Below are 55,563 nucleotides of genomic sequence, written 5' to 3'. Positions count from 1 at the left end.
GCCTCAAGCAACGGTGGCTAACTCGCGGCCCCTCAGGGGCCGCGCTCGAGCGCGCCAGCGCTCCAAAAACACAGCCTCAAACAGTCTGGGACCACCCAAACCTTGCAGCTTTGCCACACAAACCGCCGGGGACCACCAAACCCCCGAGGCTCTGCCAAACCCCCGAGGCTCTGCCAAACCCCCGAGGCTCTGCCAAACCCTGAGGCTCTGCCCCAACCCCTAAACCCGGCGCATAGCCGCCAACGGATCCGCATACAACACACTCAGCGAAGTAACCACCGCAGCGAACTCCTGCACCTTCCCCCCGAACCCACTGATCCGAATATCAGTAGCCGCCAACTGAGTACTCTGCGAAAACGCCCGAGCCACATGCCCCAGCGCAGGCCGATACCCCGTAAAAGCCTGCCCTCCCAACACAACTCGGTCCGGGTTCAGCATGTCCCGCACCAGCGCGACAGTCTGCCCGAGCATCGTGGCCCGCTCGGCCAGCAATTCCCGTGCCGACTCCGACCCCGACTCCGCCGCCCGATACAGATCGTTGATCGTGGTCCCCGCAGTTCCGTTGTGCGCCGGGATGATTCCGCGACCAACGGCCCGAGCCTGCAGAGCTCGATCGCCGACGGTCACTTCCAAGCACCCACGCCGCCCGCACGTGCACTGCACATCGGACCCCGTCGGCAGATGCGCGATCGACCCCGGCCCGTTGCTCGGCGTGTGCACCCGCCCATCGAGAGTGACTGCGATACCGGCGGTTTCGCGCACATAGAAGTAGAGGCTGCTGCCGTGCTGGGCAGCGGGAAGTTCGGTGTCGGGCTCGGGCCGACGGGCGTCGAAGGTCGGCAGCAGCAGCTCCGAACCCGCCATCGCCTCGACGTGCGGCGCCACCGACACCGGCAGCTCGAGCACGTCACCGAGCACCTGCCCGATCGGGGCGCCCTTCCATTCCAGCTTGGGATGGTCCACCACCCCGGTCTGCGGATCCACCCGCCCACCGATGGCAACGCCCGCCCACAGCGGCGTGCGCCGGTGCCACCGCTGCAGGAAAGCCTTGGCGCTGCGGGCCACTGTTGTGACCGCGAATTCCTGCCCGGTCTGCGGGGTGGCGATGGCCAGCCCGCCGAGAATGCGCCCGCGCAGGTCCGCGGCTACGATCTTGGTGGCCTCGGCACCGATATGGATACCCAAGGTCAGATAGGCATCGTGGTCGATCTCGAACGGCACGCGCGGCCGCCCGACAGCACCGGCAGCGGTCAGATCGGCCCGCTCACGCAGCAGCCCGGCCGAAAGCAGCGCGGCCACTTGACGATTCACCGTGGCGATACTCAAACCCGTTGCCCGAGCGGCATTGTCACGCGACACCGGACCCGAGGCCGCGGTTCGCAGCACCGCGGCCGCCGGATTGTCACTGCGTCGCAGCTCAGGGGGTACAACAGGGCGCGAAACGCGAGAACGGACGACACCGCCGGTCCGAGTGAGGGGGCGGTCGAGAATGGGAGCAGACATAGGAAGTTCCTTGCTGAAATCCCGTTGTCGCAACGGGATTGCCTACACGTATGACGTGGCGGCGCAGGAGTCGGAAGGACTCAGCCGCAGTGGCAGGAACGACACAGTTCACGGGTCAACGGCAACCGCAGGCCCAGAGCGGCGGTCACATAGGTGACCCGCTGGGCGGTGTGATGGTTACCGGACATAACAATCAAGTTAACACCGAATCCGGACCCATCCAAGCCGAACCGGCGGATTGTGCCGTGCGGCACACCGAACCCCAGCTCACAGCGTTTCGGTGCGCGCGTAATGCGGCGCGTGTCGCCCTACAAACGCCAAAAACCCTCCCGGGAAACAACTTCCGGAAGGGGCTGACGAACCGCGTGGCTACTTGGCCGGTGCGGTGAAGGGTGCGTTGATGGTGGTGAAGTACTGAATGGCGGCGCCGATCGCGACCGGTGCGGTGATGAAGATCTGACCGGCCAGGGTGCCCAGCGCTCCCACTGCCAGGATGCCGCCGATGCAACCGACGGCCGCCGCGGGCAGGAACGGCCCGAACAGGCCGACGATGGTCGCCGCCGCGACGGACGCGCCGACGATGCCGCCGAGCACGCAGCCCACCGCACCGCCGGTGAGCCCACCGACCAGCGTGCCCACCGCGGCACCGGTGGAGATGGTGCTGGTCAGGCGACTCCAGGCCGCCACCTCGCGGTCGTATTCGGACTTGAACGGCGCCTTGTCCTCGAACGGCAGCGCGACCGGCTTGTAGACCGCCTTGTCGACGTCGAGCTGCGGTGTCAGGGTCGCGGTGTTGCCCGCGATGTGCGCCGCGATCGGCAATTCGTAGTCGTCGAGGCGGAAGGTCAGCGGGGTGGCCGCGATGGTGGTGCCGTTGGCGGCCTTCACCTTGAAGGCGCCGTCTTCGACCACCAGAGACCCGGCGTCGGTGGTGATCACGGAGGTGCCGTCGACTTCCGCGGCGGTGAAGTTCACGGGTGCGTCGACCTCGGGGGTCGCCACGGAGGTGCCCGCGCCCGCACCGGTTGCCAGGGTCACGAGCGCCGCGACCACGGCGAGCTTCCTCATTTTCATAACGTGCCAATCCCTCATCAGTCGGTGGAGCTGTTCGAGGGCAAGCTTCGAGCAGATCGTTCGCGCAGACGAGGGAAAAAAGCAGCCGGATCTTAACTAAGAGTTCACTTCGAATCCTTCGCAGCCGCCTTGGCCTGTTTCTTGAATTCCCTGACCTGAGTCAAAGTCTCGGCGTCCACCACATCCGCCACCGACCGCCGTGACCCGTCGTCGCCATAGGCTCCGGCGGCTTCCCGCCACCCGTTCGGGTGCACGTCCCGCTGCTTCCCCAGCAACGCGAGGAAGATCTTGGCCTTCTGCGCCCCGAACCCCGGCAGGTCCTGCAACCTGCGCAGCACCTCTTTCCCGTCGGGGTCGCCCGCGGTCCAGATCGCCGCGGGCTCCCCGTCATAGTGTTCGATCACGTACTGCGCCAACGCTTGTGCGCGCCGGGCCATCGAGCGCCCGTACCGGTGGATGGCGGGCGGTGTCGCGGCCAGTTCCTCGAATTCGGCCGGGTCGGCGTCGGCGATCTGCCGCAGCGAGAACCCGCCCATCCGGTCGGCGAGTTTGCGCGGCCCACGAAACGCGTGCTCCATCGGATATTGCTGATCCAGCAACATCCCCAGCAGCAGCGCGAAATCGTCGGTGCTGAGCAGTTCGTCCGCCTCGGGTTCCTGCGCGAGGCACAGCGTGCGGGTCATGGGTTCGACTTTATCCCTGGTCGAGCAGTTTCTCCGTGGCCGCGAGCAGCACGCAGGTCGCCAGCCCGTCCATCGCCTTCTCCAGTTCCGGCAGCTGCGGGAAGCTGGGGGCGATGCGGATGTTCTTGTCGTCGGGGTCGTTGCGGTACGGGAAGGCCGAGCCCGCGGCGGTGAGCGCGATGCCGGCGTCCTTGGCCAGGGCGATCACCCGGGCGGCGGTGCCGTCGAGCACGTCGAGGCTGATGAAGTAGCCGCCCTTGGGCTCGGTCCACGACGCCACCTTCGAGGCGCCGAGGCGGTCCTCGAGGATGCGGCGCACCAGCGCGAACTTGGGTTCCAGCAGCGCACGGTGCTTCTGCATGTGCTCGCGCACGCCCTCGGCGTCGGTGAAGAAGCGCAGGTGCCGCAGCTGGTTGAGCTTGTCGGGGCCGATGCTCTTCTTCGACGCGTGCGACAGATACCAGTCGATGTTGGCCTTGGACGCACCGAAGAAGCTCACGCCCGCGCCCGCGAAGGTGATCTTGGACGTCGACGCGAAGACCAGCGGACGGTTCGGGTTACCGGCCGCGGCGGCAAGGCCGAGCACGTCGATCACCGGCGCCGCGGTGTCGGTGATCGGGTGCACCGCGTAGGCGTTGTCCCAGAACAGCCGGAAGTCCGGCGCCGCGGCGGGCATCGAAACCAGTTCGCGCACAACGTCTTCGGAGTACACGACACCGGTGGGGTTGGAGTAGTTCGGCACCGCCCACAGGCCCTTGATCTGCGGGTCGTCGGCCAGCAGGGCCGCGATGGCGTGGGTGTCGGGGCCGTCGGGCAGCATCGGGATGGTGATCATCTCGATGCCGAGTGCCTCGGTGATGGCGAAGTGGCGGTCGTAACCCGGTGCGGGACACAGCCATTTGATCGGCTCGTCGACCCAGCGGCGCGGGGAGTCGGGGGTGCCGTACAGCATCGAGAACACGATCAGGTCGTGCATGATCTCGAGGCTGGCGTTGTTGCCCGCCAGCAGTTGGTCAACGGGGATGCCCAGCAGTTCGCCGAAGATCGCGCGCAGTTCGGGCAGACCGTTCAGGCCGCCGTAGTTGCGGCAGTCGGCGCCGGTGCCGTCGCGGAAGTCGCCGTCGCCGGGCAGTGACAGCAGCGAATCCGACAGCGCGAGTTGTTCCGGTGAGGGCTTGCCTCGGGTGAGATCCAGCGTGAGCTTCTCGGTCTTGAGCGTCGCGTAATTCGCGGTCTGGGACTCGTGTTCGGACACGAGTTCCGCGTGGCTCATCAAACCGATCTGCGTTTGCCGGGGCATCCTGGGCAGCCTTTCGAAGCAGCAAGGTGGGCGCACGCCGTGCGTGCTGACACCCGCAAGGCTACCCGGCGGCGGATCGGAATCGGCGGGGTATGTGCCCCGGATCAGGCTCGCACGCTGCGAAGGTGCGTGAGCCGAAGGGGGATCCCCAGAAATTAAGGGGACCCCGCGCACCCGGCAGAGCCCGTTGACCCTTGCTGCCTTCCGGCCCTGGGGGAGTTCACAGGATGCTCGCCGCGCGGGATCCGTCGGCCAGTGTAGCGGCTAATCGGACAGGCGGCGATCTCAGGGTTCGAACAGCAGGTCCGCGGCACGGGTGAGCACTTCGATGCGGGTACGGCCCTCGTGGTCGGCGGCCAGGAAGTGCGCGCCGATGGTGGCACAGAAGGCGAGCAGGCTCCTGGCTTCGACCTCGTCGGGATCGTCGCAGAACGTGCCGATCGTCTCGCGCAGCAACGCCATTCGCGTGTTGTCGACGCGGCGTAGACGTTGCGCGACCGCGTCGTCGCGGCGGGCCCAGTCGCGGATCGCGAGGTCGATGGGCAGCAGTCGATGACTGGAGAAGGTGAGCAGGCCGGCCACCCGCGCCTTGGTCTTCGGGTCTAGGTCGGCCACGCGTTCGAGCACCTGCTCGGTGGCCTCGCTCTCCCACGCGTCGAGCATGGCGGTCAGCAGGGCGTCGCGGTCGGCGAAATAGCCGTAGAACCCACCCTTGGTGACGCCGATGCGCTTGGCCAGCGCCTCGATTCGCACGGCGTCCACACCCGAGGACGCGAGCACCGCAAGACCTTCCTCGACCCATCTGACCTTGGGCGTTCGTGCGGTTCCCACGATGTGTGTCACCTCATATCCCTGGATTGCCACCCGATCTCGCAGTGTACGCAGCCGTATAGTCGCCGCACTGTCGGTGATGCTGGCTACGATCTATCCGAATATCGGTAGCCGGGGGGGTCCGTTCCCCATGACGCAGACGCAGAGGGGGGTTCGAGCATGACCGACCCGAATCAACAACCGCCAGGCAAGGGTGTTCCGCCGTCCGACCCGACCGTCGCGTGGTGGGAACGACCGGGCGAGGGCGCGGGACAGAATCCGGCGCAGGCCGATCCGACGGTGCTGCGCGGCAATATCGGCGCGCCCGGGCCTTACACCGCACCGCCCTCGCCGTATCAGAGCGGCGCCAACCCGCAGCCGTACACCGCGCCGCCCTCGCCGTACCAGGGCAGCCCGCAGCCGTATCAGAGCGGTGCGAACCCGCAGCCCTATCAGAGCGGCGGCGCGAACCCCCAGCCCTATCCGCCGCAGCAGTTTCCCCAAGCGGGCGGCTACGGCCCGACTCCCCCGCAGCAGCCCTGGGGCGCACCGCCGCGTCCGCCGTCGTCGGGTGGCGGCAACAAGACCCTGTGGTGGGTCCTTGGCTCCATCGCGGTGGTCGGCGTGCTGGTGGTCGGCCTGATCGCCTTCGCCGCGAACAAGGCCGAGGACGCGTTCGGCCCCGATTCGGACAAGTGGGCGGGCAACTACGAGTATCGCGAGGGCAAGAACGCCTGCGAACTGGTCGACCTGACCGTGCTGAACAAGTGGTCGACCACCCGCGAGACCACCACCCACACCGAGCACCCGCCCTACGAGTACATCGGCGGCGGCTCCTACGACTGCGACGCCGACAACAAGGACTCCGGCCGCAACGGCAACTCGGCGAGCCTGTCGCTGGACGTGCAGTTCAAAACCGATTCCGGCAGCGAATCGGACTACGCGCGATGGAAGAACTCCGACACCAAGACCACCGGCAAGGGCTACGAGAACGGCCCGGTGAGCGGCCTGGGCACCGAGGCGTATTTCGCGAGCGAGCAGCAGACCTACAGCTCGATTCCCAACCGGTACATCTACACCGTCGCCGCGATCGACAGCAATATCTCGGTGAAGGTGCAGATCGAGGTGTCCACGATGAGCTCCTACGACCGTGCCTCGATGGCCACCGCCGCGGAATCGCAGGTCCGCAAGGCCATGGCAGCTTTGAAGAAGTAGCAGGTCAGATGCCTGTCCCGGGGGCGGTTTGGCGTAAACCCCCGGTCACCCGCTATGCTGCTCCACGGAGGATTCGCCTAGTGGCCTATGGCGCTCGCCTGGAACGCGGGTTGGGTTAACGCCCTCAGGGGTTCAAATCCCCTATCCTCCGCAACAGCAGGGCCCTGATCGGTTCGCCGATCGGGGCCCTGTTCGTTTAATCGGTGGATCTGTCAGTGGGCATCCGTAGAGTGAGCCCCGACGGTGCGGGAGACCCCCACCACACCCACACGCCGTCGTCGCCGCACCTCCCACCTATGTGCGTGCCGACACAGTGCAATGGGTACCCAACCTTCGCGCGCGTCCGAGAACAGGACCGCGCCGGTCGACAGCCACGAAGAGGCATCGATCGAACAAAACCAGGAAGACGAAGACGAAGTGAATACATCACCTGAAACGAGCATCGGGCGCGACGTGTCCGGGCCGATCCGGCTGATGCTGCGTGACCGCACAGCCACCACCGGGCCCATCGACGGCGCCTGGTGGCCACGAACCGACCAGCCGATGACCGAACTGCACCAGCTGGTCGCCGCGGTCGCGCCGCGCATCGGCAAATTGGCCCGGCTCGGGTTCGACTGGACCTCCAGCGAATCCGGCGACGACAACACAGCCCACAACAACACAGCCAAAAACGATCAGGCCGCGCGCATCATGCACGTGGTCGGCAGCAACGGCGCCGCGCTGGCGTTGCTGGTCATCCCCGCGGCCACCGAGGCACCGGCCGCCCGCAGCCATATGCGCTGGGCGGCGGGCAAGCCGCGCATCCAGGACCCGGCGCCCGCTGAGAAGGCAGCCGACGGGCCCCGGATGCTCGTGCAGATCTAGTCAGCGGTCGCTGGTGTAGGTCGGGTCGAAGTCGCGCGGTGCACCGCGACGACTCAACAAGCGGTCGAACCATTCGCCGAGAATGACGCCCGCGGCCAGCGCACAGCCCACACCGAACGCCCCGAGGATCTGTCCGAAGCCCAACAGGGTTTCGTCCTCGAGCAGGGCATACAACCCTCGGTACACCTTCAGACCCGGCAGCAGCGGCGTGATCCCGGCCGCTGCCACCACCAACGGCGGCGTGAGCGCGCGACGCGCCATCAGACCACCGGCCAGACCGATCAGCGTGGCGGCCAGACCCGACGCCACCACCGGCCCGAAGCCGATGTACTGGGCGCCGAGGAAGACCATGATGCCGCCCGCACCACTGAGTCCGGCCGCGACCAGCGCCCGTCGCTCGGCGTAACAGGCCAGCGCGAACGCGATCGACGCGACGGCACCGGCGGCCAGTTTGATCGGCAGATACTGGATGTCACGTCCGGCGTCGGCCGCGATCTCGGGCACCGCGATGCCGATCATCGTCGAAATACGAAGGGCCAGACCGATACCCGCGACGATGCCCGCCGTCATCATCACCACTTCGAGCATGCGGGCGGCGGCGGTGACGGGGGCGCCGGTGATCGCGTCCTGCACCGAACCCACCAATTGCAGACCCGACAGCAGCACGGTGATCCCCGCGGCGACGATCAGCGCGGCGTCGGCACGCCAGTGTTCGCTGAACGCGGCCAACGCGATGGCCGGGGTGGCGGCGACGATCCCGCCGATCATGTGCTGGAAGAACAGCGGCAGACCCAGCTGATGCAGCACCCGGTTCACCACATCGATCACCGCTGTCGTGGCGAAACTGATTGCGGCGAGCAGGAATCCACCGCCAAGCAGCACCGCGATCGCCGCCGCCAGCAGCGACCAGCCCAACGTGGATACCCAACGCGGGTACGGGTGCCGGGAGGAGATGAGTTCGTCCAGCGCCGCGTGCGCCTGGTCGACGGGCACGATCTGGCTGCGGATGCGGCGGGTGAGGCGGTCGACCGCGGCCAGTCGGGTGAAGTCCAGCGAGCGGTACTTCACCACGCGCATATCGCTGGCCGGTGGGAGTCGCGGCCCGCGGTCGGCCCAGATGCGGATCGCGTCGAAGGTGACGTCGATATCGCAACTGTTCAGGCCGTAGGTCGAGGCGATGAAACGGACCTGCGCGGTGGTGTCCGCGACACCGGTGCCCGCCGAGAGCACGACCTCGCCCACCCGCACGGCCAAGTCCAGTACCTGCGCGACCTCGGCATCGTCGGCGAGGTCGATCGGCTGCAGCGGGGTGGGCGCGGCGACGATGTTGTCGGCGGTGGCGCGTTGCGACGGCAACAGGAACGGTCGACGCAGTCGCCACCATCGATGTCGCAGACTCGGGCGTTCGAGAATTGTGGCGCCATCGCCTTCCGCCAGTGGGTCCGCACTCATACCTCGACGGTATAGCCGTTGGCAGCGGCTTCGCGTTCTCGCAATCAGTTCGTCAACGTGTCGGGGCCGCTGACCTGGTATCGGCGCTCAGATGTCCTCGATCAGGCCGGTGCTGTAGGCCATCGCCGCCAGGTGTTGCAGACAGCGCGGACCGCAGTCATTGTGCTCAGTCATCACGAAACGGGCCTGCTGCAGCGAAGAAATGGAAGAATCGGCCAGGCAGTCGGCATGGGCGACGCGCCAGCGGTCTTCGTGACCCGCGAGCGCGGCGCGCGAGGTCGGCGGGTCCGGTGTGTCCAGCAGGGTGTGACGGGAGGGGCAGGCGATGGAGGCGATGACTGTATGAACACCGGGACGGGGAAGGTGATCCAGGAGCGGCGCAGGCTGCTCGGGCTGTCGCAGCCCGCACTGGCCACCGCGATCGGGGTGAGCTCGCGCCAGATCACCAGGTACGAGTCCGAGGAACAATCGCCGACGCTGCCGGTCGCGGTCCGCCTGGCCGACGCGCTGCAGGTGTCGCTGGCGGAGCTGGCCGGCATTGTGGACAACCGGGTCGACCTGGCCGGACGGTGGTGGGCAGCCTGGCAGAAACCGGCGAACCACCGCGACGAGGTCGAGGTAACGGCGGTGGACATCCGGCACGAAGGCGACCACCTCATGCTCGATTCCGCTGCCGAAACGCCTGTCGCCGAGGCGGATCCGACCACGCAGATGCGCGGCGAGATGCGCGTGTGGGACGGTGACGCGCTCACCGGCTGGGTGCGCGGCATGGACATCGCCTACCCGGTCGGCACCATCTACTACTCGCTGCATCCCCAAGGCGCTCACGCCGTCGGCTCGTGGACGACGAAGTCGGGCCCCGACGGCTTGTTGCGCGGCTGGAGTGTGCTCGCGCGGGAGAAGTCCGAAGCCGAGAAGCTGCTGGCGGAGATGTTGCGGACCGACGGCACTGTCGAATCGTGGCCGACGCGTCCGGCCTGACGTAGTAGGCGCCGGGTCAGCGCCCCGAACACGAACAGCCCCACGGCAATCCACGCGTAGATCTGCATCAGACCCTCCGAACTCGTCGTCGCTGACAAAGGTGGCGCGGTATGGTGTTCACGAAGCCGCCACGAAAAGTATGGTCGCCGTCAAGACCTTTTGGACAGCAAAAAGCGTCTACAAACGTCTACAGTTCTCTACGATGGGTCCATGTCCAGTCGGGGCGAGCAGGGGAACGGCATCGTCGGAGCTCGGTTGCGGCGATTGCGAGAAGAAGCGGGATTGTCGCTGGCGGCGTTGGCCACTCGCGTGCCGTACAGCAGGGCCGCGCTGGGTCACTACGAAACCGGTACGCGCGCGGCTACTTTCGAAGTGATCGCCTGGTACGAGCGTGTGCACGCGCAATCCGGTGTGCCGGTGATCCATCGACGCGATCCGCGCGCGGCCGATGCGGCACTGGCGGCGGCCATCGCGTCCGCGAATCGAAACGGTCCGCTGATCGAGATCGGGCGACCGCACGAGGGGGACAACGGGACTGGGTATTTCTGTCCGTTTCGGATCGTCGGGGTGATCGAAGGGGAAGCCGCCGGTACCGATGCGGCGACGGCCCTGCACTCGGCGTTGCTCGCGGTGGGCGCCGAACTGAATCGGGCGAAGTCGGCTTAGCGGTGGGCGGCGACGACGGTTTTCAGCGCGTGCGCGAGTAGTTGCAGGTAGCGGTCGGGATCTGGCACGACCTTCGGGTCGGAATGTACTGACAGCGTGATGGTTTCGCCGATGCCGTGGATGCCGTGGGTCAGGTGCATGACGGTGCCGAGCGCCGGAAAACCGCCGGTGAACAGCACAGGAGCGCCTGCGAGGGTGAGGTCGGTCGGGCCGCGGTAGACGCTGGAGACCACGGTGTTGCCGTCGAGGATCGCGGGGACGTTGTCCAGGTCGGCGTGCTGCACGTCGCGGGCTGCCAGGACCGACGGGACGGTTTCACCGACTCGATCCTGTGCGGACAGTAGGGGATTCAGTGCTCGCTCGCGGCGGGTAGTGAGATCGTCGGCGATGAGTTCCGCGCGAAGGCGCAGGTCGGGTTCGTCGATGTGCAGGTCGATGGACAGGCCGCGGTAGTTGTTGCGGGACGTGCTCTGCGTCGGGAGTGCCATCGGGAGCGCGGTGCCCAGACGTGCTGGGCGCTCGCCGTTTTCGGCGAGATAGTCGGACAAAGCTCGCGAAATCGCCGTCAGTGCAACAACAGTGACGGTTTTGCCGGGTATGCGGAAGTCGTCCGCATCGATGACAAGCATTCGCACGTCGCGGTCGACCACCGGCGATGTCGGGTTGAGCGCGCACGGTGCGAAACCCGTTGTGGGCGGCGGTACCTCACCGGTTGCGGTGAGCTCCGCCAGTTTCCGCTGCGCGAGGTAGGCGGCCCGCCCGCGCCACGCCGTGGTCACCACCTGCCGGGGAAACCGCAGCACTCCAAGCCATCTCGGATTTGCATGGTTCGCAATCCATCCACAGGTTTGTCCACAGGTATCCACAGGCTGTGCACGGGTTTTGGCTGGTCCGACCGGGGGCTTTGCCGAGTTATCCACAGACACACCGGGATGTGTGTGGACAACTGGGTCAGCCGCGGGCGCGAACAGCGCGCGAGCGATGGCGGCGGCGCGGGTGCCGTCGGCGAGCGCGTGCGAAAGTTGTAGCAGCACCACGACAACGGGCTCCGTGGACTGCGGTGCGTCACGAACCCTGCGGAAAACATGGATGCGCCAGGGGAATTCGGTCGCGTCGACGCCGGTTCCCAGAAGTTCGCCCATGCGGGTGAGCAGCAGGGGCCACGACAGCCCGTCGGGCTGGTGGTGCACGATTTGCTGGGACATGAATTCGGCCGGAACCCACCGCGGATAGGCGAGGTCGCCCGGTATCCGCTGGAGTCGAATCCGCAGATCGGGAATGTGTTCGACCCGCGCAGTGACGAACGCTCGCAGTTCATCAGCGGCGGTGTCGGTTTCGGCGAAACAGTAGAGCAGGAACACGTCGTTGGCGGTGCGGCGCGACAGCCAGAACATCGTCGCGTCCCGCGCGGCCATCGAGGTCATTGCGCCACGATAGGCCACCCCGCGTAGGTCCCTGAGAAGGCCCCGAGTCCGTATCGACCCGGGGCCGGTATTGCCCGCTCGAGGCGCATCAGCGGATCAGCCGCGTGCGAACTCTCCCGCGTTGACATCGGCTAGAAAGGCCTGCCACTGCCCTGGACCGAAGGCCAGCACGGGTCCACGGCCACGGTCCTTGGTGTCGCGAACGGCGATATCGCCGCCGGCGAGAAAGGCCACTTCGACGCAGTTCCCATCGGGTCCGCTGTAGGTGCTCTTCCGCCACACAGCGTCGGTCACATCAACTTTCACGGCACTTGCTCCTTTGGTTCATCGAGAAGAGGGAGAACTCCTGGATTCGTAACGAACATTGGCGATATCCGGCGCGACCGGTGAGTTACTTCGTGGCACACACGGCACTGCCACACGGCGCGCGCAACCGACCGGCACGAACCAGCTCATGGAGGTGTTTCCAGCTCCGGGGGCTGCCCCCGCGGAAGAAACACTAGCAGGTCTTCCGCAATGTTGCGGAAGAGAATTTGCTTTCTCATATCGTTTTGCCAACCTTGCGAAGCTTGCCGTTTGCGGAGGCATTGCCGGGGGTCCTTACCCATTCCCGAAGGGGGTCACACATCGGGATTTACTTCCATGTGATTGGTCCGTGATACGTCAAATTCTCGAGTACCTCAGCAGTCACATGCGCACCATCGGGCCCGGGCGTGGATCATGGAGGAATGATCTCCCGTGACCGTGACGCCGCAGGTCGTGCCCGTAGCGACCGCCCCCGCGATCGACTCGGCCGACCGCTGCCCCCGGGCAGTGTCGGAGTCGCCCGAATCCCCGACGACCTCGAGCTCGACCCCCAGCAAACTCTCACCTTCGCTCAGCAACTGCTGGACGACGGATTGGCTTTCAACGCCCACGAGGTATTGGAGGCGGCGTGGAAGAACGGGGCGGTTGCCGAGCGGATGCTCTGGCAGGGACTTGCCCAATATGCGGTGGGGCTCACGCACATTCAGCGCGGCAATGCCAAGGGCGCGGGTACCCTACTGCGCCGCGCGAGGCAGCGACTCGAGGCGTATCCGGCGAATGCCCAGCAGCACGATGTCGACCGCGCGGGGCTGATCGCGCACGCGCGGGAACTGGTCGACGCGCTCGACGCCGGTGAGTCCATCGACGAGCGGCGGTTGCGCACGCGGCTGTGTGTGACCCCCGCCTAGGATTCGCCAGGTGCCAACGAATTCGGACGGCCCGACCAGCCACAACGCGCCGACCACGTCGGGCCACGGCCCACGCGAGCGCCGAGGTGCGGGCCGCTACGCCCCGAGCCCGTCGGGGGAACTGCACGTGGGGAACTTGCGCACTGCGGTTCTCGCGTGGCTGTTCGCGCGAACTACGGGGCGCGAGTTCCTGATTCGCGTGGACAACCTGGATCGCGTGCGACCCGGTGCCGCGCAACGTCAGCTCGACGACCTCGCCGCGATCGGCATCGATTGGGACGGCCCCGTGGTCTATCAGTCCGATCGACTGCCTGTTTACGAGGCCGCCGTCGCCGAGCTCACCGCCGCCGGGCGTACCTACGAATGTTTCTGCACCAGAAGGGAAATCCAGCAGGCCGCCACCGCGCCACACGGGCCGATGGGTGCGTATCCCGGCACTTGCCGTGAGCTGACCGAGGCCCAGCGCGCGGAGCGGCGAGCCGAAGGACGTGTCGCCGCACTACGTTTGCGCGCCGACGTGACCGAATACGAGATCACCGATGCGCTGCACGGCCGATATCGCGGCGCCGTAGACGATTTGGTGTTGCGACGCGGCGACGGCATCCCGGCCTACAACCTCACCGTCGTGGTCGACGATGCCGCGCAGGGTGTTGACCAGGTGGTTCGCGGCGATGACTTGCTGCCATCGACCCCGCGCCAGGCCTACCTCGCCGCACTGCTCGGACTCACCGTTCCGACCTACGCGCACGTCCCGCTGGTGCTCAACGAAGAAGGCAAGCGACTGGCGAAACGTGATGGGGCCGTGAGTCTTTCGGATCAACTAGCCCTCGGCAACACACCCGAGGACGTGGTCGCGGCGATCGCGGATTCACTCGGCTACACCGCACGCACCACCGCCGCGCTGCGCGAAGTTTTCGACCCCGCACGCATCCCCACGAAACCATGGATACTCGAGCCCATCGGGTTGTTCCGACCCGAAGGATGTCCGTAACGTACGCATCGACCGATCTAGAAGATCAATACGAGGACTGAGATTATGACCAGCGGTGGTTACGAACCCAACCAGTACCCGCAGGGCGGTCAGCCCGGCGGCTACGGCCAGGACCCCTACGGCCAGCAGCAGCCGCAGCCCGGCTACGGCCAGCAGCAGCCTTACGGCCAGCCTGCGCACGGCGGGGCGCCCCAGCCCGGTTACGGACAGCCCGATCCCTACGGTCAGCAGCAGCCTGCTTACGGGCAGGATCCGTACGGTCAGCAGCAGCAGCAGTTCCCGCAGGGCGGATACGGTCAGCAGGGCGGGTACGGTCAGCAGGGCTTCGGCGGCGTGATGCCTGCCGACCTGGGAGTTCGCCTCGGCGCGCGCGTGATCGATGGCCTGATCATCGGCATCCCGATGTTCTTCGTGAACATGGCCATCAGCTTCGCGCTGCTGGACAGCCCGATCATGGCGGGCATCATTGTCTGGCTGATCATGGGCCTGGCGTATGTCGGCTACAACGTGGGCTTCGAAGTGACCCAGGGCACCACGATCGGCAAGAAGCTGCTCGGACTGCGCGTGCTCGCCCCTGGTGGCGCCCCGAAGCTCACCCCGGAAGCCTCGCTCAAGCGCAACATCTTCCTGGCTCCGCTGGTGGTCTACTGCCTCGGTGGTCTCGTCACCACCGGCCTGGCGATCTACATCGCGGTCACCATCAACAACGACCCGAACAAGCAGGGCTGGAACGACAAGTTCGCCGGCGGTACGCAGGTCGTCAAGGGCTGATGCTCTTCACCTGACGAAAACGTAAGGGGCGCTTCCGAATTCCGGAAGCGCCCCTTTTTCGTCGTTCGTGCCGACGCAAGTTGCGCGTCCGGCTCGCCCCGTCGCAACTATGACGACGAAGAGGTGCCTATGACGACGAAGAGGAATACGAAGTACAAGACCACAGCCAGTATCGACAGTGCGCCGATCCAGATTCCCGCAACTGCCAGCCCGCGACCTTCACCGCCACGCTCCTTGATCTGATTCACCCCGAGCACACCGAGAATGATCCCGACGATCGAGCCCAGGCCACAGGTGAACGGACCGACCAACGACGCGATCAAGGCACCGATCGCCAACCCGTTGGTGCCCTGCGGCTGCGGGTACTGCCCGTACGGCTGGTAACCCGCGCCCGGATACCCACCGTAAGCAGGCGGCTGCCCGTAAGCAGGCTGCTGCGGATACCCCGGCTGCTGGTACTGCGGCTGCGAAGGCTGCGGATACTGGGGCGTGGAGGGCGGCGCCGGCTGCTGCGAGTACTGCGGCGACGACGGATAGTTCGAAGGCTGCGACGGTTGCGCGGTCGGATGCTGCGGCACCGAACCCGGCGCGCCGGATTCCGGCGTCACACCGGAACCGCCGTACTGCTTCCACCACTCGTCGGAATCGCCAGGATTCGTCATACCGACAGCGTATTCCACAACCGCCCACCGTGACGCATCGTCAGCTTGGGAGAATAGGCCTCGTGACTGATGCAAACTCGCTCGAAAAAACTGCTCAATCTGGGCACCCCGCGCCGGACCATGCGGCATTCGCCCAGGTTGCGCGGGGGTTCTATCCGGTAATCGTCGCCGTTTTCACCGCGACGCTGATCATCTCCAACATCTGCGCCACCAAGGGCGTGGAGTTCTTCACCGACAGTTCGGTGATGTTGGGCCCGCTGCAGATCCTGCCGATCGCCACCGACGGTGCCTTCTTCCTGTTCCCCCTGGCCTACATCCTCGGCGACGTGCTGAGCGAGGTCTACGGCTTCCGCGCCACCCGCCACGCCATCTACACCGGCTTCGGCGCCCTGCTGCTGACCGTGGGCTGTTTCTATGTGGCCATCAACCTGCCCGCCGCGGGCTTCTACGAAAACCAGGAAGCCTTCCGCACGGTCCTCGGCACCACGCCCCAGTTGGTCCTGGCAGGCCTGGCCGGTTACTTCGTCGGCCAACTCCTGAACTCCGCCACCCTGGTCATGATCAAGGAACGGACCAAGGAAAAGCACCTGTGGGCGCGCCTGATCGGCTCCACGGTGGTGGGCGAGTTCGCCGACACCCTGATCTTCTGCTCGATCGCCGCCACCGCCATCGGCATCAACACCTGGCAGTCGTTCATCAACTACGTCATCGTGGGCTTCGTGTGGAAGACCCTGTGCGAGGTGTTGGTCATGCCGATCACCTACCGGTTGATCGCCGTCCTGAAGAAGACCGAACCGTCCTACGCTCCGGCGAAGGCCGCCGCCCTGCACGACTAGTGCGCCAGTGCGGGTGGCGGATCCAGCGCTACTCCCCCGGAACCTTGATCCGCCCCCGCCACTGCCCCAGGAACTCCTTCTTGAACTCGTCGAAGGTGCCGTCCTCGATGCTGGCCCTGATCCGATCCACGAGCCGAATCGTGTACCGCTCGTTGTGAATCGTGCACAGCGTGGCCGACAGCATCTCCTTCGCCTTGAACAGGTGATGCAGGTAGGCCCGGCTGTAATGCGCGCAGGTGTAGCAGTCGCACGTGTCGTCGATCGGCCGGAAATCGCGTTTGAACCGGGCGGTGTTGATGTTGAACCGGCCCTCGTCCACGTAGATCGCGGCGTTGCGGGCCACCCGCGACGGATTCACGCAGTCGAACGTGTCGGCCCCGTTCTCGATCGCGGTGAACATGTCCTCGGGCTCACTGATCCCCAGCATGTGCCGCGGTTTGGCCTCGGGCAGCTCGTCGCAGCACCACCCCACGATCGTGCCGAGGTTGTGCTTCTCCAGAGCCCCGCCGATGCCGTATCCGTCGAATCCTGTTCCGCCGGTTCCGCGAATCGTCTCCAACTCGCGACAAGCCTTGCGCCGCAAGTCTTCATACTGTGCGCCCTGGATCACTCCGAACAGTGCCTGGTACGGCCGGTGGCTGCGCAGGTCGGTCAGGCGCTCGTGCTCGTCGACGCACCGCTGCGCCCATTCGTGCGTGCGCTGCAACGACTTCTCTTGGTAGCCACGGGTATTCATCAAGGTGGTCAGCTCGTCGAAGGCGAACATGATGTCCGCGCCCAGCTGGTGCTGGATCCCCATCGACACCTCGGGGGTGAACCGATGCTTGGAACCGTCCAGGTGCGAGCGGAAGGTGACGCCGTCGTCGTCGACCGTGGCCAACCGCTCCTTGCCCGCCGCGATCACCTGATCAGACCGGACGCCCACGGCCTCCATGGCCAGCACCTTCTTGAACCCGACCCCCAGCGACATCACCTGGAACCCGCCGCTGTCGGTGAAGGTGGGCCCCGGCCAGTTCATGAACTTCCCGAGCCCACCGGCCTCGTCGACCACGTCGGACCCCGGCTGCAGGTACAGGTGGTAGGCGTTGGCCAGCAGCGCCTGCGCCCCGATCTCCTTCATCGTCTCCGGCAGCACGGCCTTCACCGACGCCTTGGTGCCCACCGGAATGAAAGCGGGCGTGGCGATCTCACCGTGCGGGGTGGAGATCACGCCGGTACGACCGTGCCGACCCCCGTCCAGTCGGGTGCCTACGTCAAAGGAGAACTCGCTGCGATCAGCCACCCGTCCATGTTGCCAGGCCCGCGATGACGGGCCTGAACTGGGCGTTGTATTACTGAGCCGCCGCGAACTGGGCGTTGTACAGGTCGTAGTAGGCCCCACGCTCGGCGAGTAATCGTTCGTGCGTCCCGTGTTCGACGATGCGGCCCTTGTCCATGACCACGATCAGATCCGCGTCGCGAATCGTCGAAAGCCGGTGCGCGATCACGAAACTGGTGCGGTCGCGACGCAAGGCCGCGGTCGCGTGCTGCACCAGGCACTCGGTGCGGGTATCGACCGAGCTGGTCGCCTCGTCCAGGATCAGGATCGATGGCTTGGCCAGGAACGCGCGCGCGATCGTGATCAGCTGCTTCTCGCCGGCACTGACACCCCCGCCCTCCTCGTCGATGACCGTGTCGTACCCGTTGGGCAGCGAGTGCACGAACCGGTCCACATACGCAGCCCGCGCCGCGGCGAGGATTTCCTCCTCCGAAGCGGTGGGGTTGCCGTAGGCGATGTTCTCGCGAATGGTGCCCTTGAACAGCCAGGTGTCCTGCAGCACCATGCCGATGCGCGAGCGCAGGTGGTCACGCGAGATGGTGGTGATGTCGATGTCGTCGATGGCGATGGTGCCCGCGTCGAGTTCGTAGAAGCGCATCAGCAGGTTCACCAGCGTGGTCTTGCCCGCACCGGTCGGCCCGACGATGGCCACCACGTGGCCCGGATCGGCGACCAGCGAAAGTCGTTCGATGACAGGCGATTCCGGGTCGTAGCCGAACGACACCGCCTCGAACTCCACCCGTCCACGGTCCACCGGACGCTTGTTCTCCACCAGCGGATCGGGGCTCTGTTCCTCGGCGTCGAGGATCTCGAAGATCCGCTCGGCCGAGGCCACGCCGGACTGCAGCAGGTTCGCCATCGCGCCGATCTGCGTCAACGGCTGACTGAACTGGCGCGAGTACTGGATGAACGCCTGCACCTCGCCCAGCGACAGGTTGCCCGTGGCCACCCGCAGTCCGCCGACCAGCGCGATGAACACGAAGTTCACGTTCCCGAGGAACATGATCGCGGGCATGATCAGCCCGGAGATGAACTGTGCTTTGAAGCTGGCGTCGTAGAGGTCCTGGTTGCGCTTGTCGAACTCCGCGCCGACCTCGCGGCCGCGGCCGAACGCGGTGATGATCTCGTGGCCGGTGTAGGCCTCTTCCACCGAGGAGTTCACTTCGCCGGTGTACTTCCACTGGTTGACGAAGTGCGGTTTGGAGCGCTTGGCGATCTGCGCGGTGACCACGATCGCGGCGGGCACGGTGAGCAGCGCGATCAGCGCCAGCAGCGGCGAGATCCAGAACATCATGATCAGGATGCCGATCACGGTGAACAGCGAGACCAGCAGCTGGCTCATGGTCTGCTGCAGGCTCTGCGAGACATTGTCGACGTCGTTGGTGACGCGGCTGAGTACGTCACCGCGCGGTGCGGTGTCGAAGTAGCGCAGCGGCAGGCGGTGCAGCTTCTGCTCCACCTCGTCGCGCAGGCGCTTCACGGTCCGGTTGATGACGATGTTGAGCAGGTACCCCTGCAACCAGCCGAACAGCGACGCGGCCACATACAGCGCGAGCACGATCATCAGCACCCGGCCCACAGCGTCGAAGTCGATCCCGGTGCCCGGAATCACATTCATCGCCGACAGCATGTCCGCGCGGGTGGTCTCGCCCTGGCGGCGCAGCAGCTCGACCGTCTGGTCCTTGGTCAGCCCCGGTTCGAGTTGTTTGCCCACGAAGCCGTCGAACACCAGGTTCGTGGCCTTGCCGAGCAGCCACGGGCCCAGCGTATTCAGCACCACCGACGTGATCACCAGCGCGACGATCACCCCGACCGTGAACTTCTCCGGAGCCAGCCTGCTCAGCAGTCGCTTCAGCGACGGGCGGAACGACTTGGCCTTCGTACCGGGAGCTCCGGGTACGGGTCCACCTGGCCTCATCGGGCTTCCTCCGCGCTCAGTTGGGACTCGACGATCTCGCGGTACTCCGAGCAGCGCTGCATCAAGTGGTCATGGGTGCCGATGCCCACCATCGCGCCGTCTTCGAGGACGACGATCTGGTCGGCATCGCGAATGGTCTGAATGCGCTGGGCCACGATGATCACCGAGGCATCGGCGGTTTCGGGCTTCAGCGCGGCGCGCAGGCGGGCGTCGGTGGCCACGTCCAGCGCGGAGAACGAGTCGTCGAACAGGAAGATCCGCGGCTTGCGCACCAGCGCCCGCGCGATACACAACCGCTGCCGCTGACCACCCGACACCGTGGTGCCGCCCTGGGCGACCGGAGTGTCCAGACCCTGCGGCATCTCCCGCACGAAATCGGCCGCCTGGGCCACCTCGAGCGCGTGCCACAGTTCTTCGTCGGTGGCGTCGGGCTTGCCGTAGCGCAGGTTCGTGGCGATCGTTCCGGAGAACAGGTACGCCTTCTGCGGCACCAATCCGATTCCGCTGCGCAACAATTCGAGGTCCAGGTGTCGCACGTCGGTGCCGCCCACGTAGACCGCACCGTCGGTGACGTCGATCAGGCGCGGGATCAGGTTGATCAGCGTGGTTTTGCCGGAACCGGTCGAACCGACAACGGCAGTGGTCGTGCCGGGCGTGGTCTGGAAGCGGATCCCGCGCAGCACCGGCTTCTCCGCACCCGGATACGCGAATTCCGCGTACTGCATGTCGACCGTGGCCGGGTCACCCTTGAACGGCTGCGGCAGTCGCGGCGGACGCACCGATGACTCGGTCTCGAGCACCGCCCCGATCCGATCCGCGGACACCGCAGCGCGGGGCGCCATCATCGCCAGGAACGAGGCCATCATCACGGCCATCAGGATCTGCATGACGTACGACAGCATCGCGGTGAGCGAGCCGATCTGCATCGTGCCGTTGTCGACATGGTGTCCGCCGAACCAGATCACCCCGACCGCGGTCAGATTGCTGATCAACATCACGGTCGGGAACATCAGCGCCATCAGCTTGCCCACCCGCAGCGACGCGTCGGTCAGCGCGGTGTTGGCCATGCCGAAACGCCAGATCTCCTGCCGTTCGCGCACGAACGCGCGCACCACCCGGATGCCGGTGATCTGCTCGCGCATCACCCGGTTCACTCCGTCGATGCGTTCCTGCATCTGCCGGAACCCCGGCACCATCCTGGCCACGATCGTGCCCATCGACAGCGCCAGCGCCGGCACCGCGATCAACAGCAACCACGACAGTCCCAGATCCTCGCGCAGCGCCATGATCACGCCACCCACGCACATGATCGGCGCCATCACCAGGATGGTCACCGACATCACGATCAGCAGCTGGACCTGCGAAATGTCATTGGTCGAGCGGGTGATCAGCGAGGGCGCGCCGAACATCCCGACCTCCCTGGCCGAGAACGTCTCCACCCGGTGCAGCACGCCACCGCGCATGTCCCGGCCCGCCCCCATCGCGGCCTGCGCGCCGAAGTACACCGAGGCCGACGAGGCCACGATCTGCACGCAACTCACCGCCAACATCCACAGGCCGGTGGTCCAGATGAAGCCGATGTCGCCCTTGGTGACACCGTCGTCGATCAGGTCGGCGTTGAGGCTCGGGAGATAGAGCATCGCGATAACCGAGATCAGCTGGAGGACCAGCACAGCCGCCAATTGGGGCCGGTAGGGGGTGAGGTAGGTCCTCAGCAGGGTGATCAACATGATGGGTCGAAGGCTACCGCGCGCAGGTCACCGACGCCGCGCACTTTTGCCCACCCTGTGGATAACTTCGCGCCTGTGGATAACTCAGGCACCCGCAGGTGTACGGGGTTCGCGACGCACCCATGCGCCGGGGTCAGCGACCAATTCTCCGATGAAACCCGGCAGTGCGTCGGCGGCGATATCGGCAATCGAAACGTTCTCCAGCACCGCGCGAATATTTACTCGCAGCGCGATCCACACCTGCTGCAACGGTTCCGCCGCACCGGGATATCGCACATCCTCCGGCCGCTGCCCGCGCACCGACGCCAGCGGCGATTCCACCGCGCGGATCACATCGGCCACCGAGATCTCCGCCGCGGGCCGACCCAGCCGATACCCGCCGTCAGGCCCACGCCTGCTCAGCACGAGGTCCGCGCGGCGCAGTTCGGCCAGCACGGTCTCGAGCACTTTCGGGGGGATCTGTGCGGCGGCGGCGATGGCCTCGGACTTGACGACTCCATCGGCCGCGGCGAGTTCGAGCAGCGTTCGCACCGCGTAATCGACCCTGGCGGTGATATGCACAGGTCGAACTTACGCGGTCCCGCACGCGGTCAGGACACAGGTAGCCGCGTCGAGCAGGGTCTTCTCGACCACCTCGTCGGTGGCGTCGGGCGTCAGCTCCGAGGACAGCAGTGCCACGCCGAGCACCTCGATGGCCGCGGCCGCGCGCAGCATCGACGCCGTGGTCGGTTCGGGCCCGGCCAGCCATAACCGCAGCTCACGGGTGGGTTCCATCAGATCGGGATAGCGATCGGCGATGGCGTTGACCACCGCGGCGGTATCGCGCACACACAGCGCACCGGCGTCGCGGTGGCGGATCATGCCGCGCAGATAGGTGCGAAGGACCGCGCGGATCCCCTCATCGTCGTACGGGACGGCGTCGATGTCCTCGACGATCTCGCGCATGTGATCGATGATCGGATCGATGATCGCCAGCAGCAGATCCAGCTTCGAGGCGTAGTGGTAGTACAGCGATGCCTTCGTGATTCCCACCACATCCGCGACCTCGCGCAGGCTCGTCTGCTCGAAACCTTTGGCGGAGAACAGCGCGACGGCGGCGTCACGAATCGCCTGTTTGGTGCCGCCACCTGCGGTGACGGTATCGGCGATGTCTCGGGCGGGCATGGCGGCAATCCTCCCATGAATGTGCGTTGTACATAAGCAGCCCCAAAAATTGAGGTTGCTCCTCCACTTCCTTCCTCGGTAGTCTACCTACCGCACGGTAGGCAGAAAACGATGTAGTGGAGGCGGGTCCGGCAGGGGCGGCCCGCAAGTGCTGTCTACGAGCCCTATCCCACCCGTTCTTCGCGCTAGGAGCACCCGCGTGTCCGTATACCTGTACAGATGGGGAAAGTTCGCTTTCCGCCGTAAATGGATCGTCTTGCCGGTCTGGCTGTTGCTGTTCGTGATCCTGAGCGGACTCGGCTTCACGCTGGCCAAGCCGATGTCCAACGACTTCTCCATGCCCGAGCTACCGTCGGCCCGCGCCAACGAGATCCTCGACAAGCACTTCGAAGGCATGTCCAAGCAGTTCTCGATGGACGCCGTCACCGGCACCTACGTGCTGGGCGCGCCGGAGGGACAGAAGCTCACCGACCCGGCCAACCGTGCCGCGATCGACGCGTTCATCGCGAAGCTCAACGAGCTCGACATCGTCGATCACGCCGAGAAGCCGGTCAGCCCGGTCGAACTCACCGACAAGATGGGCTGCCTGAGCAACCCGGACCCGTCGAAGTGCTCGTCCGCGCCGCTGAACGTGTTGAGCCAGACCGCACCCGACACCGTCGGCGTGCTCAGCGTCCCGTTCACCATCGCCACCATCACCGACGTGACCGATGCCCAGCGTGACGCCGCGTTCGACGTCGGCGCGCAGGCCCGCGAGGCAGGCCTGACCGTCGAGCTCAGCGGTTCGATCGCGATGAAGCAGGAACAGCCAAGCGGCAAGTCCGAGATGATCGGCATGGGTGTCGCGCTGATCGTGATGGTCGTGGCCTTCGGCGCGCTGGTCGCCGCGGTCGTCCCGATCGTCACCGCCATCGTGGGCCTCGGTGCCGCGACCTCGGTGATCATGCTCGGCACGTCAGTGATGGAGGTGCCCAGCTTCACCACCTTCCTGGCCTCGATGATCGGTATCGCGCTGTCGATCGACTACGCGCTGTTCATCGTGTCCCGGTACAAACACGAACTGTCCGTGCGTGATTCGGCCGAGGAAGCCGCCGGTACCGCCCTCGGCACCGCCGGTTCGGCCGTGGTGTTCGCCGGTCTCACCGTCATCATCGCGCTGGGTGCTCTCGGCATCGTCGGCGTGGAGTTCCTGACCTTCATGGGTCTGGGTGGCGCCATCGCGGCGGCGTTCGCGGTGCTCACCGCGGTCACGCTGATGCCCGCGCTGATGGGCGCGTTCGGCAAGTACCTGTTCAAGCCGAAGCTGCCGCTGGTCGCGCAGCACGATCCCGACGACGACACGTCCGTCACCAACGGTCAGCGGTTCGCCAAGCTGATCGCCAAGGCACCGTGGGTCGCGCTGATCCTGTCGGTGGTCGTGCTCGGTGCGCTGGCCGCACCCGCCGCCGGTCTGAACCTGGGCCTGCCCGGTGACGACAGCATGCCGAAGACCTCCACCATCCGTAAGGCCTACGACCTGCGCACCGAAGGCTTCGGCGAGGGCAGCAACGGCGTGCTCATGGTCGCCGCGGACCTGAGCGCGACACCCGAGGCTGAGCGCGAAGCCGCAGTGGGCGCACTGCGCGCCAAGCTCGAGTCCTACGAGGGCATGGATTACGTCACCGAGCCGATGTGGAGCGAGGACAAGCAGGGCGCCATGCTCAACGGCGTGCCGAAGTCCGGTCCCAACAACCAGGACACCAAGGATCTGGTCGCCGAGGCACGTGGCGCGGAAGCCGATCTGAACGCGAAGTACGGCATGGCGTACGGCATCACGGGCACCACCGCCATCTACGCCGATGTCGACCATGTGCTGCTCAGCAAGATCGTGCCGTACCTGGCGATCGTGGCCGGTGCCGCGTTCATCCTGCTGATCCTGGTGTTCCGCTCGATCCTGGTCCCGCTCACCGCGGCCCTCGGCTTCCTGCTCTCGATGGCGGCCACCTTCGGTGCGACCGTGCTGATCTTCCAGGAGGGCGCGTTCGGCCTGATCTCCGATCCGCAACCGCTGGTCAGCTTCCTGCCGATCATGTTGATCGGCTTGGTATTCGGTCTGGCGATGGACTACCAGGTGTTCCTAGTGACCCGCATGCGCGAGGAATTCGTGCACGGTAAGTCGCCCAAGGACGCGATGGTCGCGGGCTACCACCACGGTGCCCGCGTGGTCACCTCCGCGGCGATCATCATGATCTCGGTGTTCGGTTCCTTCATCATGGAAACCGACGTCACCGCGAAGTCGTTCGGTTTCGCGCTGGCCGCCGGTGTGGCGATCGACGCGTTCATCGTGCGCATGGTGATCGTGCCCGCGCTGCTGGTGATCATGGGCAAGTGGTCGTGGTGGATGCCGAAGTGGCTGGACCGCATCGTGCCCGATATCGACGTCGAGGGCGCCAAGCTCGAGCAGTTGCGCGCCGAGAAGACCGTGACGATGGAGAAGCAGCCGGTTCCGGTCAGCTGATTTCCTCCAGAGACGACCCCGCAGTCCGCTACCGGATTGCGGGGTCGTCTCGTTTTCGGTGTTCGTGCTGTTCCGGTGCTTGATATCGGGGTTGCTGGGCAGCAGACTCAAGGGTTAGTTCGACCGGAAGATCCGCGCTGCGCACCGATCCTCGAGGAGAACAACCGTGTCCATCTACCTGTACCGGTGGGGCAAGCTCGCGTTCCGCCGCAAATGGATCGTGCTGCCTGTCTGGTTGCTGCTGTTCATGGTGCTGGCGGGGTTGGGCTCCTCGTTGCAAAAGCCGATGACCGACGACTTCAGCATGCCGAACCTGCCCTCCGAACGCGCCACCGACATCCTGGACAAGCACTTCCCCGGCATGTCGGAGGCGTTCGCCTTCGACGCGGTGACCGGCACGTATGTCGTGGGCGCCCCCGCCGGGCAGAAGCTCACCGACCCGGCCAACCGCGAGGCGTTGAAAGGGTTGATCGACCGACTCGGCCAACTCGACATCGTCGACCACGCGAAACCCATCGAGGACCCGATCGCCGCCACCGAGGAAATGGGCTGTCTCACAGCACAACCCGACCCCTCCACCTGCAGCGCCGCACCCCTGAACGTGCTGAACAAGACCGCGCCCGACACCGTCGCGTTCTTCAGCGTCCCGTTCACGATCAAGGAATTCGCCGACATCACCGCCGACGAACGCGAAGCCGCCTACAAGGCAGGCGATTCCGCGCGCGCGGCCGGACTGACCGTCGAGATCAGCGGCACCATCGCCATGGAACAGGAAATGCCCAGCGGCAAGGCCGAATTGATCGGCATGGGCGTGGCGCTGGTGGTGATGATCGTGGCGTTCGGCGCGATCGTTGCCGCGTTCGTGCCGATCATCACCGCGATCGTGGGTCTGGGTGCGGCGACGTCGCTGATCTTCCTGTCCACCTCGTTCGTCTCGGTGCCCAGTTTCACCACGTTCCTGGCCTCGATGATCGGCATCGCACTGTCGATCGACTACGCGCTGTTCATCGTGTCGAGGTACAAACACGAACTGCACGTCCAGGATTCACCCGAGGAAGCGGCCGGAACCGCGCTGGGCACGGCGGGTTCGGCGGTGGTGTTCGCCGGGCTCACGGTGATCATCGCGCTGGTCGGGCTCAGCATCGTCGGGGTCAGGTTCCTGACCTTCATGGGCTTGGGTGGCGCGATCGCGGCCGCGTTCGCCGTGCTCACCGCCATCACCCTGATGCCCGCGCTGCTCGGCGCGTTCGGCAAGTACCTGTTCAAGCCGAAGCTGCCGCTGATCGCCCAGCAGGATCCCGAGGACGACAACGTCGTCACCAACGGCACCCGCGTGGCTCGGGTGATCGCCAAGTTCCCGGCGATCACGATGCTGCTGGCCATCCTGGTGCTCGGCCTGCTCGCCGCGCCCGCGCTGAACCTGAACCTCGGCCTGCCCGGCGAGGACAGCCTGCCCAAGACCACCACCGTCCGCAAGGCCTATGACCTGCGCACACAGGGCTTCGGCGAGGGCAGCAACGGCGTGCTGCAGGTGGCCGTCGACCTCAGCGACACGCCCGCCGATCAACGCCCCGCGGCACTGACCGCCCTACGCGAAAAGCTGCAGTCGTACCCCGACATGGACCTGGTCACCGAACCCCAGATGAGCAAGGACGGGGCGGGCGCGCTGATCAACGGCATACCCAAGACCGGTCCCAACGCCCAGTCGACCAAGGATCTGGTGCAGTCCGCGCGCGACGCGGAATCCTCGCTGAACGAGCAGTACAAGATGACGTACGGCATCACCGGCACCACCGCGATCTACGCCGATATCGACCATGTGCTGCTGAGCAAGATCGTGCCGTACATGGCGATCGTGGCGGGCGCGGCATTCATCCTGCTCATCCTGGTATTCCGGTCGATCCTCGTCCCGCTCACCGCCGCACTCGGCTTCCTGCTGTCGATGGCGGCCACGTTCGGCGCGACCGTGCTGATCTTTCAGGAGGGCAAGCTCGGGCTGATCGAAGACCCACACCCGCTGGTCAGCTTCCTACCGATCATGCTGATCGGCTTGGTCTTCGGTCTGGCGATGGACTACCAGGTGTTCCTGGTGACCCGCATGCGCGAGGAATACGTGCACGGCGCCGACCCCACCCAGGCGGTGATCAAGGGCTACCACCACGGCGCGCGCGTGGTGACCTCGGCGGCGATCATCATGATCTCGGTGTTCGGTTCGTTCCTGCTCGAATCCGACCCCACCGCCAAATCCATGGGCTTCGCGCTGGCAGCGGGCGTGGCCCTGGACGCGTTCGTGGTCCGCATGGTGCTCATCCCGGCTTTGCTTGTGCTGCTGGGCAAATGGGCATGGTGGATGCCGAAGTGGCTGGACCGCATCGTGCCCGATATCGACGTCGAGGGCACCCGGTTGTTGGAGATCCAGGCCGAACGACGAGCGATCGCCCCACCGCAAGGCTGAGTTCCGATGGCCGGGGAGCCCAGGTTCCCCGGCTATTGACTCGGTTGCGGCACTTGGCATTCCGTCACGCGCGGATTCAACCCGACATAGTTCGCAGGCCCCGCCGCAGCGGTGACCGCGATCGTCGCCCAGTCCGAACACTCCCGCGGCAACTGAGCGAAATGATGCCGCTGGCCAGCAGCAAGCAGCCCCACCGCAACCCAGCCCAACACCAAAAGCACCACAAGCTTTCCCCCGAGCCCGATCCCGGACTTCGCGGGTGGCGGCTGTCGCCCGCGCATAAACATCGTTCCTTCCCGGATTCGGTGTAACCCAGTCTATTACGCGAGACCGACACCGCAGGTCGGACGAGGTGAATACCCGACGACAGATCGCTACCGAGTTCTCCGCGCACCCGCGCACGGTGTCTCGCGGCGAGCGGCGGTGGGTGGGCGGATGCCGTGCCTGATCGCGTTCGCGGCGTGGATCCCGATGGCAAAGTCCTTCAGTCGCTTCAACATAGCTCTATGGTCCGACTTCCGCGCCACCGGGAGAAGTGGCGCATATGACGACTACCGCTAAGATTTAGACATGAGTTCCGTATCCGTGCTGGCCTATGACGGGATGACGGCGTTCGAAACCGGCATCGTCGTCGAGGTGTTCGGCCTGACCTGGTCCGATATCGACCAGCCCTGGTACGACCTGAAGATCTGCACGGAAACCCCCGACCCCATCCGCGTGATCGGCGGCGCGACCCTGACCAGCCCCTACGGCCTGGCGGAGTTCGCCGCGGCCGACACGGTCGTGGTCCCCAGCGTCGCCGACCCCCGCGCACAGACCTCACCGGAATTGATCGATGCGTTGAACCTGGCGCACAGCAACGGATCCCGGATCGTGTCGATCTGTTCGGGCGCCTTCGCCCTGGCCGCCGCAGGCCTGCTCGACGGCCGCCGAGCCACCACCCACTGGCGCTACGCCGACCTGCTGCGTCAGCGCTACCCCCTGGTCGAGGTCGACCCAGAACCCCTCTACACCGACGAAGGCGACATCCTCACCAGCGCAGGCTGCGCCGCGGGCCTCGACCTGGCCCTGCACCTGGTCCGCACCGACCTGGGCGCGGCCGTGGCCAACGCCGTCGCCCGCCGCCTGGTCATCCAACCCCACCGCACCGGCGGCCAAGCCCAATACATCGAGTCGCCGCTGCCCCCCGAACCCCTCGACGCCCCCATCGCCCGCAGCCTCTCCTGGGCCCTGGAACATCTCGCCGATCCCCTAGGCATACCGGACCTGGCTCGCGTGGCAGGCCTGTCCCCCCGCACTTACCTGCGCCACTTCACCCGCGAAACCGGCTCCACCCCCAGTAAATGGCTCACCGCCCAACGCATCCAGGCCGCCCTGGCAATGCTGGAAACCACCGACGCCCCCATCGAGGAAATAGCCACCGCCGCCGGCTTCGCCACCCCGGTCACCTTCCGCCACCATTTCGCGAAGGCGGTCCGCACCTCCCCGTCGGCCTACCGCCGCACCTTTCAGACAAGAAAAAGCCCCTCACCTGCGTGAACAGGTGAGGGGCTCTTGGCGGTGGCGGAGGGATTTGAACCCTCGGAGGGGGGTTACCCCTCACACGCTTTCGAGGCGTGCTCCTTAGGCCGCTCGGACACGCCACCGCCGACTACGGTACCGGAATGGGTCGGGGATTGTTAAATCGGCTGGTCAGCGCTGGTTTTTGAAGAAGGTGTCGAGCAGGGTGACGCAGTCTTGTTCGAGGATGCCGCCGCGGACCTGGGGGCGGTGGTTGAGGCGGCGGTCGCGCACCACGTCCCACAGGGAGCCGACGGCGCCGGTTTTGGGTTCCCAGGCGCCGAACACGACCTTGCCGACGCGGGCCAGGACCAACGCGCCCGCGCACATGGTGCACGGTTCGAGGGTGACGGCCAGGGTCGCGTCTTCCAGGCGCCAGCCGTCGCCGTGGACCGCGGCCGCTTTGCGCAGGGCCAGGACCTCGGCGTGGGCGGTGGGGTCGCCCAGTGCCTCTCTGGCGTTGGTGGCGCGGGCCAGTTCGCGGCCGTGGGCGTCGAAGACGACGGCGCCGACCGGCACATCGCGCGGGTCGGCGTCGGCTGCGGCCGCTAGAGCGGCGCGCATCATGTCTTCGTCGGTCACCTGGGCAATTTGTCCAGGGCCGCGGCGAATTCGTCGGCGAAACCGAGGCGCTGGGCGATCATGCCGAGCTGCTCGTCGGGGTAGAGATCGGTCTCGGCGATGATCACGCTCAGGACCGGTTCGGGCAGGCCTAGATCGGCCAGCACGCCGAGGTCGCCCTCTTCCCACGGTTCGACATCGTCGAGGTCGTCGGGGTCGATATCGGGGATCTCGACATTGAGCGCGTCGAGAACATCGGCGGCCAGGTCGTAGTCGATCGCGGCGGTGGCGTCGGAAACCAGCAGACGGGTGCCGCTGGGCGCGGGACGCAACACCACGAAGAACTCATCGTCGACGTCGATCATCCCGAATACCGCGCCTGAGCTGCGCAAACTCTTCAGTTCGGTCTCGGCGGCGGAGAGGTCGTGCAAGGCATCGTTGCTCAGCGGGCTGACCCGCCACGTGCCTTCTTCGCGGACCACGGCCACTGCGAACCCTTCGACGTCGAAGTCGTCATCCGACGTCGCCCTGTTCGTGCCCGAGCGCTGTGCTGCCATGAACCAAACGGTAGTCTGTCCGACCCCTAATGATGAACTCGTGTGCCAATCTGTTCGCATGAAAATCGACCAGCGTGGGGCTGTCTGCGTCCTGGGAACCGGCCTGATCGGTGGTTCGCTGCTGCGCGCGGCCGTGGGGGCAGGATATGCGGCGTTCGGGTACAACCGGTCGGAATCGGGGGTGGTCGCGGCGCGGGCGGACGGATTCGACGTGTCGGGGGACCTGGTCGAGGTGCTGCGCCGGGCCGCGGAGGTGGACGCGTTGGTGGTGATCGCGGTGCCGATGCCTGCGGTGGATTTCGTGCTGGGCGAGATCGCCGCGCATGCGTCCGGGTGTGCGCTGACCGATGTGGTGAGTGTGAAGGGGCCGGTGTTGGACGCGGTGCGTGAGCATGGGCTCGAGGGGTTGTATGTGGGTGGGCATCCGATGGCAGGGACGTCCGAATCTGGTTGGGCTGCAACGGATTCCATGCTGTTTCGCGGTGCTGTATGGGCTGTCGGGGTAGACGAGGGCACGCGGGTGGAACCGTGGTCGCGGGTGGTGCGGCTGGCTTTGGATTGTGGGTCCGTGGTGGTTCCGGTGGTTGCGTCCGAGCATGATCAGGCGGTCGCTCGGATCTCGCATCTGCCGCATGTGTTGGCGGAAACGTTGGCCGCGTCGGGGGCCGCCGGTGGGAAGTTGGCGCTCGGTCTGGCGGCTGGATCTTTCCGGGATGGGACCCGTGTGGCCGGTACTGCGCCCGACCTCGTGCGGGCTATTTGCGAACCGAATGCGACCGCGTTGGGGCGGGTGCTCGACGAGGCGATCGAGACACTGGTCACTGCGCGGGAATGCCTGCGTGCGCAGGGGTCGCTGCGCGGCCTTGTCGAGACGGGTTATCGCGGGCGCACCGCTTACGACGAGCGTGCGAGCTGGGATATCACGGGTGTTATCCCAGGGTCGGACGATTGGCTGGGCGAACTGCAACGCGCGGGTCGCGACGGTGGAGTGCTGCGCGCGATCTGAACCCGCCTGCGGTCGGCCGCGACGCGAGATGAGCGCGACGCCAACATTCGGCCGATTGTGCAGCGTGGCCGTATCACCTTGTGCGCGATCAGCTTCGAGATCAGACGCGCTCGGCCAACCCCGGGTAGTCCAGGACGAAACCTTCCGGATCGACTTTCAGCGTCGCGCTCGACACCGGCGACAGGACGTTGATCCCGTCGGCCGCGCTCGAATAGGTCAGCTCGGCTTCCTGCACCAGCAGGTCGGGCAGCCGCACGTAAACGACCGGGACCTGCACGTCGCCGACGGCGTTCTGCAGGCTGAACCGGCGAATCGGCAGCGTGTTGAAGAACGGGCTCAGCACCACGTCGACATCGAGCGCGCCGCCGAAAGTGGAGCGCACGTGGGTGCCGCCCGCATCCACGAGCCAGTAGTTCTCGTCGTCGCGCGAAATCGAGGCGTGACGTTCACCGGCCGCGGTGGTGGTGCGCAGCGACAGCCTCCGCGTGGCGCCCGCTTCATCGGTGACCAGGTCGTACGACGCGCTGAACGCCGGGTGTTCGTCGCCGGCGCTGCCGATCAATCGCCCGGCTGCCCTGATCCGATTGCCGTTCAGCGTCACGCGCACCGATTCCATGCGGGTGTTGTCGTGGGCACGCCAGGTGAGCACCGAAGGCCACCGCGACGGCGGTTTGATCTCGGTGGGGCCGTCGGCCGGGCCCGGGGCTGGGGTCGTCACCTCTCTACGGTAAGCGACACCGGCCCCGGCGCTACACAACACGGGCGCTTCACACCAGCGAATCCCGCCACGCCGCGTGCAATCCGGCGAAGCGTCCCTGGCCGGCGATCAACTCGGCGGGCGAACCGTCTTCGACGATCCGGCCGCCGTGCAGCACCAGCACCCGGTCGGCAATGGCCACCGTCGACAGTCGGTGCGCGATGATCACGGCCGTGCGGTCGCGTAACAGGGTCTCGAGCGCGTGCTGAACCAGCCGCTCACCGGGGATATCCAGGCTGGAAGTGGCCTCGTCGAGCACGATCACCGCCGGATCGGCCAGGAACACCCGCGCGAACGCCACCAACTGCCGCTGCCCCGCCGAGAGTCTGCCGCCGCGGGTTCGCACGTCGGTGTCGTACCCGTCGGGCAGCCCGCGCACGAACGCGTCCAACCCGACCGCCCGCGCGGCCGCGGTGACTTCGGCGTCGGTCGCGTCGGGCCTGCCAAGGCGGATGTTGTCGGCGATGGTGCCCGAGAACAGGTAGGCCTCCTGCGTGACCATCACCACGTGCCTGCGTAACTCGGTGTCGGCCAGTTCGCGCAGGTCGACGCCGTCGAGCGTGATGACGCCGCCGCTGGGGTCGTAGAACCGGGTGAGCAGTTTCGCCAACGTCGACTTGCCCGCACCGGTGGCCCCGACCAGCGCCACCACCTGCCCGGCCGGAATCGCCAGGTCGAATTCGGGCAGCACCTCGGTGTCGTTGTAGCCGAACCAGACCTTGTTCATGCGCACCGCGCCGGTCGCACGTTCGAGCTCGACCGGGTGCTCGGGTTCGGCGACGGCCGGTTCTTCCTCGAGCACACCGGAGATCTTCTCCAGCGCCGCCGCGGCGGATTGGTAGGAGTTGAACACCTGCGCGAGTTCGTCGAGCGGTCCGTAGAACTGGTCGAGGTACAGCAGGTACGCGGCCAGCACACCGATCGCGAGGTTGCCCTCCATCACCTGCCAGGCGCCGACCAGCAGCACGACCACGGTGGTGGCCTTGCCGACGAAGTTCGTCAGCCCGACGTAGTCGCCCATCCCACGGATCGCGGTGATGACCGCCCGCCGGTACTCGGCGTCCTCGGCATCGAGCACGTCGGAGTTGCGCTGTTCGCGACGAAACGCCTGCACCGCGCGCATACCGCTCATCGATTCGACGAACTGCACGACCACCCGCGCGATCGCGCCGCGCGATCGTCGGTAGCCGGCCCGTTGACGCCGCTGCGCCCACCGGGTGACCAACACCAGCGGCACGAACCCCAGCAGCACGATCGCGGCGAGCAGCGGGTCGAGCCAGATCAGCAGCGCCGCGATGGTCACCACCGAGATCACCGCGCTCAACGCCTGATTCAGCGCACCCTCGAGCAGCTTGTGCAGGGAGTCGATATCGCTGGTGAGTCGGGTGACGACCTTGCCCGAGGTGTAGTTCTCGTGGAACGACACACTCAACCGCTGGGTGTGCTGGAACGCCCGCACCCGCAGGTCGAACAGCACCCGCTGACTCAGCGATCCCGAAGCCCGCAGGAACACGAACGTTGTGACCCCCGACAGCAGTGTCACCGCGACGAAACCGCCGACCGTGGTGATCATCGGGGTCCAATTGCCTTGGCGGCCTTGGCTGATCCCACGATCGAGCCCGTAGGCGATGAACAGCGGAAGCGATACTTTCGCGGCGTTGTCGAGCAGGATCAGCAGGAATGTGAAGATCGCCTGCTTGCGGTAGGGCCGCACCAGATCCAGCAGCAGTCGGCGAGAACGCGCGGCCAGCACCAGGTTTCCGGTGCCGGTGACGGTGTCGTCTTCCTTCGCGATGCCACGCCAGTCGGCTTCCATGTCCGCATCCGGTTGCGGCACAGCGGGTTCCGATGTCACGGTGCTCACGCTTGCCCTCCCATCAGTTCGCGGTAATGACTGCTGGTGCGCAACAACTTCTCGTGTGGTCCTTCGGCGACGATCCGTCCGTCGACCAGCAGCGCGACCCGATCGGCCAGTGCCGCGGTGGACGGGCGATGCGCGACCAACAGCGTGGTGGCGCCGGACAGCACCGAACGCAGCCGTTCCTGCACTCGCTCTTCGGTTTCCACGTCCAATGCCGAGAGCGGATCGTCGAGGACCATGATGCGGCCGGTGGCTTCGGTGTCGCCGGTGAGCACAGCCCGCGCCAGCGCCAGCCGCTGGCGTTGCCCGCCGGACAGACTCATCCCCTGCTCGCCGATCCGAGTGTCCAGACCCCACGGCAACGCGTCGACGAATTCGCTCGCCTGGGCGATATCGAGTGCTTGCCGCACGTCGTCATCGGTGGCGTGCGGGTCGCCCAATGCCACGTTCTCGCGCACGCTGGCCGAAAACAGCACCGGCTCTTCGAAAGCCACCGTCACCACCCGGCGCAGCTCGGCTAATCGCAGGGTGGCGATGTCGATCCCGTCGATGGTGATGCTGCCGTCGGTCACATCGTGCAGCCGAGGGATCAGCTCGAGCAGCGCGGTCTTGCCGCTTCCCGTCGCACCGACGAGCGCAACTGTCTCGCCCGGCCTGATCCGCAGCGAAACCCCTTCCAGTACAGCCTTTTCCTGCCCATCGCCGGTAACCGGGTAGGCGAAGCGGACACCGTCGATAACTAGTTCTCCGCGCAGCGCGGCGGGCAGAACGGCCGGCTTCGGCGGGTCGGTGATGTCCAGTGGCGTGTCGATGATTTCCCAGAACCGATCCGCGGCGGTGCGCGCCTCGAACAGTTCCGCGAGCAGGAAACCCAGCCAGATGATCGGCCACTGCAGAAACGTAGCCAGCGCGATACTGGCGACCAGGGTGCCCATAGTCATCGACCCCTGCACCACCGCGTAACCGCCCACACCCAGCGACAACGCGATCGAGATGGTCGGCAAGGTCACCAACGCCGCCCACAGCGTGGCGTCCAAGCGGACTTTCACCATCTCGGTGCGTTGCAGTTCGCGCGACAGTGCGGTGAATCGCGCACCGAAGAACCGTCCACGACCCAGTGCCTTGAGTACACGCACGCCCTGGGCCGATTCCTGCGCGATGGTGGCGAGGTCGCCGGACTGGTCTTGGGAACGCCGCGACGCGGTCTCGAACCGGCGCACGAACCGCGCGCAGAACAGCGTGAGCGGCAGTGAGGTGACCGTGAAGATCAGTCCCACTTGCCAATTCATCGCGAACAATACGATGAGACCGGTCGGCATGATCACGCTGTTCACGATCAGGAACGGGCCGACGAACGCGACGAACTGACCCATCACCACCAGATCGTCGATGGCGCGCGACAGCAGCTGACCCGACTGCCAGCCGTCATGCCGTCCGATCGACAGGGCTTGCAGTTTCGCGAACAGCTTTGCGCGCATGGTGGTTTCGAAGGTCACCGCGGGCTTGGACACCAGCCAACGCCTGCCCCACATCCCGAACGATTCCAGCGATCCGAGCAGGAAAACCAACCCCACCGGCACCAACAGACCCGCGAAATCGCGGCGCGCGATCGGCCCGTCGATCACCCGCGCGATCACCAACGGAATCGCGATCGCCGTGCTCGCGGTGACGATCGCCAACAGGTTCGCCGCGATCAACGGCACCCGAAACGGCCGCAGGAACGGCAGAAATCGCCACAGCGGCCGCATTCCCCCACCCGACCGCGGCACACGCCGCTGAGTTCTGTCGGCCTCCGATTCGGCGGCCGCCAACTCCGATGTGACAGACAAAACTCCCCCTTGATGCCCGGCTGGCTGGTTGATTTCCGGAACGGACCCAAGATGATGTTCGCACCAGGGTCCGACAAGTTCGGTCCTTCTACAGTCCCAGAGCACGCCCACCCCCGGCCACCGAATTTTCCAGCTCGTTCGCGGCCGTTCGGGGCGATCGGCCGCCCCGATACAATGCGACGCAGGCGCGAGTGGCGCTCCAACCAACACAGGAGTCTCGTTGTCGAGGATGGTCGGGTTGTTCGCCGGGATCGGCGGGCTCGAACTCGGCCTGAGCAGGCACGGTTGGTCCTCGGAGTTGCTGTGCGAGATCGACCCCGGCGCGCAGGGGGTACTCGCGGCGCGCTTCCCCGACACCGACCTGCACGGCGACATCACCCGCCTACGCTCGCTGCCCGCCGGGACCGAGCTCGTCGCGGCGGGCTTTCCCTGCCAGGACCTTTCGCAAGCAGGCCGCACCGCTGGCATCACCGGACGGCGATCCGGGCTGGTGGACGAGGTCTTTCGGCTGGTGCGCAGGCAGCGGGGGCCGCGGTGGTTGTTGATCGAGAACGTGCCGTTCATGCTGCAGCTGGGTCGCGGTGCGGCCATGCGCCACATCACCGAAGCGCTCGAGGACCTCGGGTACATGTGGGCGTACCGGGTCGTGGACGGGCGCGCGTTCGGCTTGCCGCAGCGACGTCAGCGCGTGCTGATGTTGGCCTCGCGCACCGAAGATCCGCGCCAGGTCCTGTTCGGCGACGACGCGGGGCCGCGCGATTACGGCGACCCGGATTGCGACCCGTGCGGCTTCTACTGGACCGAAGGTGTGCGCGGCCTGGGCTGGGCGGTGAACGCGGTGCCAACCCTCAAGGGTGGTTCCGGTCTCGGCATCGCCAGCCCGCCCGCTGTCCGACTGCCCGCGGGCGAGATCGTGACACCCGGTATCACCGACGGCGAACGATTACAGGGCTTCGACATCGACTGGACCGCCCCCGCCCTGGACGTACCGGGCGTGCGCCACGGCCATCGCTGGAAACTGGTCGGCAACGCGGTGAGCGTCCGCATGGCGAACTGGGTCGGCGAACGCCTGGCCGCCCCCTCCGATCCTCTGACACTCGGCGAGCCCATGGACCCCGGCCAACCCTGGCCCAGCGCCGCATGGGGCCACGCGGGCGTCATCCACCGCGTGCCGCTGTCGACCTGGCCGGTCCACGAACCCTACGAAGACCTCGAGAACTTCCTCACCGACCCGCGCCTACTCTCCCCCCGAGCCACCGCCGGCTTCCTCCGCCGCACCTCGATGGGAAACCTTCGCTTTCCACCGGGTTTCCTCGACGACGTCCGAGATCACCTCGACCGCATGGGCGGCTGGGCGGCATGAGCGCCCGGCGGGCCGACGACCGGGAATCACCCGGCCGAACTCCCGCGCAGGGCTCGACCTCTGCTCCGACCCCGGCCGACTCTGCTCCGCCTCCGGCCCACTCTGCTCCGACCCCGGCCGACTCTGGTTCGCCCCCGGCCCACTCTGCTCCGCCTCCGCCCGACTCTGGTTCGCCTCCGCCCGACTCTGGTTCGCCCCTGGCCGGCGAGAGCTCCTCACTTGCGACGTCATCGGGTGCGCGAAAGCCGACGACCGACGCGGCGACGAGCGCGCGCATGTCCCAGCAGCGACGGGCAAATACCGCGCCCGAACTGGCCTTACGCCGGGAATTACACCGTGCGGGCCTGCGTTATTTCGTCGATCGCGCGCCCATCAAGGGCCAGCGTCGACGGGCTGACGTGGTGTTTCCTCGCCTGCGGATCGCGGTGTATGTCGACGGCTGTTTCTGGCATCGATGTCCCGAACACGCGACCGATCCCAAGAACAACGCGCAATGGTGGGCCGACAAATTGGCCGGGAACGTGGCCCGCGACCGGGCTACTGACACCGCGTTGACCGAGGCCGGTTGGCTGGTCGTTCGGGTATGGGAGCACGAAGATCCGCACGCGGCGGCCGAGCGGATCGGGTCACTCGTGCGGGCGCGATTACCTGGTTGACCTTGTGATACTCAGCGACTGTGCGGTGCGCGTTCGGCGCGGACCCGCACTCGTACCCGCGACGCTTCCGCCGCGACGAAGCCGGACACCGTCAACGCCAGGATCGTTGCGAAGCTTGCCAGCGCGATCACGTAGCTCATCGAGGACCTCTCCGTTGGTTACCACCCACCCTGCCCGGTGAACCTGACAGCAACCTGATGAAACCACGTCCGCGCTGTCGACGCGCCTGATCCGGTGGGTCGGGATCGGGCGCGCACAATGGTCGATGTGACCGAATCCGCCCGGCACACCCGCCGCTACTCGATGCTGATCGCGCTCGCGATCGCACTCGCGGGCCTGTGCTATTCGTCCTGGCTGCTGGAATTCGTGCTCCCCATCGACTCCGACCCGGTCAACCAATTCCTCAGCGAACTCGATGCCGAAGGCAAGCCCTACCGCGAGGTGTTCGCCACCGCCGACAAAGTGGTCGGCTTCCTCCTGATCCCCGCCGCCCTCGGCGCACTGTTCGTCTTCCCACGCCGCCGCCTGACCACGATCGGCTGGATCGCCCTGATCTGCTTCGGCGCGTCCACGATCGCCGACACCCTGCTCCCCCTCAAAGACTGCGCCCCCGGCGACCCCACCTGCGGCGGCGACAGCGGCCTGTTCCCCCAACTCCACCAACCCCACGCCCTGACCAGCACCCTGGCCGTCACCTCGATAGCGGTAGCCACCTTCGCCTTCAGCGCCGCCGCCTACCGCTACCACCGCTGGCGAATCCTGCGCGAATTCGGCGTAGCCGTACTCATCCTCGGCACCGCCGCCACCCTCTGGATGATGATCGCCGACAACCTCCCCGGCTCCTACGCCCTAGGCATAGCCCAACGCATCCAAGTAGGCACCATGTCGATCTGGCTACTGGCCCTCGCCGCCGCGGTCCTCATCGAAGCACGCGAGCAGACCGATCGACCTGCTCGTTCAGGCTGAGCTCAGCCACCCACGCGATGTCGGACAAAGGAATTGCCCTCCCCCACTGGGTGAACCATTCTGGCAACCATGACCGCAACTCGGGTGAACATTTCCTCAGCCTCCGATTTCGAAGATGTCGTTGGTTATTCGCGGGCGGTACGAGTCGGCAACCAGGTCGTTGTCAGTGGGACTACGGCGTCGATCACCGGTGGTGGTGCGGTCGGCGGCGACGATATCGGCGCCCAGACCCGGGAGATCTTGGCTCGAATCGCCACCGCACTCGAGCAAGCAGGTGCGAGCCTGCGCGATGTGGTGCGCACGCGCATGTTCGTCACCGATATCGCCCGCTGGCCAGAGGTCGCGGCCGCCCATGCCGAGGTGTTCGGCACGATCCGCCCCGCGGCCTCCATGTACGAGGTCACCGCGTTGATCGCCCCAGAACTGCTGGTCGAGATCGAGGCCGACGCGATCATCGCTGACTGAATCGTCGCACGAGCCAGCTTCGACACCGCCGCTCCAACGGCCGAAAATGCCTAGTTATCCACAGGCTAGAAGTTATCCACAGGGCAATTTCTATGGCGGCGTTATCGGCGGTCGGGTGGGGGTCGGGGCGCTACTGTCGGATTTGTGACCAGCGAAACAGCAACTCCCACCGGCCTGCTCGATCAGGTTGCCGCGTCTACCGCGCGCTTCGATGCCGCGGTCGGCACGCTCACCGACGCGGCCCTGGCCGAACCATCGCTGTTACCGGGGTGGACTCGGGGGCATGTGCTGGCTCATGTGTCGCGCAATGCCGACAGTCTGCTGAATTTGCTGCTGTGGGCTCGCACCGGGATCGAGATGCCGCAGTACCCGAGTGTCGCGGTGCGCGATGCCGACATCGAGGCCGGCGCACCCCGGCCACTGACCGTGCAGCACGCGGACTTCACCGCCACCGCACACCGCTGGCAGGCCGTGGCCGTCACCATGCCGCCCGCCGACTGGCAGGCCGAGGTCCGCAACCGGCAGGGCGGCATCCTCACCGCCGACCAGGTCCCCTGGATGCGCCTGCGCGAGACCGAAATCCACCACGTGGACCTCGACATCGGCTACACCCCCGCCGACTGGCCAGCCCCGTTCGTGGCCCGGTTACTTCCCGAAGCCATCACCGACCTGTCGACAAAGCTGCTGCCCGAAGCCACCCCCACCTTCGACATCCAGTCCACCGACACAGATTTCATCGCCACCGTAGGCCCAGGCCGCCCCCACCACACCGTCTTAGGCCCCGCCAACGCCATCCTGGGCTGGCTACTCGGCCGCACCACAGGCAGCGACCTCACCGGCCCCTTACCGCCGCTGCCTGCTTGGAAGTAGGCCGAAGGAACCTCCGCCCCTCACAGTTCGGAGGTTCCTTGCGGTCAGCGAATACCGATCTTCGGGTCCGTGAAGCGGTTGGTGAAGATCTCACCGGCGGTCAAGGCCGGCGGAATGGCCGCACCGCCCGCAACCAGGATCGGCCGCAGGTCGTCGAGGTTGCGCTGAGTTCGAGCCTGCTCGTACGTACCGAAGGAGCCATCGGACTCATTGGCCAACAGACCGAGTTCGAGCAGCTGCTTGGCGGCGAACTCCGCCTCACCCGCGGGGTAGGGATTGAATGCCGGTGTGCGAGAGACGATATCGACCACCTTGGCATTGGTGTCCGCCGGTGCGGACGCGAAGTCGGCGCCGGACTGCTGCACGATCGGCACCAACTTGGCCAGGCATGAGGCCAGTCCGTCGAGCTTGTCGGCACGCACGGTGAGGTTCGAGGCGTAGGTGTCGAAGCCGGAGTTCTTGATCAGGTCGTAGGCGACGGGCTTCTTCCAGGCGCGGGCCTCGTGTTCGTAGACGTAGGGTTCCGCACTGGCGAATCCCTGCTGGGCGATGGTGGGGTCTGCGACGAAACGCGCTGGGGCCCCGTCGTATCCGGTGTCGATCTGTGACTTCTTCAGCAGCCCCTTGGCCACCAGCCACTGCGGGAAGATCTGCTCCTTCGACACCACGACGGGCGCATCGGAACGGCCGATATCGGCGATCGACTTCCAGTCCGGGTGACTGGCCGGATCCCACATCAGAATGGAGGGACTGTATTTCAGCAGCGGCGTGACCGCGACGACCTGCTTGGCGGCACTGGCCGCGATCACCTGCTCGCCGTGCACCACCCCGAGCGTGATCTTGTCGTCGACATACAGGCGCGACGGCACCGACTGGAACCCGATCGCGGGCCCGCCCGCGCGCAGTTGCAACCGCACACCGGTGTCCTTACCGCCCGCGACCAGTGGCCCTTCCACCGACTTGGTCTCGGAGTCCACCTGGTAGCCGGGTCCCAGCAGCTGGAACAGCCCACCCTGATCGGACTGCGGCTGCCACTGCAGCTGGATGGTGACCGTGTCCGGGCAGACCCCACGCAGTGTCTGGGCGGGCGCGGCGGGTTCCAGCGCGACGGCCGTGCCGCCCTGCTGCGCGCTGTCGGTACCGCAACCGGCCACGGCGAACACTGCCGCCAGTAGCACTGCTACCGAGGTGGCGGCGCGTCTGCGGTGTCGGTGGTTCTGCATGTCGTTCTCCTCGCCGTCGCGGCGTTGTGCGCGACGTCTACATGCAACGTCCGGGCAGTTTCGGGGTCGTTACATGCTCACTACATGTCTGTTCTTCCTCCGGTTCGGTAATGCGGGGGCAATACATGCAATGGACCGTGAATGGATGACGCCCACGTTCACCGTCCCCACCATCGACATCACGCCCTTCCTGACCGACTCCGACGACGCCGGTCGCACCGCCGTCGCCGCCGATATCGACACCGCCTGCCGCGAGGTCGGTTTCATGCAGATCGTCGGCCACGGCATTCCCGACGAGGTGCTCGCCGCGTTCGCCGCCGCGCTCGACGAGTTCTTCGCGCTGCCGCTCGAGGTCAAGAAGCGCTACCGCCGCTCGACCTCGGAGAATCGCGGCTACTCCCCGCCGCGTTCGGAGTCGTTGAGCGGCAGCCTCGGCCTGCCCTCCGCCAACCAGATGAACGATTTCTACGAGGCGTTCATCGTCGGCACCCAGAGCGCCGATTTCCCCGGTCTGGAGCTGCCCGCCTCGTCGTATGCCGCGAACAATTGGCCCGAGGCCGCACCCGGTTTCCGCCCCGCGATCGACACCTACTTCGCCCATGCGCAACAGCTGTCCCGAATCCTGTTGCGCGCCTTCTCATCAGCCCTGAACCTGCCGATCGACTACTTCGACACGCTCACCGACTACTCCATCGACGCGCTGAAGATGAACAACTACGCCCTGCCCGAGGGCGAACTGCGCCTGGACGGCGACATGACCGGCATGGGCGCGCACACCGACTTCGGCATCCTCACCATCCTGTGGGCCGACCGCGTCCCCGGCCTACAGGTGCTCGACAAACACGGCCACTGGCACGACGTACAGCCCGCCGAGGGTGCCCTGCTCATCAACCTCGGCGACGCGATGGCCCGCTGGACCAACGACCGCTGGATGTCGACCCTGCACCGCGTCGACCCGCCGATCGTGAACGGCCACATCCGCCGTCGCCGCTCGGCCGCCTTCTTCTTCGACGGCAACCACGACGCGGTCATCGAACCCCTGCCCGGCACGGTCGCCCCCGGCGAACAGGGCTACCCCCCGATCACCGTCGCCGACAACATCAACGCCAAGGTCGCCGGCCTCAAAGGCCTGAGCATCCCGCCCACCGCCCGCGAAACCGCCAGAGTCCTGGCAGCGATCAGCCCGGAGTGACCCGAGCCCGCCCACGAAAAAATCGACCCCGTATCGGCTGATACGGGGTCGATTTCGGTGCGCCCGAAGGGATTCGAACCCCTAACCTCTTGATCCGTAGTCAAGTGCTCTATCCGTTGAGCTACGGGCGCATGGTGGTGCATCTTCAGTTGTTACCCAGCAAGCTGGGTATGGCGGAGGCGAGAGGATTTGAACCTCCGGTCCCCGTGAAGGGACAACTCATTAGCAGTGAGTCCCATTCGGCCGCTCTGGCACGCCTCCTGGAGCCTTCTCTTTCGAGGGCACCGGTCCTTGTCGAACCGCCGGGAATGAAGATTACACGAGCAGCGGTAGTAGTCCAAAACGCCTGGTCAATCAGCGTAAATTGCTGTCGAACCAGTCGTAGATGCGAGTCTGGGAATCGAGGCGGATGGCGGTGGCCTCGTCGTCGTCGGGATCGGGGCGGTCGGCGCGGTGGGTGAGGCCGGGGTAGGTGATGGTGAGACTGGCCACATCGGCGTTGGCGGTGGCCTCGCGCAGGCGCTCGACCGCTTCGGGTGGGGTGGCAGGGTCGTCGGCGCCGAACAGGCCGAGCCAGGGGGCTTGCAGGTCGGCGGCGACGTCGATGAGGGCGGCGTTCTGGTCGGGCAGGGGGTCGGTGATGCCGGGGGCGGCCACGCTCACCGCGGCGCCGATGGGGCGGGTGGCGGCGACGAGGAAGGCGGCGGTGCCCGCGGAGTCGAAGCCGAGCACGCCGATGGTGTCGGGGAACAGGCCGCGGCCGGTGAGCCAGTCGAAGCCTGCGTCGAAGTCGTCGAACAGTTCATCGCCGAAGACTTCGCGCGCTTGGGGGTCGGCGATGCGGTCGAACAGGTGCGGCGCCACGACCATCCAGCCTTCGTCGGACAACGCTTGCATCAGGTTCAGCATTCGGGGGGAGAACTCACGGGATTCGTGCAGCACGACGATCCCGCCGCGGGCCGCACGGGCAGGTTCCACCACGGTGATCGGCACGGTGGCGCGACGCGCGGCGCCGGCATCGGACCGCAAAGGGGCGACATCGTTGTAGGTGCCCGGCATAAACCCAGCGTAGGCGGCGAAACTGGTCTTGGGTAGGGATAGGCGCCCGTACCGCATGTCGCGGCGGCCGATGGTCGTAGGGTGGAGGCGTGACCGCGCATATCCGCCCCGATCTCGCCACCATTCCGGCCTACGTTCCCGGCCGCAACCACCCCGATGCGGTGAAGCTCGCGTCCAACGAGACCACGTTCGGTCCGTTGCCCAGCGCGACGAAGGCGATCGCGGAGTCCGCGGAGCTTGCCAACCGCTACCCGGACAACCAGGTCACCGAACTGCGGACCGCGCTCGCGGAGTTCCTCGACGTGGCCGTGGCCAACGTGGCGGTCGGCTGCGGCAGTGTCGCGCTGTGTCAGGAACTGGTGCAGATCACCTGCGACGCCCCCACCGACGAGGTGATGTTCGCGTGGCGCTCGTTCGAGGCGTACCCGATCGTCACGCAGGTCGGCAACGCGACCGCGGTGACGGTGCCGCTGACCGACGGCTACCTGCACGATCTGGACGCGATGGCCGACGCGGTCACGCCGCGCACCAAGCTGATCTTCGTCTGCAATCCGAACAACCCCACCGGCACCGCCCACGGGCGCGCCGAACTGGAGCGGTTCCTGGATCGGGTGCCCGCGCACGTGCTGGTCGTGCTCGACGAGGCCTACTTCGAATACCTGCGCCTGGATCCCCAGACGCGCCCCGATGGTGTCGAGATCGCCCGCGGCAGGCCGAATGTCGTTGTGCTGCGCACCTTCTCGAAGGCGTACGGCCTGGCCGGGCTGCGCGTGGGCTACGCGGTGGGCGATCCCGAGGTGATCTCGGCGTTGTTGAAGGTGCACATCCCGTTCAGCGTGAACCGGGTCGCGCAGGCCGCGGCGATCGCCTCGCTGCAGGCGCGCGGTGAGCTGCTCGATCGCACCGATGTGCTGGTGGCACAACGACATCGGGTGCGCGACGCGCTGCTGGCCGCGGGCTACGAGGTGCCTGCCAGCGAAGCCAATTTCGTGTGGTTGCCGCTGGGTGCGCGCAGTGTCGATTTCGCGCAGGCCAGTGCCGCCGCGGGCGTGCTGGTTCGGCCGTTCGCCGGTGACGGTGTGCGAGTGACGATCGGCGACCCGCACGAGAACGATCAGTTCCTCGCCTTCGCCACGGAAAACGCGGCGCAGTTTCGATAGAGCGGCATACGGTCAGCAACCCTTGACGTCGGTCGCGGAAGGATTACCGCGAATTCGAGCACACTGCCAGCACACCGGTAATAGGCTGGCCCGAAGTTGATTTCGGTGCCGACCGATTACCCCGGTCGGCGCGTGCCACCGGTCGAGCAGGGCGTTCTCGGCGGGCGATCTTCCCGCACCCCGGGTACCTCCGCGCGGCCTCGCATCCTGCTGCCCGACCGGAGACGTACCGTGAACCAAGGCTCTCGCCCCACTGTCTGCGAAAAACCTTCTGCGCCAGTCATTTCCGATGTCGCGGTGCCGCCGTCGGTCGAGCTGGACCGCCGGTTACGCGACTGCGACGAGTTCTTTCGCTACCCCGAACTCGGGCACCTGCCCGTGTCGCGACGCCTGAACGCGCTGGCGCAATTACGTGACACCGGCACCTATCGACAGACCGCCGAGGAAATTCTGATCGGCGCGAAACTGGCCTGGCGCAATCACGCGCGCTGCGTGGGTCGCAAACATTGGCGTTCCTTGAAATTGCTCGACGCGCGCGGAGTTACTTCTGCGCGGGAACTTTCCGAAGTGTGCTGGCAACATCTGCGATTGGCCACCAACGGGGGCGCGATTCAGTCGATGATCACGGTCGGTCCGGCGCGCGAACCCGGCGGTGCGCAGTACCGGATCGAGAGTTCGCAGCTGATCCGCTACGCCGGTTATCGCAACGGCGACGGCACGGTCACCGGCGACCCGGCCAACATCGCGGCCACCGAACAAGCCACGGAGCTGGGCTGGCGTGGGGCGCACACGCCGTTCGACGTGCTGCCGGTGGTGATCAGCACGCCCACCGAGGACCTGCAGTACTTCGACGTACCGCGCGAACTGGTCCGCGAGGTCGATCTGATCCATCCCGACTACCCGTGGTTCGCCGGGCTCGGCCTGAAATGGCATGCGGTGCCCGCTGTTTCGAATATGGACCTCGAGGTCGGTGGGGTTTGCTACCCCTTCGCTCCGTTCAACGGATGGTATGTGGGCACCGAGATCGGCGCACGCAATCTCAGCGACACCGATCGGTACAACATGCTGCCGCTGATCGCGGACATGATGGGCCTCGATACGTCATCGGTGCGCACGCTGTGGCGGGACAAGGCACTGATCGAGCTCAATCATGCTGTGCTGCATAGTTTTCGAGCAGCTGGGGTACACATGGTGGATCACCACACCGTAGCCAAGCAGTTCTGCGATCACGTCCAACGCGAGGAAGCCGCGGGCCGCACCTGCCCGACCGATTGGAGTTGGGTCAACCCGCCCATCTCATCGGGCCTGACCCCCACCTTCCACCGCTACTACGATGCCCCCGACCTGGACGTTCGACCGAATTTCGTACGTCGAGACTGATCGACGACAGGTTGTTTGACCTTCCGATGGCCGGGTATTTGCTGTCATGTAGCCGAAACCGGTAGCGCCGGACGCTACGGACCGACTGATCACCCAATAACCCAGCGGTGCGCACGAGTGGCACACCCATGTCCGCTCGGCCTCCGCACCAGGTAGGAGGGAAGCATCATGAGCAAGGCAACACTGGAATCGCTGATCGGCAGCACCGCGTTCGACGAGCGGGGCGACAAGATCGGCAAGGTCAAGCAGATCTACATCGACAACAACACCGGCTCGCCGACCTGGGCCGCCGTCTCGACCGGCCTGTTCAGCGGCGACTCGCTGGTACCGCTGGCCGGCGCGCAACACCAGGCCGACGACGACACGCTGCGCCTGCACGTGGACAAGGAACAGGTGAAGTCCGCACCGCACCTGGACAACGGCGGCCGCATCAGTGCGCAATCCGAGCAGGAACTGTTCAAGCACTACCACGTAGACCCGCGGTCAGCTGGCTGGAATACGTACGGCCGTCAGCAGATTCGCCCTGGCGACGACGCCCCGATGACGCACGGCAACCGGGCCCAAGCCAAGCACGCCGACGACTCGATGGTGCGCTCCGAAGAGCAACTGCGCGTCGACACCGAGAACACCGAGGTCGGCACCGCCCGCCTGCGCAAGTACGTGGTCACCGAGGAGCAGACCATCAAGGTCCCGGTCACCCACGAAGAAGTGCACATCGAACGCGAACCCATCACCGGCGACCGCACCACCCGCACCACCATCGGCGACGACGTCCGCGAGGTAACCCTGCACGCCGACCAGGTCCACGTCCAAAAGGAAACCGTCCCGGTAGAACGCGTCCGCCTGGCAGTCGACGAGGTAGCCGACGAGAAAACCATCTCCGACACCGTCCGCAAGGAACGAGTAGAGGCAGAAGGAATCAACGACCCCCGCAAGACCGAGTAACCCAACACCGCAGATCAGTCACCGAGCCGCCCACCACCAGGTGGGCGGCCGGAGGTCCAAACCCACCCACTGATCACGCAAGTACATGGGTAACTCCCCCAACAACAGCACACCCACCCACAACCCCACCCTCGGCCGCGTCAACGCCTCCCCACGCACCCAAGTCTGGCTTGAATACGCGAAGAGGCGGAACAGCGCGGAGACGGAGGGATTTGAACCCCCGATGGTTTTACCCATGCTCGCTTTCAAGGCGAGTGCATTCGGCCGCTCTGCCACGTCTCCCTGGCATGGATCGTAGCCGATGCACCCCGTGGCAGCGGCGTGGGTTCTGGAGACCGGAGTGGCGTGGGGGCAGGATTACCTCCATGTATGCGATTGAGCTGAACGGGTTCGGTGGGCCCGAGGTCATGGAGTGGACCGTGGCGGTCGATCCGGAGGTGGGGCCCGGTGAGGTGTTGGTGGAAGTTGTTGCGGCGGGGGTGAATCGGGCTGATGTGATGCAGCGGAAGGGGTTCTATCCGCCGCCTGCCGATGCCAGTTCGATTCTCGGGTTGGAGTGTTCGGGGACGATCGTGGAGCTGGGGGCGGGGGTGACCGATTGGCAGGTCGGGGATCGGGTGTGTGCGCTGTTGGCGGGGGGTGGGTACGCGCAGTACGCGGCGGTGCCCGCGACGCAGTTGTTGCCGGTGCCGGCGGGGATGGACCTGGTGGCGGCGGCGGGGTTGCCGGAGGTGGCGGCGACGGTGTGGTCGAATCTGGTGCTCACGGCGGGGTTGCGGGCGGGGCAGCTGGTGTTGATCCACGGTGGGGTGGCGGGATCGGTACGCATGCGATTCAGGTGGCGCGCGGGCTGGGGGCGCGGGTGGCGGTGACGGCGGGGTCGGACGAGAAGCTGGCCAAGTGCGCGGAGTTGGGGGCGCAGATCTTGATCAACTATCGGACCGAGGACTTCGTCACGGTGCTCGCGGACCAGGGCGGGGCCGACGTGATCCTGGACAATATGGGCGCGGTCTATCTGGAACGCAATGTGGAGGCGTTGGCCCCGCACGGGCAGTTGGTGATCATCGGGATGCAGGGCGGCAATACCGGATCGCTGAATATCGGTGCGCTGCTTCGTAAATGGGGCACGGTCCATGCGACGAACGTGCGCAGTCGTCCACGGCAGGGGCCGGGCAGTAAGGCCGAGATCATCGCGGCGGTGCGTGCGCAGGTGTGGCTGCAGGTGGCCGCGGGCGAGATCGTGCCGGTGATCTCCGCGGAGTTGCCGATCACCGAGGCGGCTCAGGGGCAGGAGCTGCTCGATGAGGCCGGGACGTTCGGGAAGGTGATCTTGAAGGTGCGCGACTGACCCACAACCACGCTCAGCGGACACTCTTCGCCGCGATGGTAGAAATTTCGACCGTTTCGCCGAAGAGTGGGCGCTGGGCGTGGCTACTCCAACGAACTGAGCGCCCGCCCGAGCTGGTCGATCTCGTACCGCGTCGTATACGGCGCCAACCCGATCGTCACCGCACCGCCCTCGTCGTTCACTCCGAGCGCGTCCAGCAGTCGACTGCCGCCGTGCACCCCGCTGACCGTGCCGATCCTGGCGTCGGCGAGCTTGGCCGCCACCTTCTCCGCCTGCATCCCGGCCACGGTGAAACTGACCGTCGGGATGCGGGTGGAGGCGCGGCCGATCACGGTGAGGTTCTCGATCTTCTCGAGCACCTGCATGAGATGGTCGAACAGCTGGTCGTGATAGTCCTGCAGCGAGGTGATCGACATCTCGAGTCGTTCGCGGCGGGTGCCGGTGGCGCGTTCGTCCAGGCCGGCGAGGAACTCGATCGACTCGGTGAGCCCGGCCAGCAGCGCGTACTGGTGCCCGCCGACTTCGAGACGTTCAGCACCCTTGGCATAGGGGTTCAGCGACATCGACGGGATGCGGTCCAGGAACGCGGGGTCGCGGAACACCAGCGCGCCCACCTGCGGGCCACCCCATGAGGGTGCGCTCAAGGCGACCACGTCGGCGTTGAGTTCGTCGATGTCGATCAGCGCGTACGGTGCGGCGCCGAACGCGTCGGCCACCAGCAATCCGCCCACGTCGTGCACCCGATCCGCCGCCACCCGCACGCCCGGCGCGGAGCCCACGATCGGTGACGCGGCGGTGAGCGCGACCAGCCGCGCGGTGGGTCCGATCAGCTCCTCGAACTGCCACGACGGCATCTCGCAGGTCTCGATCTCCACCTCGGCCCAGCGCACATGCGCGCCGTAACGGTTGGCGATGCGCAGCCACGGGGCGACGTTGGCTTCGTCGTCCAGGCGCGAGAGCACGATGCCCGTGCCGAGGCCGAGCCGCGAGCTCAAGGATTCGGCCAACCAGGCCAGCAGGACCGCGCGATCGGGTCCGAGTACGACGCCGGCCGGATCTCCGCCGACCAGATCGGCGACCGCTTCCCTGGCGGCTTCGAGGATCGCGCCGCTGCGCGATGCCGCACCGTGGCGGCCGGTATGCGAGAACGAGGAGGTACGGAAACCTGTTGAGACGGCACGAGATACCGAATCGGGAACCAGCATCCCCGCCTGCGGGTCCAGATGGATCCAGCCGTCGCCCAGGGACGGTATCAGGCCCCGAACCCTCGCGACGTCATAAGTCATGGTGGCCACTTTAAGGGCAGCGGGCGTCCCGGTGTAACCGCGTGGGGGTTTTAGCGCGAACCCGGCACACACGCAATGATGGGGACATGACGCACTCGGAGGATGTCCCCGAATCCATCGTCGTGATCGGTCCCGACGGCCGTCCGGTCACCGTGCCCGCCGACTCCGACGCGGCGCTGACCGGACAGGTCGTGCCCGACGACGACAAGTCCGCGGGCGAGTCCCTGTCGGACATGGTCGAGCAGCCCGCCAAGGTGATGCGCATCGGCACGATGATCAAGCAGCTGCTCGAAGAAGTGCGCGCGGCTCCGCTGGACGACGCCAGCCGTTCGCGGCTGAAGGAGATCCACAAGTCCTCGGTGCGCGAGCTCGAGCAGGGACTGGCACCGGAGTTGCGCGAGGAACTCGAACGTCTCACGCTGCCGTTCACCGACGACTCGGTGCCCTCTGACGCGGAACTGCGGATCGCTCAGGCCCAGCTCGTGGGCTGGTTGGAGGGTCTTTTCCACGGGATCCAGACCGCGCTGTTCGCCCAGCAGATGGCCGCGCGGGCGCAGCTCGAGCAGATGCGTCAAGGTGCGTTGCCGCCGGGGATGCACGCCGCGGACACCAAGTCCGGGAGCCATGTTGGTGGCGGGCAATACCTATGACACCGGCGTAATCGACCAATCGGCGGTCTTTCGGCCCGTTTTCTGACTTTTCGGCGACGAATTGGACGATTACGCCGGGTTCAGCGGCCCGAACACCCCGGCGCCTGCCCGAGGACAACCCTGTAAGGTCGGGGACCGTGCCCAGCGCTGCCGCCCGTCCCGACTCTGAACGCAGTGACGCGCGTACTGAAGAGAGCCCCGTGCAATCCGAAGACATTCCCACCGACGCCGAACTGGCCGAAGTCGCCGAGGCCGAGCACACCACCGACGCACCCCTGCTGGTGAAGACGCCGATGGTGTCGGATTCGCAGACCTTCGGTCGGGCGTTCAAGGACATGCGCGACGGGCTGCACCAGCGCGAACTGTGGTTGTCGCTGGGTTGGCAGGACATCAAGCAGCGGTATCGCCGGTCGGTGTTGGGTCCGTTCTGGATCACCATCGCGACCGGGTTGCAGGCGCTGGCGATGGGCCTGCTGTACTCGACGCTGTTGGATCAGCCGATCAGCGAGTACCTGCCGTATGTGACCGTCGGTTTGATCGTGTGGAACGTCATCAGCGCTTCGATTCTCGAGGGTTCTGATGTGTTCATCGCCAATGAGGGACTGATCAAACAGTTGCCGTCGGCGTTGAGCGTGCACGTGTACCGCCTGGTCTGGCGGCAGTTCCTGTTCTTCATCCACAACGCGGCGATCTATGCCGTGCTGGTGGTGGCGTTCTCGATCTGGCGCAATCTGAACTTCTCGGTGCTACTGGTGATACCCGCGATTCTGCTGCTGTTCCTCAACGCCATGTGGGTCACCATCGTGTTCGGCATCTTCTCCACCCGCTACCGCGACATCGCCCCGATCCTCGGCTCGATGACGCTGATGCTGTTCGTGCTGACCCCGGTGATGTGGTCGACGAAGGCGCTCGAGGACTCGGTCGGCGGCGCGGGCGACCGGGCCAAGCTGCTCGAGATCATCCCCACCTACCACTACCTGGAAATCGTGCGCGCGCCGTTGCTCGGCGAGCCCGTGGAATGGCATCACTGGGCGGTCGTGGTCGCGATCACCGTGGTCGGCTGGGCCGTGGCGATCCTGGCGCTCAAGCAGTACCGTGCCCGCGTCCCGTACTGGGTTTAGGAGCAGTTCTCGATGAGCCGTGTGAGTATCGAAACCCAGGATGCGTGGGTCGAGTTCCCCATCTTCGACGCCAAATCGCGGTCGCTGAAGAAGGCTTTCCTCGGCAAGGCCGGCGGGGCGATCGGGCGCAACAGCTCCGATGTGGTGGTCGTCGAGGCGCTGCGTGACATCAACCTGTCGCTGAAGGAAGGCGACCGGGTCGGCCTGGTCGGCCACAACGGCGCCGGTAAGTCGACGCTGCTTCGCCTGCTCTCGGGCATCTACGAACCCTCGCGCGGCAGTGCGCGCATCCGCGGCCGCGTCGCCCCCGTTTTCGACCTCGGCGTCGGCATGGACCCGGAGATCTCCGGCTACGAGAACATCATCATCCGCGGCCTGTTCCTCGGCCAGACCCGCAAGCAGATGCTGGCCAAGATCGACGAGATCGCCGACTTCACCGAACTCGGCGAATACCTGTCCATGCCGCTGCGCACCTACTCCACCGGCATGCGGGTACGGCTGGCGATGGGCGTGGTCACCTCGATCGACCCCGAGATCCTGCTGCTCGACGAAGGCATCGGCGCGGTCGACGCGGAGTTCATGAAGAAGGCGCGCACACGGTTGCAGTCGCTGGTGGCGCGCTCGGGCATCCTGGTGTTCGCCAGCCACTCCAACGAGTTCCTCGCCCAGCTCTGCGACACCGCGATGTGGATCGACCACGGTCAGATCCGCGAACAAGGCGGAATCGAAGACGTTGTGCGAGCGTATGAAGGGCCCGAGGCGGGTAATCACGTGGCACAGGTGCTGCGCGATCTGGAATCCGAGAGCGCTTCCGGCGCAGCGGGCGAGAAGAAGTTGGAGCAGAACAACGCATGAGCGGTCAACGGCCGGAGGCGGCAGCGCAGCGTAACCACGGAGGCCGTCCGAGCATGCGTGGTGTCACAGCATGAGCGGTCTACGTGACGAGGCCGGCCCGGCTGTGGTGCCGGGTGGGTTCAGCATGACGGATCGGCTCGAAGCCTCGACTCCGGCGCGCGTTGAGCCTGCGGCTGTGCTGCCCGCTGATGCCGCCCTGGCGACCAGTGACGCGGGGCTCGAAGGCGCTTCCCTGTCGGATAGCTCGCCCCTGCCTGCTGACGTCGAACCGGCGGAACCCGTTGTCCTTGCTGACGATGCGGAACTTCCCGTGGGTGCCGAACCGGCCGACCTGTCGACCGAGACCGGCCCGAACGCGCGGATCATCGCGGTGGTCGTCACGCACAAGCGGCGTGAACTGCTCGCCGAGTCGTTGAAAGTGCTTGCCTCGCAGTCGCGTCCGGTCGATCACCTGATCGTGGTCGACAATGCCAACGAGGACGCGGTGGCGGAATTGGTTGCGCAGCAGCCGATCGAGGCCACCTACCTGGGCTCGCGTCATAACCTCGGTGGCGCAGGCGGTTTCGCGCTCGGGATGTTGCACGCGCTCACGCAGGGTGCGGATTGGGTGTGGCTGGCCGATGATGATGGGCGTCCCGACGGCCCGGAAGTGCTTGCGACGCTGATCGATTGCGCGCGTAGGCACAATCTGGTCGAGGTGTCGCCGGTGGTGTGCGATATCGAAGAACCCGATCGTCTCGCGTTCCCGCTGCGGCGTGGCGTGGTGTGGCGGCGGTTGCGGTCGGAGCTGGGTGACGAGGATTTCCTGCCCGGTATCGCGTCGCTGTTCAACGGTGCGCTGATCTCGGCGAAAGCCGTTGACCTGATCGGCGTTCCGGATCTTCGCCTGTTCGTGCGCGGTGACGAGGTGGAGGTGCATCGCCGCCTGGTCCGCTCCGGACTGCCGTTCGGCACCTGCCTGCAGACCGCCTACCTGCACCCCAACGGCGCCGAGGAATTCAAGCCGATCCTGGGCGGGCGCATGCACACCCAGTACCCGGACGACCCGGTGAAGCGCTACTTCACCTACCGCAATCGCGGGTACCTGATGTCGCAGCCCGGTATGCGAAAGTTGTTGCCGCAGGAGTGGATTCGGTTCTCGTGGTTCTTCCTGGTGACCCGTCGCGACCCGGCCGGGTTGAAGGAATGGTTCCGGTTGCGGTCGCTGGGACGCAACGAGCATTTCGGCAAACCGGACTAGCTCCCTGATATCCAGTCCCCCTGAAATTTGGGGGTAATTCCCTATGGGAACAACGGCTCGGCGCGGCCTACGATGCGAAATGTGACTTCGACTAAGAGTTTCGCGGCCGCCGCCGCTGTCCTCGTCGGCGCGGCCCTGTGTCTGGCGGGTCCGGGCACCGCCCAGGCTGATGACTCCTGCCAGCTCGGCTGGTCCAATGTCGGCCCGCGCTCCTGCGTGATGAACGAACTACGGACCGCGCCGGTGGCGACCATGGGCAACGGCATCTGCGTCGGCATCCTGAACGCGGCGGGCACCGCCTTCGACGGACCCCTCAACTCCCCGAGCGTGGCACCGGGCGCCACCCACAGCATCGCCTTGCGCATCTCTCAGGGTTTCTCCCCACTCGGAAACTGGGCGCCCACCGTGCTGGCGTGCGATGTGCACGTCGTCGTCGACTGGCGGAACCTGGACAGCGGCGCCGCCGGCTCGGTGACCCGCTTCGTCCCGGCGGGCGCGACCAGCACCTACCCCGTCCAGGACCTGATCGTCGGCACGGGCCCCGGCCGAGTCCAGCTCACCGTCCGCACCGATAAGCCCAACATCCCCCAGTCCACCGAGGTCTTCGTGCCGTAGTCGGCGGAAAATGGGTTGCCGGGTCCTGTCGGGGTCCGGCAGAATCGGGTTTCGAACGTTGGAGAGGAGGTGGATGTCCGTGAGTACCGCCGTGTGGATTGCCGTGCCCGGCCGGCGCGATTGCGCGCCTGGCCAGGCCGCTCCGGACATCACCTCTGCTCGCTGAACCCGTTCGTCGGGTTCGGCACCCGACGAAGGATTACTCACGATGGTCGACCACGACCTGCTCGTCCCTTACGGCTGGACCGAAGCCGTAGCTGCTGAATATCTGCCCTTGCTCGGCGACCTCACCCCCGCTCGCATCGTGCGAATGGATCGCAGTGAATGCGATGTGGTGACATCGAAGGGGCCCGCCAGATCCGCTTGCCCACGCGACATCACCGGACTGTGTACCGGCGACTGGGTGGGTATCGACGCCGATAGCACTGTGCGACAACTGCTCCCGCGACGTTCGGCGATCATGCGATCGTCGGTGTCCGGACGTTCGGTGGCACAGGTGCTGGCCACCAATGTGGATACCGTGCTGATCTGTAGTGCCGCCGACGGTGATGTCGACCTGGGGCGGATCGAGCGGATGCTCGCGCTGGCGTGGGAGAGCAATGCGCAACCGGTGGTTGTGCTCACCAAAGCCGATGCGGCGGATTATCTTCCGCTCGACGAAGTACGTGCGGTCGCGCCCGGTGCGACGGTGGTCGCGGTGAGTGCTGCCGCGGAGGTGGGGCTCGACGTGCTCACCGCCGTGCTGACGGGCACCGTTGCCCTGATCGGCCCGTCCGGTGCGGGCAAATCAACCCTCGCCAATGCACTACTCGGTGCGGAAGTGTTCGCTACCAACGCTGTTCGCGCGGTCGATGGGAAAGGCCGCCACACCACCGTCCACCGCGAACTACGCCCACTCCCCGGCGGCGGCACGCTCATCGACACCCCCGGCCTGCGCGGAATCGGCCTCTACGACGCCGCCGAAGGCATCGGCAAAACCTTCAGCGACATCGAATCCCTAGCCGCCGATTGCCGTTTCGCCGACTGCGCCCACGAATCCGAACCCGGCTGCGCGGTCCAAGCCGCCCTCACCGACGGCACCATCACCGAACGCAGACTGACCAGCTACCGCAAGCTGGCCAGGGAAAACGACTGGATGGCAGCCCGCACCGACAAACGCCTAGCCGCCGAACGCGAACGAGCCTGGCGCGACATCACCAAACAACAACGCAAGCAATACCGCGAACGAGGCCGCCGCTAACGCGGGTCCTCCACCTGGACAGTCGATCACCACGCCGTAGTGGCGGGGGCCTCTCGGCCGTTGCCGCCACCACGGCGTGGTGATCTTGATTGGGCATTCCTGGACGGGCGATCACCAGGCAATCACGCAAACATCGCCCGAGTAGGAAAATCCCTGAAAGCCTGGTGATCTTGATCGGGAAGGCGGCAATCGCCGCGTCCTCCACCTGGACAGGCGGTCACCACGCTGTGGTGGCGGAAGCCTCTCGGCCGAAGCCGCCACCACTGCGTC

At 66.2% G+C, this 55,563-nt stretch carries 50 protein-coding genes, 5 tRNA genes, 1 other RNA gene and 1 pseudogene; 29 read left to right on the top strand and 28 right to left on the bottom strand.

Going from position 1 to position 55,563, the window contains the following annotated elements:
- Window positions 1-219: 219 nt before the first annotated feature.
- The 6 genes from ACFWU5_RS25685 to ACFWU5_RS25660 form a co-directional block, all read right to left on the bottom strand.
- The gene (locus tag ACFWU5_RS25685; protein ID WP_379269309.1) at window positions 220-1,503 is read right to left on the bottom strand and encodes an ROK family protein; all 1,284 of its coding nucleotides are present in this window, start codon (window positions 1,501-1,503) and stop codon (window positions 220-222) included.
- A gap of 369 nt (window positions 1,504-1,872) precedes the next feature.
- Window positions 1,873-2,577, bottom strand: coding sequence for a hypothetical protein (locus tag ACFWU5_RS25680; RefSeq protein ID WP_379246346.1), 705 nt, complete (start codon window positions 2,575-2,577; stop codon window positions 1,873-1,875).
- Between the two features lie 104 nt (window positions 2,578-2,681).
- The gene (locus ACFWU5_RS25675; protein ID WP_379269307.1) at window positions 2,682-3,260 is read right to left on the bottom strand and encodes an HhH-GPD-type base excision DNA repair protein; all 579 of its coding nucleotides are present in this window, start codon (window positions 3,258-3,260) and stop codon (window positions 2,682-2,684) included.
- A 10-nt stretch (window positions 3,261-3,270) separates the two neighbouring features.
- Window positions 3,271-4,560 (bottom strand): aminotransferase class I/II-fold pyridoxal phosphate-dependent enzyme, encoded by a 1,290-nt coding sequence (locus tag ACFWU5_RS25670; RefSeq protein WP_379269305.1) that lies wholly within the window; start codon window positions 4,558-4,560, stop codon window positions 3,271-3,273.
- A gap of 155 nt (window positions 4,561-4,715) precedes the next feature.
- Window positions 4,716-4,810: signal recognition particle sRNA small type (gene ffs / locus ACFWU5_RS25665), an RNA gene on the bottom strand.
- A 35-nt stretch (window positions 4,811-4,845) separates the two neighbouring features.
- Window positions 4,846-5,391, bottom strand: coding sequence for a TetR/AcrR family transcriptional regulator (locus ACFWU5_RS25660; RefSeq protein ID WP_379246341.1), 546 nt, complete (start codon window positions 5,389-5,391; stop codon window positions 4,846-4,848).
- Between the two features lie 159 nt (window positions 5,392-5,550).
- Between ACFWU5_RS25660 and ACFWU5_RS25655 the strand changes: the two genes are divergently transcribed.
- From ACFWU5_RS25655 to ACFWU5_RS25645, 3 genes are all read left to right on the top strand, one after another.
- Window positions 5,551-6,585, top strand: coding sequence for a hypothetical protein (locus tag ACFWU5_RS25655; RefSeq protein WP_379246339.1), 1,035 nt, complete (start codon window positions 5,551-5,553; stop codon window positions 6,583-6,585).
- A gap of 66 nt (window positions 6,586-6,651) precedes the next feature.
- Window positions 6,652-6,736 (top strand) — tRNA-Ser (locus ACFWU5_RS25650).
- A gap of 167 nt (window positions 6,737-6,903) precedes the next feature.
- Window positions 6,904-7,449 carry a DUF5994 family protein gene (locus tag ACFWU5_RS25645; protein ID WP_379246337.1) on the top strand — a complete coding sequence of 182 codons (546 nt, stop codon included), beginning with the start codon at window positions 6,904-6,906 and terminating at the stop codon, window positions 7,447-7,449.
- Here ACFWU5_RS25645 and ACFWU5_RS25640 read toward each other — a convergent pair whose 3' ends face one another.
- Window positions 7,450-8,901 carry a threonine/serine exporter ThrE family protein gene (locus ACFWU5_RS25640; RefSeq protein WP_379246335.1) on the bottom strand — a complete coding sequence of 484 codons (1,452 nt, stop codon included), beginning with the start codon at window positions 8,899-8,901 and terminating at the stop codon, window positions 7,450-7,452. It lies immediately after the preceding gene.
- Window positions 8,902-9,243: 342 nt separating this feature from the next.
- Here ACFWU5_RS25640 and ACFWU5_RS25635 point away from each other — a divergent pair, with 342 nt between their 5' ends.
- Both ACFWU5_RS25635 and ACFWU5_RS25630 read left to right on the top strand, forming a co-directional pair.
- Window positions 9,244-9,882 carry a helix-turn-helix domain-containing protein gene (locus ACFWU5_RS25635; RefSeq protein WP_379246333.1) on the top strand — a complete coding sequence of 213 codons (639 nt, stop codon included), beginning with the start codon at window positions 9,244-9,246 and terminating at the stop codon, window positions 9,880-9,882.
- A gap of 210 nt (window positions 9,883-10,092) precedes the next feature.
- Window positions 10,093-10,548, top strand: a complete 456-nt coding sequence (locus ACFWU5_RS25630) for a helix-turn-helix domain-containing protein (protein WP_379246331.1) — start codon at window positions 10,093-10,095, stop codon at window positions 10,546-10,548.
- On the opposite strand, the gene ACFWU5_RS25625 is transcribed toward ACFWU5_RS25630, so the two are convergent.
- The gene (locus tag ACFWU5_RS25625) at window positions 10,545-11,972 is read right to left on the bottom strand and encodes a WS/DGAT domain-containing protein (RefSeq protein WP_379269303.1); all 1,428 of its coding nucleotides are present in this window, start codon (window positions 11,970-11,972) and stop codon (window positions 10,545-10,547) included. The genes ACFWU5_RS25630 and ACFWU5_RS25625 overlap by 4 nt on opposite strands.
- Window positions 11,973-12,068: 96 nt before the next feature.
- Window positions 12,069-12,278, bottom strand: a complete 210-nt coding sequence (locus ACFWU5_RS25620) for a DUF397 domain-containing protein (protein WP_379246327.1) — start codon at window positions 12,276-12,278, stop codon at window positions 12,069-12,071.
- Window positions 12,279-12,700: 422 nt separating this feature from the next.
- On the opposite strand from ACFWU5_RS25620, the gene ACFWU5_RS25615 reads away from it, so the two are divergent.
- The 3 genes from ACFWU5_RS25615 to ACFWU5_RS25605 are packed head-to-tail and all read left to right on the top strand — an operon-like array spanning window position 12,701 to window position 14,948.
- On the top strand, window positions 12,701-13,186 hold the full coding sequence (locus tag ACFWU5_RS25615) for a DUF309 domain-containing protein (RefSeq protein WP_379269301.1): 486 nt from the start codon (window positions 12,701-12,703) through the stop codon (window positions 13,184-13,186).
- A gap of 10 nt (window positions 13,187-13,196) precedes the next feature.
- Window positions 13,197-14,177, top strand: a complete 981-nt coding sequence (gene gluQRS / locus ACFWU5_RS25610) for a tRNA glutamyl-Q(34) synthetase GluQRS (protein ID WP_379246323.1) — start codon at window positions 13,197-13,199, stop codon at window positions 14,175-14,177.
- Window positions 14,178-14,222: 45 nt separating this feature from the next.
- Entirely contained in the window at window positions 14,223-14,948 is a 726-nt protein-coding gene (locus ACFWU5_RS25605; protein WP_379269300.1) for an RDD family protein, read from the top strand.
- A gap of 107 nt (window positions 14,949-15,055) precedes the next feature.
- On the opposite strand, the gene ACFWU5_RS25600 is transcribed toward ACFWU5_RS25605, so the two are convergent.
- Entirely contained in the window at window positions 15,056-15,610 is a 555-nt protein-coding gene (locus tag ACFWU5_RS25600) for a DUF4190 domain-containing protein (RefSeq protein ID WP_379269298.1), read from the bottom strand.
- 62 nt (window positions 15,611-15,672) lie between these two features.
- On the opposite strand from ACFWU5_RS25600, the gene ACFWU5_RS25595 reads away from it, so the two are divergent.
- Entirely contained in the window at window positions 15,673-16,446 is a 774-nt protein-coding gene (locus ACFWU5_RS25595) for a queuosine precursor transporter (RefSeq protein WP_379269296.1), read from the top strand.
- 28 nt (window positions 16,447-16,474) lie between these two features.
- Here the strand turns inward: ACFWU5_RS25595 and tgt are convergent, their stop codons facing one another.
- From tgt to ACFWU5_RS25570, 5 genes are all read right to left on the bottom strand, one after another.
- Window positions 16,475-17,728, bottom strand: a complete 1,254-nt coding sequence (gene tgt, locus ACFWU5_RS25590; RefSeq protein ID WP_379269294.1) for a tRNA guanosine(34) transglycosylase Tgt — start codon at window positions 17,726-17,728, stop codon at window positions 16,475-16,477.
- Window positions 17,729-17,777: 49 nt separating this feature from the next.
- Window positions 17,778-19,682, bottom strand: a complete 1,905-nt coding sequence (locus tag ACFWU5_RS25585; RefSeq protein WP_379269292.1) for an ABC transporter ATP-binding protein — start codon at window positions 19,680-19,682, stop codon at window positions 17,778-17,780.
- A complete protein-coding gene (locus ACFWU5_RS25580) occupies window positions 19,679-21,412 on the bottom strand; it encodes an ABC transporter ATP-binding protein (RefSeq protein ID WP_379269291.1) in 1,734 nt (577 codons plus the stop codon). Before ACFWU5_RS25580 ends, ACFWU5_RS25585 begins: the two co-directional genes overlap by 4 nt.
- Window positions 21,413-21,496: 84 nt before the next feature.
- Window positions 21,497-21,973 (bottom strand): RrF2 family transcriptional regulator, encoded by a 477-nt coding sequence (locus ACFWU5_RS25575; protein ID WP_379246309.1) that lies wholly within the window; start codon window positions 21,971-21,973, stop codon window positions 21,497-21,499.
- Between the two features lie 9 nt (window positions 21,974-21,982).
- Entirely contained in the window at window positions 21,983-22,576 is a 594-nt protein-coding gene (locus ACFWU5_RS25570) for a TetR/AcrR family transcriptional regulator (RefSeq protein ID WP_379246307.1), read from the bottom strand.
- Window positions 22,577-22,775: 199 nt separating this feature from the next.
- On the opposite strand from ACFWU5_RS25570, the gene ACFWU5_RS25565 reads away from it, so the two are divergent.
- The 3 genes from ACFWU5_RS25565 to ACFWU5_RS25555 all read left to right on the top strand — a co-directional run bounded on the left by ACFWU5_RS25565 (window position 22,776) and on the right by ACFWU5_RS25555 (window position 29,067).
- The gene (locus ACFWU5_RS25565) at window positions 22,776-25,073 is read left to right on the top strand and encodes an MMPL family transporter (RefSeq protein WP_379269290.1); all 2,298 of its coding nucleotides are present in this window, start codon (window positions 22,776-22,778) and stop codon (window positions 25,071-25,073) included.
- 166 nt (window positions 25,074-25,239) lie between these two features.
- Entirely contained in the window at window positions 25,240-27,528 is a 2,289-nt protein-coding gene (locus ACFWU5_RS25560) for an MMPL family transporter (protein WP_379269288.1), read from the top strand.
- 570 nt (window positions 27,529-28,098) lie between these two features.
- The gene (locus ACFWU5_RS25555) at window positions 28,099-29,067 is read left to right on the top strand and encodes a GlxA family transcriptional regulator (protein WP_379269286.1); all 969 of its coding nucleotides are present in this window, start codon (window positions 28,099-28,101) and stop codon (window positions 29,065-29,067) included.
- 16 nt (window positions 29,068-29,083) lie between these two features.
- On the opposite strand, the gene ACFWU5_RS25550 is transcribed toward ACFWU5_RS25555, so the two are convergent.
- The 3 genes from ACFWU5_RS25550 to ACFWU5_RS25540 form a co-directional block, all read right to left on the bottom strand.
- Window positions 29,084-29,174, bottom strand: a tRNA-Ser gene (locus ACFWU5_RS25550).
- 46 nt (window positions 29,175-29,220) lie between these two features.
- A complete protein-coding gene (locus ACFWU5_RS25545; RefSeq protein ID WP_379269318.1) occupies window positions 29,221-29,655 on the bottom strand; it encodes a nucleoside deaminase in 435 nt (144 codons plus the stop codon).
- Between the two features lie 11 nt (window positions 29,656-29,666).
- Window positions 29,667-30,206: a tRNA adenosine deaminase-associated protein gene (locus tag ACFWU5_RS25540; protein WP_379269285.1), complete on the bottom strand. Its 540-nt coding sequence runs from the start codon at window positions 30,204-30,206 to the stop codon at window positions 29,667-29,669.
- A gap of 58 nt (window positions 30,207-30,264) precedes the next feature.
- Between ACFWU5_RS25540 and ACFWU5_RS25535 the strand changes: the two genes are divergently transcribed.
- Window positions 30,265-31,212: a prephenate dehydrogenase gene (locus ACFWU5_RS25535; protein ID WP_379269283.1), complete on the top strand. Its 948-nt coding sequence runs from the start codon at window positions 30,265-30,267 to the stop codon at window positions 31,210-31,212.
- Window positions 31,213-31,312: 100 nt separating this feature from the next.
- On the opposite strand, the gene ACFWU5_RS25530 is transcribed toward ACFWU5_RS25535, so the two are convergent.
- From ACFWU5_RS25530 to ACFWU5_RS25520, 3 genes are read right to left on the bottom strand one after another with little or no spacing between them, the layout of a single operon-like run.
- A complete protein-coding gene (locus ACFWU5_RS25530; protein WP_379246293.1) occupies window positions 31,313-31,930 on the bottom strand; it encodes a putative glycolipid-binding domain-containing protein in 618 nt (205 codons plus the stop codon).
- Window positions 31,931-31,979: 49 nt separating this feature from the next.
- Window positions 31,980-33,785: an ABC transporter ATP-binding protein gene (locus ACFWU5_RS25525; protein WP_379269316.1), complete on the bottom strand. Its 1,806-nt coding sequence runs from the start codon at window positions 33,783-33,785 to the stop codon at window positions 31,980-31,982.
- Between the two features lie 44 nt (window positions 33,786-33,829).
- On the bottom strand, window positions 33,830-35,578 hold the full coding sequence (locus ACFWU5_RS25520; protein WP_379269315.1) for an ABC transporter ATP-binding protein: 1,749 nt from the start codon (window positions 35,576-35,578) through the stop codon (window positions 33,830-33,832).
- 310 nt (window positions 35,579-35,888) lie between these two features.
- On the opposite strand from ACFWU5_RS25520, the gene ACFWU5_RS25515 reads away from it, so the two are divergent.
- Together ACFWU5_RS25515 and ACFWU5_RS25510 are read left to right on the top strand one after the other, a co-directional pair.
- Window positions 35,889-37,022, top strand: coding sequence for a DNA cytosine methyltransferase (locus ACFWU5_RS25515; protein ID WP_379269313.1), 1,134 nt, complete (start codon window positions 35,889-35,891; stop codon window positions 37,020-37,022).
- A gap of 197 nt (window positions 37,023-37,219) precedes the next feature.
- Window positions 37,220-37,678, top strand: a complete 459-nt coding sequence (locus tag ACFWU5_RS25510) for a very short patch repair endonuclease (protein ID WP_379269311.1) — start codon at window positions 37,220-37,222, stop codon at window positions 37,676-37,678.
- An 11-nt stretch (window positions 37,679-37,689) separates the two neighbouring features.
- Here ACFWU5_RS25510 and ACFWU5_RS25505 read toward each other — a convergent pair whose 3' ends face one another.
- Entirely contained in the window at window positions 37,690-37,818 is a 129-nt protein-coding gene (locus ACFWU5_RS25505) for a hypothetical protein (RefSeq protein WP_379269282.1), read from the bottom strand.
- A gap of 127 nt (window positions 37,819-37,945) precedes the next feature.
- On the opposite strand from ACFWU5_RS25505, the gene ACFWU5_RS25500 reads away from it, so the two are divergent.
- From ACFWU5_RS25500 to ACFWU5_RS25490, 3 genes are all read left to right on the top strand, one after another.
- A complete protein-coding gene (locus ACFWU5_RS25500) occupies window positions 37,946-38,644 on the top strand; it encodes a DUF998 domain-containing protein (RefSeq protein WP_379269280.1) in 699 nt (232 codons plus the stop codon).
- Window positions 38,645-38,713: 69 nt separating this feature from the next.
- Window positions 38,714-39,109: a RidA family protein gene (locus tag ACFWU5_RS25495; RefSeq protein WP_379269278.1), complete on the top strand. Its 396-nt coding sequence runs from the start codon at window positions 38,714-38,716 to the stop codon at window positions 39,107-39,109.
- Between the two features lie 144 nt (window positions 39,110-39,253).
- Window positions 39,254-39,979 (top strand): maleylpyruvate isomerase family mycothiol-dependent enzyme, encoded by a 726-nt coding sequence (locus ACFWU5_RS25490; protein ID WP_379269276.1) that lies wholly within the window; start codon window positions 39,254-39,256, stop codon window positions 39,977-39,979.
- A 44-nt stretch (window positions 39,980-40,023) separates the two neighbouring features.
- Here the strand turns inward: ACFWU5_RS25490 and ACFWU5_RS25485 are convergent, their stop codons facing one another.
- Window positions 40,024-41,202: a nitrate ABC transporter substrate-binding protein gene (locus tag ACFWU5_RS25485; RefSeq protein ID WP_379269274.1), complete on the bottom strand. Its 1,179-nt coding sequence runs from the start codon at window positions 41,200-41,202 to the stop codon at window positions 40,024-40,026.
- A gap of 145 nt (window positions 41,203-41,347) precedes the next feature.
- On the opposite strand from ACFWU5_RS25485, the gene ACFWU5_RS25480 reads away from it, so the two are divergent.
- On the top strand, window positions 41,348-42,394 hold the full coding sequence (locus tag ACFWU5_RS25480) for an isopenicillin N synthase family dioxygenase (RefSeq protein WP_379269273.1): 1,047 nt from the start codon (window positions 41,348-41,350) through the stop codon (window positions 42,392-42,394).
- A gap of 58 nt (window positions 42,395-42,452) precedes the next feature.
- Here the strand turns inward: ACFWU5_RS25480 and ACFWU5_RS25475 are convergent.
- The 3 genes from ACFWU5_RS25475 to ACFWU5_RS25465 all read right to left on the bottom strand — a co-directional run bounded on the left by ACFWU5_RS25475 (window position 42,453) and on the right by ACFWU5_RS25465 (window position 43,453).
- A tRNA-Arg gene (locus ACFWU5_RS25475) sits at window positions 42,453-42,525 on the bottom strand.
- Between the two features lie 40 nt (window positions 42,526-42,565).
- A tRNA-Ser gene (locus ACFWU5_RS25470) sits at window positions 42,566-42,655 on the bottom strand.
- 93 nt (window positions 42,656-42,748) lie between these two features.
- A complete protein-coding gene (locus ACFWU5_RS25465; protein ID WP_379246279.1) occupies window positions 42,749-43,453 on the bottom strand; it encodes a dienelactone hydrolase family protein in 705 nt (234 codons plus the stop codon).
- Window positions 43,454-43,542: 89 nt separating this feature from the next.
- Here ACFWU5_RS25465 and hisC point away from each other — a divergent pair, with 89 nt between their 5' ends.
- The 3 genes from hisC to ACFWU5_RS25450 all read left to right on the top strand — a co-directional run bounded on the left by hisC (window position 43,543) and on the right by ACFWU5_RS25450 (window position 46,938).
- Complete coding sequence (gene hisC, locus ACFWU5_RS25460) at window positions 43,543-44,613, top strand: histidinol-phosphate transaminase (protein ID WP_379269271.1); 1,071 nt, start codon at window positions 43,543-43,545, stop codon at window positions 44,611-44,613.
- A 297-nt stretch (window positions 44,614-44,910) separates the two neighbouring features.
- On the top strand, window positions 44,911-45,993 hold the full coding sequence (locus tag ACFWU5_RS25455; RefSeq protein WP_379269269.1) for a nitric oxide synthase oxygenase: 1,083 nt from the start codon (window positions 44,911-44,913) through the stop codon (window positions 45,991-45,993).
- Window positions 45,994-46,161: 168 nt separating this feature from the next.
- Window positions 46,162-46,938: a DUF2382 domain-containing protein gene (locus tag ACFWU5_RS25450; RefSeq protein ID WP_379269268.1), complete on the top strand. Its 777-nt coding sequence runs from the start codon at window positions 46,162-46,164 to the stop codon at window positions 46,936-46,938.
- A 197-nt stretch (window positions 46,939-47,135) separates the two neighbouring features.
- Here the strand turns inward: ACFWU5_RS25450 and ACFWU5_RS25445 are convergent.
- Window positions 47,136-47,220 (bottom strand) — tRNA-Ser (locus ACFWU5_RS25445).
- 83 nt (window positions 47,221-47,303) lie between these two features.
- Between ACFWU5_RS25445 and ACFWU5_RS25440 the strand changes: the two are divergent.
- Window positions 47,304-48,286: pseudogene (locus ACFWU5_RS25440) on the top strand (NAD(P)H-quinone oxidoreductase).
- An 83-nt stretch (window positions 48,287-48,369) separates the two neighbouring features.
- Here ACFWU5_RS25440 and ACFWU5_RS25435 read toward each other — a convergent pair.
- Window positions 48,370-49,572 carry a cysteine desulfurase-like protein gene (locus ACFWU5_RS25435; protein ID WP_379246270.1) on the bottom strand — a complete coding sequence of 401 codons (1,203 nt, stop codon included), beginning with the start codon at window positions 49,570-49,572 and terminating at the stop codon, window positions 48,370-48,372.
- A gap of 86 nt (window positions 49,573-49,658) precedes the next feature.
- On the opposite strand from ACFWU5_RS25435, the gene ACFWU5_RS25430 reads away from it, so the two are divergent.
- From ACFWU5_RS25430 to rsgA, 6 genes are all read left to right on the top strand, one after another.
- Window positions 49,659-50,222, top strand: coding sequence for a bacterial proteasome activator family protein (locus tag ACFWU5_RS25430; protein WP_379246268.1), 564 nt, complete (start codon window positions 49,659-49,661; stop codon window positions 50,220-50,222).
- Between the two features lie 293 nt (window positions 50,223-50,515).
- Entirely contained in the window at window positions 50,516-51,343 is an 828-nt protein-coding gene (locus ACFWU5_RS25425; RefSeq protein WP_379246366.1) for an ABC transporter permease, read from the top strand.
- Between the two features lie 12 nt (window positions 51,344-51,355).
- The gene (locus tag ACFWU5_RS25420; RefSeq protein ID WP_379246266.1) at window positions 51,356-52,198 is read left to right on the top strand and encodes an ABC transporter ATP-binding protein; all 843 of its coding nucleotides are present in this window, start codon (window positions 51,356-51,358) and stop codon (window positions 52,196-52,198) included.
- Between the two features lie 331 nt (window positions 52,199-52,529).
- Window positions 52,530-53,438, top strand: a complete 909-nt coding sequence (locus ACFWU5_RS25415) for a glycosyltransferase (RefSeq protein ID WP_379246364.1) — start codon at window positions 52,530-52,532, stop codon at window positions 53,436-53,438.
- 81 nt (window positions 53,439-53,519) lie between these two features.
- Window positions 53,520-54,053, top strand: coding sequence for a hypothetical protein (locus tag ACFWU5_RS25410; RefSeq protein ID WP_379269266.1), 534 nt, complete (start codon window positions 53,520-53,522; stop codon window positions 54,051-54,053).
- Between the two features lie 208 nt (window positions 54,054-54,261).
- On the top strand, window positions 54,262-55,293 hold the full coding sequence (rsgA, locus tag ACFWU5_RS25405) for a ribosome small subunit-dependent GTPase A (RefSeq protein WP_379269265.1): 1,032 nt from the start codon (window positions 54,262-54,264) through the stop codon (window positions 55,291-55,293).
- The last annotated feature ends 270 nt before the right edge of the window (window positions 55,294-55,563 follow it).

Origin of the sequence: Nocardia sp. NPDC058640, from assembly GCF_042716995.1 — a bacterium.
Classification (GTDB): domain Bacteria; phylum Actinomycetota; class Actinomycetes; order Mycobacteriales; family Mycobacteriaceae; genus Nocardia.
The sequence above is the reverse complement of the archived record's forward strand: the minus strand, read 5'-3'. Positions and strand labels throughout refer to the sequence as shown.

Excerpts from the sequence above, each read along its gene's own strand:
- ACFWU5_RS25655 (WP_379246339.1), top strand. The coding sequence starts at position 5,551 with ATGACCGACCCGAATCAACAACCGCCAGGCAAGGGTGTTCCGCCGTCC.
- ACFWU5_RS25615 (WP_379269301.1), top strand. The coding sequence starts at position 12,701 with ATGATCTCCCGTGACCGTGACGCCGCAGGTCGTGCCCGTAGCGACCGC.
- ACFWU5_RS25485 (WP_379269274.1), bottom strand. The coding sequence starts at position 41,202 with ATGCAGAACCACCGACACCGCAGACGCGCCGCCACCTCGGTAGCAGTG.
- ACFWU5_RS25585 (WP_379269292.1), bottom strand. The coding sequence starts at position 19,682 with ATGAGGCCAGGTGGACCCGTACCCGGAGCTCCCGGTACGAAGGCCAAG.
- ACFWU5_RS25465 (WP_379246279.1), bottom strand. The coding sequence starts at position 43,453 with ATGCCGGGCACCTACAACGATGTCGCCCCTTTGCGGTCCGATGCCGGC.
- ACFWU5_RS25480 (WP_379269273.1), top strand. The coding sequence starts at position 41,348 with ATGACGCCCACGTTCACCGTCCCCACCATCGACATCACGCCCTTCCTG.
- ACFWU5_RS25430 (WP_379246268.1), top strand. The coding sequence starts at position 49,659 with ATGACGCACTCGGAGGATGTCCCCGAATCCATCGTCGTGATCGGTCCC.
- ACFWU5_RS25545 (WP_379269318.1), bottom strand. The coding sequence starts at position 29,655 with ATGATGCGCGCCGCTCTAGCGGCCGCAGCCGACGCCGACCCGCGCGAT.
- rsgA (WP_379269265.1), top strand. The coding sequence starts at position 54,262 with ATGGTCGACCACGACCTGCTCGTCCCTTACGGCTGGACCGAAGCCGTA.
- ACFWU5_RS25535 (WP_379269283.1), top strand. The coding sequence starts at position 30,265 with ATGAAAATCGACCAGCGTGGGGCTGTCTGCGTCCTGGGAACCGGCCTG.
- ACFWU5_RS25605 (WP_379269300.1), top strand. The coding sequence starts at position 14,223 with ATGACCAGCGGTGGTTACGAACCCAACCAGTACCCGCAGGGCGGTCAG.
- ACFWU5_RS25645 (WP_379246337.1), top strand. The coding sequence starts at position 6,904 with ATGGGTACCCAACCTTCGCGCGCGTCCGAGAACAGGACCGCGCCGGTC.
- ACFWU5_RS25425 (WP_379246366.1), top strand. The coding sequence starts at position 50,516 with ATGGTGTCGGATTCGCAGACCTTCGGTCGGGCGTTCAAGGACATGCGC.
- ACFWU5_RS25525 (WP_379269316.1), bottom strand. The coding sequence starts at position 33,785 with ATGGAAGCCGACTGGCGTGGCATCGCGAAGGAAGACGACACCGTCACC.
- ACFWU5_RS25515 (WP_379269313.1), top strand. The coding sequence starts at position 35,889 with ATGGTCGGGTTGTTCGCCGGGATCGGCGGGCTCGAACTCGGCCTGAGC.
- ACFWU5_RS25570 (WP_379246307.1), bottom strand. The coding sequence starts at position 22,576 with ATGCCCGCCCGAGACATCGCCGATACCGTCACCGCAGGTGGCGGCACC.
- ACFWU5_RS25640 (WP_379246335.1), bottom strand. The coding sequence starts at position 8,901 with ATGAGTGCGGACCCACTGGCGGAAGGCGATGGCGCCACAATTCTCGAA.
- ACFWU5_RS25580 (WP_379269291.1), bottom strand. The coding sequence starts at position 21,412 with ATGTTGATCACCCTGCTGAGGACCTACCTCACCCCCTACCGGCCCCAA.
- ACFWU5_RS25495 (WP_379269278.1), top strand. The coding sequence starts at position 38,714 with ATGACCGCAACTCGGGTGAACATTTCCTCAGCCTCCGATTTCGAAGAT.
- ACFWU5_RS25450 (WP_379269268.1), top strand. The coding sequence starts at position 46,162 with ATGAGCAAGGCAACACTGGAATCGCTGATCGGCAGCACCGCGTTCGAC.
- ACFWU5_RS25555 (WP_379269286.1), top strand. The coding sequence starts at position 28,099 with ATGAGTTCCGTATCCGTGCTGGCCTATGACGGGATGACGGCGTTCGAA.
- ACFWU5_RS25685 (WP_379269309.1), bottom strand. The coding sequence starts at position 1,503 with ATGTCTGCTCCCATTCTCGACCGCCCCCTCACTCGGACCGGCGGTGTC.
- ACFWU5_RS25635 (WP_379246333.1), top strand. The coding sequence starts at position 9,244 with ATGAACACCGGGACGGGGAAGGTGATCCAGGAGCGGCGCAGGCTGCTC.
- ACFWU5_RS25630 (WP_379246331.1), top strand. The coding sequence starts at position 10,093 with ATGTCCAGTCGGGGCGAGCAGGGGAACGGCATCGTCGGAGCTCGGTTG.
- ACFWU5_RS25600 (WP_379269298.1), bottom strand. The coding sequence starts at position 15,610 with ATGACGAATCCTGGCGATTCCGACGAGTGGTGGAAGCAGTACGGCGGT.
- ACFWU5_RS25420 (WP_379246266.1), top strand. The coding sequence starts at position 51,356 with ATGAGCCGTGTGAGTATCGAAACCCAGGATGCGTGGGTCGAGTTCCCC.
- ACFWU5_RS25540 (WP_379269285.1), bottom strand. The coding sequence starts at position 30,206 with ATGGCAGCACAGCGCTCGGGCACGAACAGGGCGACGTCGGATGACGAC.
- ACFWU5_RS25505 (WP_379269282.1), bottom strand. The coding sequence starts at position 37,818 with ATGAGCTACGTGATCGCGCTGGCAAGCTTCGCAACGATCCTGGCGTTG.
- ACFWU5_RS25675 (WP_379269307.1), bottom strand. The coding sequence starts at position 3,260 with ATGACCCGCACGCTGTGCCTCGCGCAGGAACCCGAGGCGGACGAACTG.
- ACFWU5_RS25670 (WP_379269305.1), bottom strand. The coding sequence starts at position 4,560 with ATGCCCCGGCAAACGCAGATCGGTTTGATGAGCCACGCGGAACTCGTG.
- ACFWU5_RS25680 (WP_379246346.1), bottom strand. The coding sequence starts at position 2,577 with ATGAAAATGAGGAAGCTCGCCGTGGTCGCGGCGCTCGTGACCCTGGCA.
- ACFWU5_RS25520 (WP_379269315.1), bottom strand. The coding sequence starts at position 35,578 with ATGCGGCCGCTGTGGCGATTTCTGCCGTTCCTGCGGCCGTTTCGGGTG.
- ACFWU5_RS25435 (WP_379246270.1), bottom strand. The coding sequence starts at position 49,572 with ATGACTTATGACGTCGCGAGGGTTCGGGGCCTGATACCGTCCCTGGGC.
- ACFWU5_RS25625 (WP_379269303.1), bottom strand. The coding sequence starts at position 11,972 with ATGACCTCGATGGCCGCGCGGGACGCGACGATGTTCTGGCTGTCGCGC.